This window comes from Streptomyces luteosporeus (assembly GCF_039532865.1).
In the GTDB taxonomy this organism is placed as follows: domain Bacteria; phylum Actinomycetota; class Actinomycetes; order Streptomycetales; family Streptomycetaceae; genus Streptomyces; species Streptomyces luteosporeus.
On the sequence record NZ_BAAASL010000027.1, the window covers coordinates 56,237 to 99,917 of the forward strand.

The 43,681-nt window shown below is 72.8% G+C and carries 35 protein-coding genes (1 of these 35 only partly in view); 9 read left to right on the plus strand and 26 right to left on the minus strand.

Annotation, left to right across the window (positions count from 1 at the left end; genetic code table 11):
• Positions 1-763, plus strand: the 3' portion of a protein-coding gene (locus ABD361_RS27590) for an oxidoreductase (RefSeq protein ID WP_344439209.1). It extends 839 nt beyond the left edge of the window; the window shows 763 of its 1,602 coding nt (coding positions 840-1,602); its start codon lies off the left edge, out of view; it ends in the stop codon at positions 761-763.
• A gap of 70 nt (positions 764-833) precedes the next feature.
• Positions 834-1,571, plus strand: a complete 738-nt coding sequence (locus tag ABD361_RS27595) for an LON peptidase substrate-binding domain-containing protein (protein ID WP_344439210.1) — start codon at positions 834-836, stop codon at positions 1,569-1,571.
• Between the two features lie 212 nt (positions 1,572-1,783).
• Here ABD361_RS27595 and ABD361_RS27600 read toward each other — a convergent pair whose 3' ends face one another.
• The 6 genes from ABD361_RS27600 to ABD361_RS27625 all read right to left on the minus strand — a co-directional run bounded on the left by ABD361_RS27600 (position 1,784) and on the right by ABD361_RS27625 (position 8,197).
• Positions 1,784-3,475, minus strand: coding sequence for an alkaline phosphatase D family protein (locus ABD361_RS27600; RefSeq protein WP_344439212.1), 1,692 nt, complete (start codon positions 3,473-3,475; stop codon positions 1,784-1,786).
• A 119-nt stretch (positions 3,476-3,594) separates the two neighbouring features.
• Positions 3,595-4,452, minus strand: a complete 858-nt coding sequence (locus ABD361_RS27605) for a thioredoxin domain-containing protein (protein ID WP_344439213.1) — start codon at positions 4,450-4,452, stop codon at positions 3,595-3,597.
• Positions 4,453-4,510: 58 nt separating this feature from the next.
• Positions 4,511-5,164 (minus strand): hypothetical protein, encoded by a 654-nt coding sequence (locus ABD361_RS27610; protein WP_344439215.1) that lies wholly within the window; start codon positions 5,162-5,164, stop codon positions 4,511-4,513.
• Positions 5,165-5,262: 98 nt separating this feature from the next.
• The gene (locus ABD361_RS27615) at positions 5,263-6,108 is read right to left on the minus strand and encodes a thioredoxin domain-containing protein (protein ID WP_344439217.1); all 846 of its coding nucleotides are present in this window, start codon (positions 6,106-6,108) and stop codon (positions 5,263-5,265) included.
• Between the two features lie 63 nt (positions 6,109-6,171).
• The gene (locus ABD361_RS27620) at positions 6,172-6,813 is read right to left on the minus strand and encodes a hypothetical protein (protein WP_344439218.1); all 642 of its coding nucleotides are present in this window, start codon (positions 6,811-6,813) and stop codon (positions 6,172-6,174) included.
• A 46-nt stretch (positions 6,814-6,859) separates the two neighbouring features.
• On the minus strand, positions 6,860-8,197 hold the full coding sequence (locus ABD361_RS27625; RefSeq protein WP_344439220.1) for a DUF2252 domain-containing protein: 1,338 nt from the start codon (positions 8,195-8,197) through the stop codon (positions 6,860-6,862).
• 178 nt (positions 8,198-8,375) lie between these two features.
• On the opposite strand from ABD361_RS27625, the gene dnaE reads away from it, so the two are divergent.
• Positions 8,376-11,921: a DNA polymerase III subunit alpha gene (gene dnaE, locus ABD361_RS27630; RefSeq protein ID WP_344439221.1), complete on the plus strand. Its 3,546-nt coding sequence runs from the start codon at positions 8,376-8,378 to the stop codon at positions 11,919-11,921.
• A 72-nt stretch (positions 11,922-11,993) separates the two neighbouring features.
• Here dnaE and ABD361_RS27635 read toward each other — a convergent pair whose 3' ends face one another.
• Positions 11,994-12,167, minus strand: coding sequence for a hypothetical protein (locus ABD361_RS27635; RefSeq protein WP_344439223.1), 174 nt, complete (start codon positions 12,165-12,167; stop codon positions 11,994-11,996).
• 265 nt (positions 12,168-12,432) lie between these two features.
• On the opposite strand from ABD361_RS27635, the gene ABD361_RS27640 reads away from it, so the two are divergent.
• From ABD361_RS27640 to ABD361_RS27655, 4 genes are all read left to right on the plus strand, one after another.
• Entirely contained in the window at positions 12,433-13,689 is a 1,257-nt protein-coding gene (locus tag ABD361_RS27640) for an NYN domain-containing protein (RefSeq protein ID WP_344439224.1), read from the plus strand.
• Between the two features lie 162 nt (positions 13,690-13,851).
• Positions 13,852-14,838: an ABC transporter ATP-binding protein gene (locus ABD361_RS27645; protein ID WP_425583340.1), complete on the plus strand. Its 987-nt coding sequence runs from the start codon at positions 13,852-13,854 to the stop codon at positions 14,836-14,838.
• Between the two features lie 16 nt (positions 14,839-14,854).
• Positions 14,855-15,691, plus strand: a complete 837-nt coding sequence (locus ABD361_RS27650) for an ABC transporter permease (RefSeq protein WP_344439226.1) — start codon at positions 14,855-14,857, stop codon at positions 15,689-15,691.
• A gap of 59 nt (positions 15,692-15,750) precedes the next feature.
• Positions 15,751-16,392, plus strand: a complete 642-nt coding sequence (locus ABD361_RS27655) for a hypothetical protein (RefSeq protein WP_344439227.1) — start codon at positions 15,751-15,753, stop codon at positions 16,390-16,392.
• A 252-nt stretch (positions 16,393-16,644) separates the two neighbouring features.
• Here ABD361_RS27655 and ABD361_RS27660 read toward each other — a convergent pair whose 3' ends face one another.
• Positions 16,645-17,247, minus strand: coding sequence for a dienelactone hydrolase family protein (locus tag ABD361_RS27660; RefSeq protein WP_344439229.1), 603 nt, complete (start codon positions 17,245-17,247; stop codon positions 16,645-16,647).
• A gap of 101 nt (positions 17,248-17,348) precedes the next feature.
• On the opposite strand from ABD361_RS27660, the gene ABD361_RS27665 reads away from it, so the two are divergent.
• The gene (locus ABD361_RS27665; protein WP_344439230.1) at positions 17,349-18,452 is read left to right on the plus strand and encodes a mechanosensitive ion channel family protein; all 1,104 of its coding nucleotides are present in this window, start codon (positions 17,349-17,351) and stop codon (positions 18,450-18,452) included.
• Positions 18,453-18,495: 43 nt separating this feature from the next.
• Here the strand turns inward: ABD361_RS27665 and ABD361_RS27670 are convergent, their stop codons facing one another.
• The 4 genes from ABD361_RS27670 to ABD361_RS27685 all read right to left on the minus strand — a co-directional run bounded on the left by ABD361_RS27670 (position 18,496) and on the right by ABD361_RS27685 (position 23,255).
• Entirely contained in the window at positions 18,496-20,088 is a 1,593-nt protein-coding gene (locus ABD361_RS27670) for a Na+/H+ antiporter (protein WP_344439231.1), read from the minus strand.
• Between the two features lie 88 nt (positions 20,089-20,176).
• Positions 20,177-21,118, minus strand: a complete 942-nt coding sequence (locus ABD361_RS27675) for an RluA family pseudouridine synthase (RefSeq protein ID WP_344439233.1) — start codon at positions 21,116-21,118, stop codon at positions 20,177-20,179.
• A 42-nt stretch (positions 21,119-21,160) separates the two neighbouring features.
• Positions 21,161-21,712 carry a signal peptidase II gene (lspA, locus tag ABD361_RS27680; protein WP_344439235.1) on the minus strand — a complete coding sequence of 184 codons (552 nt, stop codon included), beginning with the start codon at positions 21,710-21,712 and terminating at the stop codon, positions 21,161-21,163.
• Positions 21,713-21,776: 64 nt separating this feature from the next.
• Entirely contained in the window at positions 21,777-23,255 is a 1,479-nt protein-coding gene (locus tag ABD361_RS27685) for a TraR/DksA family transcriptional regulator (RefSeq protein ID WP_344439236.1), read from the minus strand.
• Positions 23,256-23,695: 440 nt separating this feature from the next.
• Between ABD361_RS27685 and ileS the strand changes: the two genes are divergently transcribed.
• Positions 23,696-26,830, plus strand: a complete 3,135-nt coding sequence (gene ileS, locus ABD361_RS27690; protein WP_344439238.1) for an isoleucine--tRNA ligase — start codon at positions 23,696-23,698, stop codon at positions 26,828-26,830.
• 130 nt (positions 26,831-26,960) lie between these two features.
• On the opposite strand, the gene ABD361_RS27695 is transcribed toward ileS, so the two are convergent.
• From ABD361_RS27695 to ABD361_RS27760, 14 genes are all read right to left on the minus strand, one after another.
• Complete coding sequence (locus tag ABD361_RS27695) at positions 26,961-28,112, minus strand: DivIVA domain-containing protein (RefSeq protein ID WP_344439239.1); 1,152 nt, start codon at positions 28,110-28,112, stop codon at positions 26,961-26,963.
• Between the two features lie 61 nt (positions 28,113-28,173).
• On the minus strand, positions 28,174-28,458 hold the full coding sequence (locus ABD361_RS27700) for a YggT family protein (RefSeq protein ID WP_086567466.1): 285 nt from the start codon (positions 28,456-28,458) through the stop codon (positions 28,174-28,176).
• 72 nt (positions 28,459-28,530) lie between these two features.
• Positions 28,531-29,139, minus strand: coding sequence for a cell division protein SepF (locus ABD361_RS27705; RefSeq protein WP_344439244.1), 609 nt, complete (start codon positions 29,137-29,139; stop codon positions 28,531-28,533).
• 121 nt (positions 29,140-29,260) lie between these two features.
• Positions 29,261-29,980, minus strand: coding sequence for a YggS family pyridoxal phosphate-dependent enzyme (locus ABD361_RS27710; protein ID WP_344439246.1), 720 nt, complete (start codon positions 29,978-29,980; stop codon positions 29,261-29,263).
• On the minus strand, positions 29,977-30,741 hold the full coding sequence (pgeF, locus tag ABD361_RS27715; protein ID WP_425583341.1) for a peptidoglycan editing factor PgeF: 765 nt from the start codon (positions 30,739-30,741) through the stop codon (positions 29,977-29,979). Before pgeF ends, ABD361_RS27710 begins: the two co-directional genes overlap by 4 nt.
• Positions 30,742-30,800: 59 nt before the next feature.
• Positions 30,801-32,042, minus strand: coding sequence for a cell division protein FtsZ (gene ftsZ / locus ABD361_RS27720; protein ID WP_344439249.1), 1,242 nt, complete (start codon positions 32,040-32,042; stop codon positions 30,801-30,803).
• A 240-nt stretch (positions 32,043-32,282) separates the two neighbouring features.
• Positions 32,283-33,209, minus strand: coding sequence for a cell division protein FtsQ/DivIB (locus ABD361_RS27725; RefSeq protein ID WP_425583342.1), 927 nt, complete (start codon positions 33,207-33,209; stop codon positions 32,283-32,285).
• 28 nt (positions 33,210-33,237) lie between these two features.
• Positions 33,238-34,335 (minus strand): undecaprenyldiphospho-muramoylpentapeptide beta-N-acetylglucosaminyltransferase, encoded by a 1,098-nt coding sequence (murG, locus tag ABD361_RS27730; protein ID WP_344439251.1) that lies wholly within the window; start codon positions 34,333-34,335, stop codon positions 33,238-33,240.
• Positions 34,336-34,341: 6 nt separating this feature from the next.
• Positions 34,342-35,703 carry a putative lipid II flippase FtsW gene (ftsW, locus tag ABD361_RS27735; RefSeq protein ID WP_344439275.1) on the minus strand — a complete coding sequence of 454 codons (1,362 nt, stop codon included), beginning with the start codon at positions 35,701-35,703 and terminating at the stop codon, positions 34,342-34,344.
• A 136-nt stretch (positions 35,704-35,839) separates the two neighbouring features.
• Complete coding sequence (gene murD / locus ABD361_RS27740; RefSeq protein WP_344439253.1) at positions 35,840-37,279, minus strand: UDP-N-acetylmuramoyl-L-alanine--D-glutamate ligase; 1,440 nt, start codon at positions 37,277-37,279, stop codon at positions 35,840-35,842.
• Positions 37,276-38,340: a phospho-N-acetylmuramoyl-pentapeptide-transferase gene (gene mraY, locus ABD361_RS27745; protein WP_344439255.1), complete on the minus strand. Its 1,065-nt coding sequence runs from the start codon at positions 38,338-38,340 to the stop codon at positions 37,276-37,278. The genes murD and mraY overlap by 4 nt, the downstream gene beginning before the upstream one ends.
• Positions 38,337-39,761, minus strand: coding sequence for a UDP-N-acetylmuramoyl-tripeptide--D-alanyl-D-alanine ligase (locus ABD361_RS27750; RefSeq protein ID WP_344439257.1), 1,425 nt, complete (start codon positions 39,759-39,761; stop codon positions 38,337-38,339). Before ABD361_RS27750 ends, mraY begins: the two co-directional genes overlap by 4 nt.
• A 65-nt stretch (positions 39,762-39,826) precedes the next feature.
• Complete coding sequence (locus tag ABD361_RS27755; protein ID WP_344439258.1) at positions 39,827-41,530, minus strand: UDP-N-acetylmuramoyl-L-alanyl-D-glutamate--2,6-diaminopimelate ligase; 1,704 nt, start codon at positions 41,528-41,530, stop codon at positions 39,827-39,829.
• 13 nt (positions 41,531-41,543) lie between these two features.
• Entirely contained in the window at positions 41,544-43,451 is a 1,908-nt protein-coding gene (locus ABD361_RS27760; protein ID WP_344439259.1) for a peptidoglycan D,D-transpeptidase FtsI family protein, read from the minus strand.
• Positions 43,452-43,681: the final 230 nt, after the last annotated feature.

Below are 43,681 nucleotides of genomic sequence, written 5' to 3' on the forward strand. Positions count from 1 at the left end.
CGGGGCCCGGCTGGACGACGGGCGCTTCGGGGACGCGGTGGACCTGAGCGAGGCCCGCTTCGTGATGGAGGCCGACCAGGAGCTGTCGCTGCGCCGGGTGCAGACGCCCGAGCTGCGCTTCCTGGGCGAGCGGCAGCAGCGCGGGCGGGTGGTGCTCTCCGGGGCGCGCGTGGTCAACCTGGTCGACCGCTACGACAGCTGGCCGGGCCCGGGCGGGCTGGCGATGGCCGGCTTCTCCTACGAGAACCTGATCCCGCTCGGCCCCTTCCCGCTCGCCCGCCGCCTGGACTGGGTGGCGGCGGCCACGCCCGAGTACGCGCCCGAGCCGTACGAGCGCCTGGCGAGTGCCCTGCGCGCCAGCGGCGAGGACGCCGAGGCCCGCCAGGTGCTGCTGGCCAAGCAGCGCAGACGCCGCGAGACGCTGCCGCCGGCCGGCAAGGCGTGGGGGTACCTGCAGGACTGGACGGTGGCCTACGGCTACCGGCCGGGCCGGGCGGCGGTGTGGATGGCGGTGCTGTGGGCGCTGGGCGCCGTGTACTTCTCCATGCACCCGCTGCCGCCGATCAAGGAGGGCGAGGGCCCGGTGTGGAACCCCGAGCTGTACACCCTGGACCTGCTGCTGCCGGTGATCGACCTGGGGCAGGGCGGCGCCTGGCGGCCGGGCGGGGCGACCCAGTGGGTGGTGGCGGTGCTCACCCTGCTGGGCTGGATCCTGGCCACCACCGTCGCGGCGGGCGCCTCGCGGCTGCTGCGGCGCCAGTGACGTGCGGCGGCCGGGCGGAGGCTGCGATACCGGGGCACCACCGTGGCGGGGGCGATTAGGCTTACCGGCCGTGACCACCGCGCGCCTTCCCCTCTTCCCGCTGAACTCGGTGCTGTTCCCGGGCCTCGTGCTCCCGCTGAACGTCTTCGAGCAGCGGTACCGCGCGCTGATGCGCGATCTCGCCGCCCTGCCGGACGACGGCCCGCGCCGCTTCGGGGTGGTGGCCATCCGCGACGGGCACGAGGTGGCGCCCAGCGCCCCCGGCCTGCCCGAGGGCATGAGCCCGGAGCCGGGGCCGGCCTCCGGCTTCGGCCCCGACCCGATGCGCGCCTTCTACGCGGTGGGCTGCGTGGCCGACCTCACCTCCGTGCGGGCGCGCCCGGACGGCACGTACGAGGTGCTGGCCACCGGCACCACCCGCTTCCGGCTGCGCTCGGTGGACGCCTCGGGCGCGTACCTGACGGGCGAGTGCGAGCACATCGAGGAGGAGCAGGGCGAGGGCGCGGGCGTGCTCGCCTCCGGCGTCGTGCGGGCCTTCCGCGCGTACCAGAAGCGGCTGGCGGGGGCGAACGAGTCGTCGCTGGCCCGGCAGTCGGAGCTGCCGGGCGAGCCGAGGGTGCTGTCCTACCTGGTCGCCGCGGCGGCCGTGCTGGACACCCCGGCCAAGCAGCGGCTGCTGCAGGCGCCCGACACCGCCTCCCGGCTGGCGGACGAGCTGCGGCTGCTGCGCGCGGAGACCGCGGTGATCAGCAAGCTGCCCTCGCTGCCGGCCGTCGCGCTGACGCAGCGCCCCACCAGCCCCAACTGAGGGCGCCCGGGGGCACGGGCGTGCGCGAGCGCTGGACAGCGGCCCGGGCCTCGACTAGGACCGGTTGCGGCGGGCCGCCGCCCGGGCGGCCCACCTGCCGGGGAGGGACGATGTCCAAGCGCACCCGCAAGCGCCGCTGGCGGCTGAGGAAGTCCCGCGCCAACCACGGCCGCCGCCCGGCGTAGGCGACGGCCGCTGCGGTACGAGGGCGCTCAGCGCACCGGCGCGTCGACCCGCTCCACGCGCTGGGTGCCCGAGGCGGTGCGGTAGGAGCGCGCCCAGGAGGCGCCGGCCTTCGCGTCGCGCTTGTCGGAGAGCACGTAGTAGTCCATCTGCGCCCGCTCGGCGGTCACGTCCAGCACGCCGTACCCGTGCGAGTCCATGTCCAGCCACTTCACGTGCCGGTTGGAGGCCTTGATGGCGGCCGCCGCGGGGAGCGAGACGGTGTGCGCGGGCACGTGCAGGAGGTCGTCGAGGTTGTCGGAGGTGACCGAGGTGACGACGAACTCGGTGGCGGCCGAGGCCGACAGCGGGTAGGTGGCGGCCTTGACGGGCACGTCGTTGGCCCAGGCCATGTGGATGTCGCCGGTCAGGAAGACGGTGTTGCGGATGGCCCGGTCGGTGAGGTGGGCCAGCAGTTCGCGGCGGTCGTCGGTGTAGCCGTCCCACTGGTCGGTGTTGGCGGCCAGTCCCTCCTTGGGCAGCCCGAGCAGCTGGGCGAGCGGCTCCAGCAGGTAGGAGGGCAGGGAGCCGAAGGCGACGGGCGAGATCATCACCGGGTTGCCCACCAGCCGCCAGGTGGTGTCGGAGGCCGCCAGGCCCTCCTTGAGCCAGTCGAGCTGGGCGCGGCCGGTGATGGTGCGCTCGGGGTCGTCGACCTTGCCGCTGCCGGGCTTGACCTGCTGGGAGCGGAAGGATCTGAGGTCCAGCAGGTGCAGGTCGGCCAGGCGGCCGAAGCGCAGTCTGCGGTAGGTGGTGCCCTCGATGGAGGGGCGCACCGGCATCCACTCGAAGTAGGCCTGCTTGGCGGCGGCCACGCGGGCGGCCCAGTCGCCCTCGGTGCCGGGGGTGTGGTTCTCGGCGCCCCCGCTCCAGGCGTCGTTGGCGAACTCGTGGTCGTCCCAGATGGCGACGATCGGGTGGGCGTGGTGCACGGCCTGCAGGTCGGGGTCGGTGCGGTAGTGGCCGTGGCGGGTGCGGTAGTCGGCGAGGGTGAGGATCTCGTGCGCCGGCTCGTGCTTGCGTACGACGTACTTGGGCGTGGGGTACTGCCCGGTGCCGTACTCGTAGATGTAGTCGCCCAGGTGCAGCACGGCGTCCAGGTCGGCCCGGGCGGCCAGGTGCCGGTAGGCGGCGAAGTAGCCGGACTCCCAGTTGGCGCAGGAGACCACGCCCAGGCGCAGGCCGTCGACGGCGGCGTCGTGGGCGGGGGCGGTACGGGTGCGGGCGGTGGGCGAGGTGACGGTGGCCCCGTCCGCGGCAGCGGTGAAGCGGAACCAGTAGGCGGTGGCCGGGCGCAGGCCGCGCACGTCCGCCTTGACCGTGTGGTCGCTCGCGGCGCTCGCGGTGACGGTGCCGCGCGCGACGACGCGGGTGAAGCCGGCGTCCTCGGCGACCTGCCAGGCGACCTCGACGGCCGGGCCCAGGCCCGAGCCGGGGACGGCCTCGGGACCGGGGGTGACCCGGGTCCACAGCAGGATCCCGTCGGGCAGCGGGTCGCCGGAGGCGACGCCGTGCAGGAAGGCGGGGGCGGTGCGGGTGTCCGCGGCAAAGGCGGCGGACGCGGCGGCCCGGTGGCCGGCGGTGCCGGTGGCGGCCTGTGCGGCGCCCGGCAGCAGGGCGGCCGTCGCGCCTGCGGCGACGGCCGTGACGGCAGTGCGGCGGGATATGTCGTGGGAGGTCACGGGCCGTCACTTTACTGCCGAGTAGGACCGGCGGTAAGGCTCGGGACGGGCCGGTCACCGACTGTTCGCCCGCCCTTCGCCGTTTCTCCCCTTACCGCGGGTTCCCCCCGGCAGTGCGGCTACTTCGCGAGGTTCTCGTCGACCAGGGCGGTGAACGCCGGTGCGGCCTGCGGGGTTTGGCCCTGGGGGCCTGCGAGCACCTTGCCGTTGAGCTTCAGGCCCGGGGTGCCCTTGAGGGGCTTGTCGGCGCCGACGTACTTGTCGAAGTCGGCGGACATGGCCAGCGCCCACTGGTCGTAGGTGCCGTCCTTGACGGCCTTCTCGAAGGCCGCGTTGCCCTTGAGCGCGGGCACCTGCTCGGCGATCTCCAGCAGGCGCTCGTCGTCGGAGAAGGCGTCGTCCTGCTCGTCGGGGTGGTTCTTGGCGGCGTACAGGGCCTCCTTGTACGCCAGGAAGGCGTCGGAGCTCACGTCGAGGGCGGCGCCGAGCGCGCTGAGGGCGTTCTTCGACCCCGAGCCCTTGATCATCGGGTTGCGGTCGAGGAAGGTGCCCACCCTGAACTGCGCCTTGTACTTGCCGTCCTTGATGTCCTTCTGCAGGGTCTGCCCGACGTTCTGCTCGAAGCCGGCGCACATGGGGCAGCGCATGTCCTCGAAGACTTCGAGGGTGTTCTTGGCGTCGGGCTTGCCGATGACGACGGTGGTGCCCTTCTCGCCGGTGGTGTTGGCGGGCTGCTTGAAGGCGTGGTTCTTCGCCTCCGACTCCCACTCGGCGCTGGAGACCTTGGTGTTCTTGCCGCCGTTGGTGAGGTTCGCGACGGCGATGCCGATGCCGGCCGCGGCGCCGAGGACGCCGAGCACGACGCCGCCGACGATCAGTTTGCGGCGGGTGGCGTCCCGCTTGGCCTGCTTCTCGCGCTCGGCGCGCAGCCGCTCGCGCGCGGCCGACTTGTTCGGGGAGGAGTTGCGGGTGCTCATGGTTGTCTGCTCCGTCGGTGCGAAGGTACGGGTGGAGGACCTGGGGTGCCGGGTGCGCTCAGGCGAACGCCGGGCGCACCGGGGGTCCCCGCCTCACGACGGAGTGGACGAGCAGGGGCAGGGCCCGGGCCGGCAGGGTGTCCCGCACGGGGCGGGGGTGCGCGGCGCCGGGGTCGCGGCGGGCCGCGAGGGCGGCGGCCGGCAGCAGCAGGCGCAGGACGGGGGCGGCGAGGGCGCGCAGCAGGCCGGCCAGGGCGGCCTCGCCGCGGCGCAGCCAGGCGGCGGCGAGCAGGCCGGCGGCGAGGTGCGCGGCGAGCAGCAGCCAGGGTGCGGCCGTGCCGGGGAGGGCGGCGCCGGCGGGGGCGGGGGTGCCCAGGTCGCCGCCGCGGCAGACGAGGTCGACGCCCATGGAGTGCAGGGGGCCGGTGACCGGTCCGCCGGCGGGGCCGTAACAGGTGTGCTGGCCGCTGGTGAGGACGGTGTCGGCGGCCAGTTCCAGGGGGACGAGCAGGGCGGCGATGGCCCCGTAGCCGCGTTCGCGGCCGGCCAGGGCCCAGGCAACGACGAAGTACGCGGCCGCGACCACGCTGACGGTGGTCAGCGGCAGCGGCAGCCGGGAGAGCAGGACGTGCGAGGTGACGGAGAGGGTCAGGCACAGCGCGGTGAACACCCCCGCGCGCACCCCCCGCAACACCCCGCCCGTCCCCTCCATGCGGGCGAGTGTGCCACGGCGGCCACGGGCTGTCCCCGGCCGCCGTGTCACGTTCCGGCATCGATGGCCGCGGGGCTGCGCGCGGCCGGGCCGGGGGGCTACTTCTTGATCTGTTCGGCGACCAGGGAGCTGAACTGGGCGGGGTTGTTGGGGGCGCCCTCGCCGTACGGGGTCTTCACCGTCAGCTTCTTGCCGTCGAGCTTGAGCGTGGGGGTGCCGGTGACGTCCTTGTGCTTGTCGAACTCGTCGGAGACGGTCAGCGCCCACTTGTCGTAGGTGCCGTCCTTGACGTCCTTCTCGAAGGCGGCGTTGCCCTTGAGGGCGGGGACCTGCCGGGCGACCTTCAGCAGGACGTCGTCCTTGGAGAAGTCGTCCTTGGTCTCCTCGGGGTGGTTGGCCTTGGCGTACAGGGCCTTGTTGTAGGCGCTGAAGGCCTCGGGGCTCACGTTGAGGGCGGCACCGAGGGCGCTGAGGGCGTTCTTCGAACCGGTGCCGCTGATCTGCGGGTTGCGGTCGAGGAAGGTGCCGATGTGGTACGAGACCTTGTAGGTGCCGCTCTTGACGTCCTTGTCGATGGTGTCGCCGACGTTCTGCTCGAAGGTGGAGCAGATCGGGCAGCGCATGTCCTGGTAGATCTCCAGGGTGTGGGCGGCGTCCTTCTTGCCGATGACGATCTCGGTGCCGTTGTCGCTGGCGGTGTTGGCGGGCTTGACCAGGGTCTTCTTGGCGGCCGCGGCCCATTCGCCGCTGCTGCTGCCGCCGCCGGAGGAGGAGGACTTCGCGACGAAGACGCCGATGCCGGCGGCTATGGCGAGGACGCCGACGACGGCACCGCCGACGAGGAGCTGGCGGCGGGTCCTGTCCTTCTTCGCCTGGCGCTCGCGCTCGGCGCGCAGCCGCTCGCGGGCGGTCTGCTTGTTCTCCCAGCTGTTGCGGTTGCTCATGATGCTGCTTCTCCGTGGTGCGGGTGCGTGGGGTGGTCCGTGCGGTATGGCCCGGGGCGTGGGTCAGCCGAGGGCGAGCAGGGCCGGCGGACCGCGCCGGGGAGCACCGTGCAGGAGGGGCAGGAGCCGGGGCCGCCGCGGGTCGGGGCGGCGGGCGCCGCGTACGGCCGGCCGGGCGCGCAGCCAGGCGGCCGCGGCGTCGGTGACCGCGACGGCCAGCAGCAGCGGGCGGAAGGCCGCGGCCGCCGCGGCGCGCAGCAGCCGGGCGACGGCCGCCTCGCCGCGCCGCAGCCACAGGGCGGCGAGCAGGCCGACGGCGACGTGCCCGGCCAGCACCAGCCAGGGGCCGGTGCCGGGGGCGGCGAGGCCGGCCAGCGGGCCGCCCATGCTGCCGCTGCACAGCCAGGTCAGCGCGCCGGGCCCGGTGTGCCCGGGGCGGCCGTAGCAGGTGTCCTGGCCGGCGGTGAACAGCGCCGCGGAGGCCAGTTGCAGCGGCAGGAGCAGGGCCGCGATGCGCCAGTAGCCGCGCTCGGCGCCCGCCAGGGCGTAGGCGAGCGCGAAGACGCAGGCGAAGGCGCCGGCGAGGGTGGCCGGCGGCAGGGCACGGCCGGACAGCAGCACGTGGGAGGCGGCGGACAGCATGACGCACAGCGCTGTGAACAGCGCCGCACGCAGTGCCCGCGGCCGTGCCGCCGATATGTCCATGGTGCGAGAGTCTGTCATGCCCCGCGGCCGGCCCCAAAGCCCCCGGTTACAGGCCCGGGATCCGGCCGTTGCGGAAGAGGTCCACGAAGATCTGGTGGTCCTCGCGGGCCCGGGCGCCGTAGGTGTGGGCGAAGTCGGTGAGCAGCTCCGCGAAGCCGGCCTCGTCGGCGGCGATGACGGCGTCGATGGCGCGCTCGGTGGAGAAGGGCACCAGCGAGTGGCCGCTGGTGTCGTCGGCGGCGGCGTGCATGGTGGCGGTGGCGCGGCCGAGGTCGGCGACCACGGCGGCCATCTGTACGGGGTCGTCGATGTCGGACCAGTCGAGGTCGACGGCGTAGGGCGAGACCTCGGCGACGAGCTGACCGGTCCGGCGCCCTCCCTCTTCGATCTCTGTCCATCCCAGCCACGGGTCCGCGTGGGCCTGCAGGGCGCGCTGGGAGATCACGGTGCGGTGGCCCTCGTGCTCGAAGTAGGCGCGCACGGCGGGGTCGGTGATGTGCCGGGAGACCGCGGGGGTCTGCGCCTGCTTCATGTAGATGACGACGTCGTTCTCCAGGGCGTCGCTGTTGCCCTCCAGGAGGATGTTGTACGAGGGCAGGCCGGCGCTGCCGATGCCGATGCCGCGGCGGCCGACCACGTCCTTGACGCGGTAGGAGTCGGGGCGGGCCAGGCTGGTGCCGGGGAGGGTCTCCAGGTAGCCGTCGAAGGCGGCGAGGATCTTGTAGCGGGTGGCGGCGTCGAGCGCTATGGAGCCGTCGCCGTCGAGGAAGCGGCGGTCGTGCTCGCGGATCTCGGTCATGGTCGCCAGCAGCCCGGAGCGGGTGCGGGCGCGGGCCTCGCGCAGGGCGGCCAGCAGCGGGCCCTCGGCCGTGTCCAGGGTGAACGGGGGGATCTCGTCGTCCTTGGCGCCGGTGGCCAGGGCGTGGATGCGCTCGCGGTAGGCGGCGGCGTAGATCCGTACGAGCTCGGTGATGGTGTCGTCACTGAGCGCCTTGGCGTGGCCGAGCAGGGCCACCGAGGCGGCGAAGCGCTTGAGGTCCCAGGTGAAGGGGCCGACGTACGCCTCGTCGAAGTCGTTGACGTTGAAGACGAGGCGGCCGCCCGCGTCCATGTAGGTGCCGAAGTTCTCGGCGTGGAGGTCGCCGTGGATCCACACCCGGGAGGTGCGGTCGTCCAGGTAGGGGCCGGCGTCGAGCTCGGGGGCGAGGTCGTTGTAGAAGAGGCAGGCCGTGCCCCGGTAGAAGGCGAAGGCGGAGGCGGCCATCTTCCGGAACTTGACGCGGAAGGCGGCCGGGTCGGCCGCCAGCAGTTCTCCGAACGCGGTGTCGAAGACGGCGAGGATCTCCTCGCCCCGCCGGGCGGCCCGGTCGTGCTCGAGCGCCATCGCTGGTCCTCCTGGTGCGGGTACCCCGGCGGGGGCCGGGGAGGGTCACGGGGCGGACGCATGTGCGCCCGCCGTTCAACGCGTGAGGCTACCGCCGCGTGCCCGCGGCTGTCGGTGGGGGCCGGTAACCTTCGAAGCTGTCCCGCCCGCTGCCTGCTCCCGCCGGAGGTCTTCCACCGTGGCCGACAAGCCGCCCTTCACGCACCTGCACGTCCACACCCAGTACTCCCTGCTGGACGGTGCCGCGCGGCTCAAGGACATGTTCAATGCCTGCAATGAGATGGGCATGACACACATTGCCATGTCCGACCACGGCAACCTCCACGGCGCCTACGACTTCTTCCACTCCGCCCAGAAGGCCGGGATCACCCCGATCATCGGCATCGAGGCCTATGTCGCCCCCGAGTCCCGGCGCAACAAGCGCCGCATCCAGTGGGGCCAGCCGCACCAGAAGCGCGACGACGTCTCCGGTTCGGGCGGTTACACCCACAAGACGATCTGGGCGGCCAACGCCACCGGCCTGCACAACCTCTTCCGGCTGTCCTCGGACGCCTACAAGGAGGGCTGGCTGACGAAGTGGCCCCGCATGGACAAGGAGACCATCAGCCAGTGGTCCGAGGGGCTGATCGCCTCCACCGGCTGCCCCTCCGGCGAGCTCCAGACACGGCTGCGCCTCGGCCAGTTCGACGAGGCCCTGAAGTCCGCCTCCGAGTACCAGGACATCTTCGGCAAGGACCGGTACTTCCTGGAGCTGATGGACCACGGCATCGAGATCGAGCGCCGCGTCCGCGACGACCTGCTGGAGATCGGCAAGAAGCTCGGCATCCCGCCCCTGGTCACCAACGACTCGCACTACACCTACGCGCACGAGGCCGAGGCCCACGACGCCCTGCTGTGCATCCAGACCGGCAAGAACCTCTCCGACCCGGACCGCTTCCGCTTCGACGGCTCGGGCTACTACCTGAAGTCCACGGAGGAGATGTACGCCATCGACTCCTCGGACGCCTGGCAGCAGGGCTGCGCCAACACCCGGCTGATCGCCGACCAGGTCGACACCGAGGGCATGTTCCAGTTCCGGAACCTGATGCCCAAGTTCGACATCCCCGAGGGCTACACCGAGGTCACCTGGTTCCGCGAGGAGACCATGCGGGGCATGCACCGCCGCTTCCCCGGCGGCATCCCCGAGGACCGCATGAAGCAGGTCGAGTACGAGATGGACACGATCATCTCGATGGGCTTCCCGGGCTACTTCCTCGTGGTCGCCGACTTCATCATGTGGGCCAAGAACCAGGGCATCGCCGTCGGCCCCGGCCGTGGCTCCGCGGCCGGCTCGATCGTCGCGTACGCCCTCGGCATCACCGACCTCGACCCCATTCCGCACGGTCTGATCTTCGAGCGGTTCCTCAACCCCGAGCGCATCTCGATGCCCGATGTCGACATCGACTTCGACGAGCGCCGGCGCGCCGAGGTGATCAGGTACGTCACCGAGAAGTACGGCCAGGACAAGGTCGCCATGATCGGCACGTATGGCACGATCAAGGCCAAGAACGCCATCAAGGACTCGGCCCGCGTCCTCGGCTACCCCTACGCCATGGGCGACCGCATCACCAAGGCGATGCCCGCCGACGTCCTCGGCAAGGGCATCCCGCTCTCCGGCATCCTCGACCCCCAGCACCCGCGCTACAGCGAGGCCGCCGAGGTCCGCGCGATGTACGAGAACGAGCCGGACGTCAAGAAGGTCATCGACACCGCGCGCGGCGTGGAGGGCCTGGTGCGGCAGATGGGCGTGCACGCGGCCGGCGTGATCATGTCCAGCGAGACGATCACCGACCACGTCCCCGTCTGGGTGCGGCACACCGACGGCGTGACCATCACGCAGTGGGACTACCCCAGCTGTGAGGCGCTCGGCCTGCTGAAGATGGACTTCCTGGGCCTGCGCAACCTCACGATCATGGACGACGCCGTCAAGATGGTGAAGGCCAACAAGGGGGTCGACATCGACCTGCTGGCCCTGCCGCTCGACGACCCCACGACCTTCGAGCTGCTCCAGCGCGGCGACACCCTCGGCGTCTTCCAGTTCGACGGCGGCCCCATGCGCTCGCTGCTGCGGCTGATGAAGCCCGACAACTTCGAAGACATCTCCGCCGTGTCCGCGCTGTACCGCCCGGGCCCGATGGGCATGAACTCGCACACCAACTACGCCCTGCGCAAGAACGGCCAGCAGGAGATCACCCCGATCCACCCGGAGCTGGAGGAGCCGCTCAAGGAGGTCCTGGACGTCACCTACGGCCTGATCGTCTACCAGGAGCAGGTGCAGAAGGCCGCCCAGATCATCGCCGGGTACTCGCTCGGCGAGGCCGACATCCTCCGCCGCGTCATGGGCAAGAAGAAGCCCGAGGAACTGGCGAAGAACTTCACCATCTTCCAGGCCGGCGCCCAGAAGAACGGCTATTCCGACGAGGCCATCCAGGCGCTGTGGGACGTGCTGGTGCCCTTCGCCGGCTACGCCTTCAACAAGGCCCACTCCGCCGCGTACGGCCTGGTCTCCTACTGGACGGCCTACCTCAAGGCGAACTATCCCGCCGAGTACATGTCGGCCCTGCTCACCTCGGTGCGCGACGACAAGGACAAGTCGGCGGTCTACCTCAACGAGTGCCGGCGCATGGGCATCAAGGTGCTGCCGCCCAACGTCAACGAGTCCGAGGCCAACTTCGCGGCCCAGGGCGACGACGTGATCCTCTTCGGCCTGACCGCCGTGCGCAACGTCGGCACCAACGTCGTCGACTCGATCATCCGCTGCCGCAAGTCCAAGGGGAAGTACGTCTCCTTCCCCGACTTCCTCGACAAGGTCGAGGCCGTCGTCTGCAACAAGCGCACCGTCGAATCGCTGATCAAGGCCGGCGCCTTCGACACCATGGGCCACACCCGCAAGGGCCTGACCGCGCACTACGAACAGATGATCGACAACGTGGTGCAGGTCAAGCGCAAGGAGGCCGAGGGACAGTTCGACCTCTTCGGCGGCATGGGCGACGAGGGCGCCGAGGAGGGCGTGGGCTTCGGGCTGGACGTGGAGTTCTCCGACGTCGAGTGGGAGAAGGCCTACCTGCTCGCCCAGGAGCGGGAAATGCTCGGCCTCTACGTCTCCGACCACCCCCTCTTCGGCATCGAGCACGTCCTCAACGACAAGGCCGACGCCGCCATCGCCCAGCTCACCGGCGGCGAGCACGCCGACGGCGCGATCGTGACCATCGGCGGCATCATCTCCGGCCTGCAGCGCAAGATGACCAAGCAGGGCAACGCCTGGGCCATCGCCACCGTCGAGGACTTGGCGGGCTCCATCGACTGCATGTTCTTCCCCGCCACCTACCAGCTGGTCTCCACCCAGCTCGTCGAGGACGCCGTCGTCTTCGTCAAGGGCCGGCTCGACAAGCGCGAGGACATCCCCCGCCTGGTCGCCATGGAGCTGATGGTCCCCGACCTGTCCAACGCCGGCAGCAACGCGCCGGTGATCATCACCATCCCCACGGTCAAGGTCACCCCGCCGCTGGTGGAGCGGCTCGGCCAGGTGCTCACCCACCACAAGGGCTCCACCGAGGTGCGCATCAAGCTCCAGGGCGCCCGCAAGACCACCCTGCTGCGCCTGGACCGGCACCGGGTCACCCCCGACCCGGCGCTCTTCGGCGACCTCAAGCAGTTGCTCGGCCCGTCCTGCCTGGCCGGCTGAGCCGCACCCGGACACCACGAGGGGCGCGCCCGTACGACACGGGCGCGCCCCTCGGGCGCATCCAAGCGCCCGTCAGTTGTGACCGAACCGCTTCTGCTTGCCCTTCCGGGCCAGGTCCGCGGGGGTGACCTGGGTCGCCCGGTGCTCGGACTGCGACTCGATCGAGGAGCTCCTGGCCTGCTGCGAGCCGCGTTCGGCCGCGCTCGATCGCTGCTGGCTCCGGTCCTGCTTCCTGTTCTTGGCCATGCCGCTCTGCCTCCGGATCACGGGTGACGCCCCCTCGCGCCCACCCTCGCACGCACCGCCGAACGGCGCATTTCGGGCAATAACCGTGAGTGACCGGCGCGTCCGTCACCCCATGCGCGTATCCGCCACGCCGAAGATCCAGTTCGGGCTGATAACCCCCGCGCGGTCGGGCAGACTCCTGGGAAAGCCAGGAGGCCGGGGCACGACGGTGCCGGGGGGCGACCGCACTTCTGAACTCGAATGCCGCAAGGAAAGAGGGTGGAACGTGGACCGCTGCGTCGTCCTGGTGGACGCCGGGTATCTGCTGGGCGCCGCCGCGAGCCTGCTGGCCGGCGAGCCCGCGCGCTCCCGCATCACCGTCGACCACACGACCCTCATCCAGGGCCTGCGCGAGCGCGCCGAGGCCGACACCCAGCGGCCTCTGCTGCGCATCTACTGGTTCGACGGCGCCCCCGACCGCGTCCCCCAACCCGAACACCGCCGGCTGCGGGTGATGTCCCGGGTCACCGTGCGCCTGGGCGCCCTGACCCGCAGCGACGGCCGCTGGGCGCAGAAGGGCGTCGACGCGGCCATGCACGCCGAGCTCACCGAGCTCGCCCGCAACCGCGCCTGCTCCGACATCGTCCTGGTCACCGGCGACGGCGACCTGCTGCCGGGGCTGATGGCCGCCAAGGAACACGGCGTCGCCGTCCACCTGTGGGCCGTCCAGGCCGCCGACGGCGACTACAACCAGTCCGAGGACCTGGTCGCCGAGGCCGACGAGCGGCGGGTGCTCGACCGCACCTGGATCACCCGGGCCGTCCGCCCCAAGGAGCTGACCGGGCCCTGCGCGCCGCCGCCCGCGCCGCGCCCGGAGATCGCGGCGATCCTCGCCGCGCCGCTGCCCGAGACCACCTCCTCCTCGTCCCGGCCGGACGACGCCGCCGAGAACGAGCGCCCGGCCGCCGAGCGCAACGGCTCGCGCCCGGCCACCGCGCCGGCCGCCGCGCGCGGGGTGCCCACGCCGAAGGACCTCGCGGGCCTCGGCCGCGGCCCGGCGAACGGCAACGGCAACGGCAACGGCGGTACGAACGGCAGCACTCCGGTGGTGACCCCCACCGCCACCCTGCGCTGGTCCTCCGACAAGGGGCTCGTCGACCGCGGCGGCAACGGCCCGGCCGAGTCCCCCGAGACCGCCGCCCTGCCGACCCTGGCCCTGCTCACCAGCGCCGAACAACGGTGGGCGGACCGCGAGGAGGACATCACCACCGTCGGCGGCGACCCCTTCGAAGTCGGCCAGGTCTTCGCCCGCCGGTGGGCGGAGCGGCTGACGGACCCGGTGCACCTGCAGCACCTGTCCACCGAGTACCCGCGCATCCCGCACCGCATCGACGGCGAGCTGCTGCGGTACGCGGCGCGGTTCGGGCTGCTGGCGCACAAGGACGACCAGATCGACGAGCGCGACCGCTACGCGATCCGCGCCGGCTTCTGGCGCGAGATCGACACCCGCACCGCCGCGGAGCACGTACCGGCGGGCGACTGAGGGCCGCGCGGACGCGGTACGGGGGCGCCCCGTAGGGGCGCGGGGAACTGCGCGATCGGCCACGGACGGCCCGCAGCCGAGACGCAAACCCCGGCCGCCGGGCGCGGCGCTAACCGCCCCTGCGGCGAGTCGGCGCGGGCGGGGCGCGTACCCTCATTGGTCGTGAGAACGGAGCGAGCCGCAGGCGACCTGGCGTGCACCGTACGCGGCCTCGTCAAGACGTACCCCACCGCGCGCGGCGGCAGCCGCGTACGCGCCACCGACGGCGTCGACCTCGACGTCCGCCGCGGTGAGATCTTCGGGCTGCTGGGCCCCAACGGCGCCGGCAAGACCACGCTCGTCCGCCAGCTGACCGGCCTGCTGCGCCCCGACGAGGGGACGATCGGCCTCCTGGGGCACGACCTGGTGCGCCACCCCGAGCGGGCGGCGCGCCTGATCGGGTACCTGGGGCAGTCCTCCACCGCCCTGGACGAGCTGACCGTCGCGCTGGCCGCCGAGACCACCGGCCGGCTGCGCGGGCTGTCGCTGCGCGCCGCCCGCGCCGAGCGCGACGAGGTCCTCGACGAGCTGGGGCTGGGCGCGATCGCCGCCCGGCCGCTGAAGAAGCTCTCCGGCGGGCAGCGGCGCCTGGCCACTTTCGCCGCGGCCCTGGTGGGCGAGCGCCCGCTGCTCGTCCTGGACGAACCCACCACCGGCATGGACCCGGTCGCCCGCCGCGCGGTGTGGTCGGCCGTGGACCGGCGGCGCGCCGAGCGCGGCACCACGGTGCTGCTGGTGACCCACAACGTGATCGAGGCGGAGACGGTCCTCGACCGGGTCGCCGTGCTGGACGAGGGACGCATCATCGCCTGCGACACCCCGGCCGGGCTCAAGCAGCTGGTCGGTGACGAGGTCCGGGTGGACCTGGTCTGGCGGGCCGAGCCCCCGCTGGAGGTGCCGGAGGTGGCCGCGCTGCGCGAGGCGGCGCAGGAGACCGGCCGCCGCTGGTCGCTGCGGCTGGCCCCGGCGGACGCCCGTGCGGCCGTGGCCGCGGTTACCGGTGGCCCGGCCTTCGCGGCGCTGGACGACTTCACGCTCGCCACGCCGAGCCTGGAGGACGTCTACCTGGCGCTGGGCGGCGACCGTTCGCAGGGGCTGGTGAAGGGATGAAGAGGAGCTGTCGCCGTTGAGTGCCGTGTCCGCCGAGGCGGTGTCCGGTCGGGTCCGGGTCCAAGGCGGGGGCCGGCCGCGGCCCGGCCGGGAGGCGGCGTTCCCGCTGGCGCCCGCCGCGCGCCTGCTGCCGGCGCTGGCCGCGGTCTACCGCGCCCAGCTCTCGCGGGCCCGGGTCGCCCGGATCCCGCTGCTGTTCGTGGCGACCTTCCAGTCGGTCGGCATCATGGTCCTGATGCGCGGGGTCGTCGACGGCGGCGACGCGGCGCGGGCGGTGGTGGCCGGCTCCAGCGTGCTCGTCGTGGCGTTCGTGGCGCTGAACCTGCTCGCCCAGTACTTCGGCCAGCTGCGCGCGAGCGGCGGCCTCGACCACTACGCCACGCTGCCGGTGCCGCCCGCCGCGGTGGTGCTGGGCGCGGCGGGTGCGTACGCGTCGTTCACCGTGCCCGGCACCGTGGTGACGGCGGTGGTGGGCAGCGTGCTGTTCGGGCTGCCGCTGGGGCACCTGTGGGTGCTGGCGGCGGTGATCCCGCTGTCGGGCGCGGCCCTGTCCGGACTGGGCGCGGCCCTGGGCCTGCTGGCGCCGCGCCAGGAGCTGGCGACGCTGTGCGGCCAGCTGGGCATGTCGGCGGCGCTGCTGCTGGGCGTGCTGCCGGCCGCCCACCTGCCGGCCCCGATCGCGTACGCCCGTGACCTGCTGCCGTCGACGTACGGCGTGGAGGCGCTGGCGCACAGCTTCGACGCGCGCCCCGACTGGCTGCTGATCGCGGTCGACCTGGGGGTGTGCGCGGGTGTCGGCGTGCTGTCGCTGGCCGTGGCCACCTGGGCCTACCGGCGGGCGGCGGTGCGGTGACGCGCCGCGAGGACCCTCCTGCCGGTGGAGCCGGCGCCGCGGCCTGGCACGATGGCGGTGTGAGCGCACCACTGACCCCTCCGGGCGACCCCTCCGCCGGTCACGACCGGGCACCGGAGCCCGCCCCCGCCTCCCCGCCGGCCGCGCCGGCCCCGCACGACGACGCCGCCCGCGAGGCCGCCCGGGCCGAGGCCCGGGCCGAGCTGCGGACGGCGGCGGTCGTGCTGGCGGCGGTGACGGTCTGCGGTGTGCTGCTGGGCCTGCTGTGGGTGTGGCTGGCGCCGCGCGTGCCGCTGATCTCCGACGGCAAGGCCGTGTACCTGAAGAACACCGAGGGCGAGCAGGCGATCGGCGCGGACGGCTGGTTCGGGCTGCTCGGCGTGGGCTTCGGCGCGCTCAGCGCCGCGGCGGTGGTGTGGGTGCGGCGGGTGGGCGGCATCGCGGTCGTGGTCGCGCTCGCGGCCGGCTCGCTGCTGGCGTCGCTGATCGGCTGGCGGCTGGGCGTGTGGCTGGGCCCCGCGCAGGACGTGGTCGCCCACGCGAGGGCCGTGGGCAAGGGCGTGGTCTTCGACGCCCCGCTGAAGCTGGCGGCCAAGGGCATGCTGCTGGCCTGGCCGCTGGCGGCGATGGCCGTGCACCTGGGGCTGACGGCGCTGTTCGCACCGAAGGACCCGGAGCCGCTGGAACTGCCGCCCAGCTGATCTTCGTCACGGCGCCCCGCCAGGGGCGCGGGGCGGTGCCGATCTGCGGCTGCCGCCGCGTGGGCGCAACACGCACCCCGTCTGCGGGTGCGTCGTGGCCGATCGCGCAGTTCCCCGCGCCCCTGACGGGGCACTGCACCAGCCCACGGCGCCCCGTAGGGGCGCGGGGAACTGCGCGATCGGCCACGGACGGCCCGCACCCGAGACGCAACCCCGGCCGCCGGGCGGCACCGCCCCGCGCCCCTTACGCGCTCAGCCCTTCAGTTCCGCCAGGAAGCCCAACGCCACCCGCCACGCGTCCTCGGCCGCCTCGGCGTCGAAGTCGGGCAGGTCGGGGTCGGTGAACAGGTGGCCCGCGCCCGGGTAGCGGTGGACCTCCACGTCGGCGCCGGCCCGCTGCATGCGCAGGTACCAGGCGTTGAGCCAGTCGTGCGGCTCGAACGGGTCGGGGTCGGCCACGTGCAGCTGGACGGGCAGGTCGTCCACCGAGGCGTCCTCCGGCAGGTCGGAGGTGCCGTGCAGGAGCAGCAGGCCGCGGGCCCGCTCGTCGCCGAGGGCCAGGTTCTGCGCGATCGAGCCGCCGAGCGAGAAGCCGGCGTAGACCAGGCCGCGGGCCGAGAGCGGGGCGGCCGCCCTGACGGCGCGGCGCAGCAGCTCCTCCCGGCCGATCTCGTCCTTGATCTCCATGCCGTCCTCGACGGTGTCGGCGGTGCGGCCCTCGTAGAGGTCCGGTACGTGCACCTCGTACCCGGCCGCGCGCAGCCGGTCCGCCGCGGCGTGCACGGCCGGGCGCAGACCGTAGGCCGAATGGAAGAGCAGGATCGTGGTAGGGGAGTCCTGGTCCGAGGTTGTCAACGTGGTCACTTCCTTAACTGCTGGATCGCGTGTCCCCATCGTGCCAGTTACGGTCGGGGCAGGGACGCGCGCCGGCAGGTCGCCGGAAGGAGCTGAGGCCCATGGAGGACGTGCTGCGTCCCCTCGCGGTCGTCGGCGGCGCGCTGTTCGTCACGCTCGTCGTCGGCTGGATCGCCGACCAGGTCGTCCGCCGGATCGCCGGGCGGCACCCCGAGGATCCGCTGTGGCCGTTGCTGCGCCGCTGCCGCATGCCGCTGCGGCTGGTGCTGTGCGCGGCGCTGCTGCGCGGCGGCTACACCTCGCTGCGCATGCCCGCCTACCGGGAGACCGTGGTGGGCCAGGTGCTGACGCTGGTGCTGATCGGCGCCTGCGCGTGGCTGGCGGCGCGGCTGGCCACGGCGGTGGTCGAGGCGGGGTACGCGCGGTACGCGGCCGGGGCGCGGGACGCGGCCCGGATGCGCCGGGTGCGCACCCAGGTCACCTTGATCCGCCGCGTGGTCACGGCCGTGGTGGGCGTGGTGGCGGTCGCGGCGATGCTGCTGACCTTCCCCGGCATGCGGGCGGTGGGCACCTCGATGCTGGCCTCGGCCGGCCTGATCGGCATCGTGGCCGGTGTGGCCGCGCAGTCCACGCTCGGCAACCTCTTCGCGGGGCTGCAGATCGCCTTCGGCGACATGGTGCGCATAGGCGACACGGTCGTGGTGGGCGGCGAGTGGGGCACCGTCGAGGAGATCACGCTGACCTATCTCGTCGTCAAGACCTGGGACGAGCGCCGGATCACCATGCCGGTGTCGTACTTCACCGGCCGGCCCTTCGAGAACTGGTCGCGCGGCAATCCGCGGATGACCGGCACGGTCTTCCTGCACCTGGACCACACGGCCCCCATCGACCTGATGCGCGAGCACCTGCACCGGCTGCTCAAGGGCGTGCCGGAGTGGGACGGGCGGGCCTGGAGCCTGGTGATCACCGATACGACGCCGTCGACCATCCAGGTGCGGGCCCTGGTGACGGCCAAGGACCCCGACGACGTGTGGACGCTGCGCTGCGTGGTGCGCGAGGAACTGGTGGCCTGGCTGCGCCGGGAGCACCCGTACGCGCTGCCGCGCATCAACACCGCGCCCGCGCCGGGCCTCGACGACGCGCCCGACCGCCGGCAGGCCTCGCCCACCTCGGACGACATCGGGCCGGGCCCCGGCACCACGTGAGGCATCCCCGAGACGGTCCGGGGCGGTGCTAGGCGGCCGCCTGTCAGATGCCGCGCAGGGTCCGCTCGTCCAGGTGCCGCAGCACCCGGTCGACGACCTCCGGGTCCATGCCCGCCTCGCTGCGGGCCGCGATGACCTCGCGCCGGGCCGCCGACAGCAGCTCGGCCTGCACCCGGTGCAGCGTGCGCAGCCGGGCGACGCGCTGCGCCTGCGCCTCGCGGCGCTCCTCGTCGACCATGTCGGGGCTGATGCGCGCGCCGATGTCGTAGGCCCGCCGGCCGAGCGCCTCCATCATGTCCTCCGAGAGGTCCTCGGCCTCGACGATCTCCATCAGCCGGTGCCGGGCCGCCTTCGCCGCCCGGGCGGCCAGCTGCCGCTCCAGCTCCCGGCCGGCGTCGGTGTCCTCGCTGACGCCGAGCACCTTCACCAGCCGCGGCAGGGTCAGGCCCTGGACGACGAGGGTGACGATGATGACCGCGAACGCGATGAAGAGGATCTCCGAGCGGGCGGGGAAGGCGGACTTGTCCTGCTTGGTCAGCGGGATGGCCAGGGCGAGGGCGACGGTCGCCACCCCGCGCATGCCGGACCACCAGGCCACCACCGTCTCGCGCCAGCTGACCAGGATCTCCTCGTCGACGTCCCGCCGCTTGTGCAGCTTCTTCGTCAGCCAGGCGGCGGGCAGCAGCCACAGCAGCCGTACGCCCACGACCACCGCGACCACGCTGCCGCCGATGGCCAGCATCTCGCCCCAGCGGCCGGAGGCCGTGCTGACGGCGTTGTGCAGCTCCAGGCCGACGAGGCCGAAGGCGACGCCGGTGACGAGGGTGTCGACGACCTCCCAGAAGGTGTGCCCGGCCAGCCGGCCCAGCACGTCGTCGGGGTCGTGCGTGTACTCGGCCAGGTACAGCGCGGTGGTCAGCACGGCCAGCACGCCCGAGCCCTTGAGCTCCTCGGCCAGGACGTAGGAGACGAACGGCACCAGCAGGGTCAGGCCGATCTGCAGGGTGGCGTCGCCCAGGACGGTCATCAGCCGCCGCGCGGCCCAGCCCAGGCCCAGCCCGACCGCGACGGCCACCACCGCCGAGAGCACCAGCGCGCCGATGGCCTGCGGCACCGAGAAGGTGCCGCTGACGGCCGCGGCGATGGCCACGTGGTAGAGCACGATGGCCGTGACGTCGTTGAAGAGGCCCTCGCCCTCCAGGATGGACACCAGGCGGCGCGGCAGGCCCAGCTCGCCGGCGACGGAGGTGACGGCGACCGGGTCGGGAGGCGCCACCAGCGCGCCCAGGGCCACGGCGGCGGCCACGGAGATGCCGGGCACGATCACGTTGGCCACGGCGGCGACGGCCGCGGTCGTGACGAAGACCAGCGCGACCGCCAGCAGGAAGATCGGCCGTTTGTTGACCGCGAACTGCCGCCACGAGGTGCGCTGGGCGGTGGCGTACAGCAGGGGCGGGAGCACCAGCGGGAGGATGTACTCCGGCGGGATGTCCACGTTCGGCACGAACGGCAGCAGGGCCAGGACGATCCCGCCGATCGTCATCAGGACCGGGGACGGCACTCCCAGCCGGTCCCCCAGCGGCACTGTGACCAGCGCGCCGAGCAGGAGGACGAACAGCAGGGCGAGCTGGTCCACGGATCCCCTCCGGACGGGTCGGTGCGATCGGACAGACCTCCTCCAGCCTGCCTCAACCGCGCCCCGCCCGCCCCACGGGCCCCTGGCGTCATGCGCTCTCGGCGCGCACCCTGTCCAAGGCGTACTGCAGGTCGTCCGGGTAGGCGCTCTCGTACTCCACCCAGCGGCCGTCCGAGGGGTGCTCGAAGCCCAGCCGCACCGCGTGCAGCCACTGACGGGTCAGCTTCAGGCGCTTGGCCATCGTCGGGTCGGCGCCGTACGTCAGGTCGCCGACGCACGGGTGGCGGTGCGCGGACATGTGCACGCGGATCTGGTGGGTGCGGCCCGTCTCCAGCTTGATGTCCAGCAGGCTGGCCGCCCGGAACGCCTCGATCAGGTCGTAGTGGGTGACCGACGGCTTGCCGTCGGCGATGACCGCCCACTTGTAGTCGTGGTGCGGGTGACGGCCGATCGGCGCGTCGATCGTGCCGCTCATCGGGTCCGGGTGGCCCTGCACGAGGGCGTGGTAGCGCTTGTCGACCGTGCGCTCGCGGAACTGCTGCTTCAGCAGGGTGTACGCCCGCTCGGACTTGGCCACCACCATCAGGCCGGAGGTGCCCACGTCCAGGCGGTGCACGATGCCCTGGCGCTCCGCGGCACCCGAGGTGGAGATGCGGTAGCCCGCCGCGGCCAGGCCCCCGATGACGGTCGGGCCCGTCCAGCCCGGGCTGGGGTGCGCGGCCACGCCCACCGGCTTGACGATCACGACGATGTCGTCGTCGTCGTGGACGATCTCCATGCCCTCCACGGGCTCGGCGACCACCTGCACCGGCGCCGGCGGCGCCGGCATCTCGACCTCCAGCCAGGCCCCCCCGGTCACCCGGTCGGACTTCCCCGCCACCGCCCCGTCCACCTGGACCTTGCCCGCGGCGGCCAGCTCGGCGGCCTTGGTGCGGGAAAAGCCGAACATTCGGGCGATCGCGGCGTCGACGCGCTCGCCCTCCAGGCCATCGGGTACGGGGAGGGCGCGGGTCTCGGGAATCGTGCTCACCAGTCGAGTATGACGGACGGGCGCACGGCGCCCGTCCCGGGCTCAGTCGTTGTGGACGGTGCCGTCCGGGTCCAGGCCCCGGAACGACAGGATCACGATGAGGATCCCGCCGCAGACGATCGCCGAATCCGCCAGGTTGAAGACCGCGAAGTGCGCGGGCGCAATGAAGTCCACCACGCCGCCCTCGAAACCACCCGGCGAACGGAACAGGCGGTCGGTGAGGTTGCCCAGTGCCCCGCCGAGCAGCAGGCCCAGCGCGACCGCCCACGGCAGGCTGTACAGCTTGCGGGCGATCCGGGCGATCGCCACGATCACCGCCGTGGCGATGACCGTGAAGACGATGGTCATCGCCTCGCCGATGCCGAACGCCGCACCCCGGTTGCGGATCACCTCCAGCTGCAGCCACGTGCCGATCACCCGGATCGGATCGTGGTGCTCCAGATGGGCCACCACCAGCAGCTTGCTGCCCAGGTCCAGGAGATAGGCCAGGGCGGCCACCACCAGCAGCACCGCGATCCGCCGCCGGCCCCTGGGCCCGGCCTCCCCGCCGGCCGCCGCCTCGGTGGGCCGTCCCGTCTGTTCCGCCTCAGTCACGTGAGTCCCTGGAGTGTCGTCCTGCTGACTGAGGACGAGGGTACGGCACGCGCAGGGGGGCCGGTCAGCGGCGTTCCTGCCGCTGCTTGCACTCCACGCACAACGTGGCCCGCGGGAACGCCTGCATCCGCGCCTTGCCGATCGGATTGCCGCAGTTCTCGCACCGGCCGTACGTACCGGCCTCCAGCCGCTCCAGCGCCCGCTCCGTCTGCACCAGCATCTCGCGGGCGTTCGCCGCCAGGGCCAGTTCGTGCTCCCGGGTGATGTTCTTCGTCCCCGTGTCCGCCTGGTCGTCACCGGCCCCGTCGCCGGAATCCCGCATCAGACCGCTGATCGCCGCCTCCGACGCCTCGATCTCCGACCGCAACCGCACCATCTCGTCCATCAGGAGCGTACGGGCCTCCGCCACCTCCGCCGGCGACCAGGGCTCCTCCCCCGGCCGCACCACGAGCTCCCCCGGAACCACCGTCCGGGCCCCCGGAACCTTCGCACCCATGGTCTTCTTCGCAGCCACCGTCCTGGCTCCCGTCTCTTCAGCGGGCACCGCCGTCGCCGCCGGTGCGGACTCCTCGGCCGCAGCGGCCGGGGCGGCCGGGGCCTTCTTCGCCACGGAACCCCCACGGGCCCGCGCGGTGCCCTCGGCGGCCTGCGCCTCGGTCACCGTGGCAGTCTTCCCCGCAACGGCCGACTTCCCCGCCCCCGCCCCCTTTTTGGCCGATGCGACGTACTCGGCGGACCCAGCCGCCCCTGCCGTCCCGGCGCCCGCCGCCTTCTTGCCGGGTGCGGCCTTCTTGGCGGGGGCCGCCGTCCGGCCGACCGCTGCCTTGCCGTCCGGCGCCTCGGCCCGCGCTGCGGCAGAGCCGACCGCCTTCTTGGCGGGTGCGGCCTTCTTGGCGGGGGCCGCCTTCTTGGCGGGGGCGGTCTTGGCGCCGCCCTCCGCCGGGGCTGCGTGTTCAGGGTGCACGGCCGTCTTCTTGGCCGTCGCCTTCGTGCGGGCCCGCGCCGCGACCGGGCCGGCCGCCTTCTTCCCGGGCGCAGCCTTGGCAGCCGCCTTCGCCGCTGCCGCGCCCTCGGACGGCGCGACCGCCGCCTTCTTGGCTGCCGCCTTCTTCGCGGGGGCCGCTTTCTTGGCCGCCGTCTTCTTCCCGGCTGCCGCCGATTCGGCCGCTTTCCTCGCGGGGGCGGCCTTGGCCGCCGTCCTCTTCGCGGGGGCCGCCTTCTTTCCGCCACCCTGCGCCGCCGGCGCGGCCGCCGCCTTCTTCGCGGCACCCGCCCGGGACGGGGCCGGCGCTGCGGCCGAGGCGGCCGCCTTCTTGCCGGGCACGGCCTTCTTCGCTGCCGCCTTCTTCGCGGCGCTCTTCGCGGGCGGGGCCGCCGATGCCCCGGCTCGCGCTGCGGCCGAGGCGGCCGTCTTCTTCCCGGCCCCCGCCCCGGAGGGGGTCGCCGCCGAGCCCGCCGTCTTCTTCGTGGGGGCCGCCTTCTTGGCCGCCGCCTTGCCGGGCACGGCCTTCGCCGACTTGCGCGTCGTCGACTTTTCCGCCATGCCGCTACCCCTTCACATTTTATGATCTTGCGCGCAAATCGTGCGGGAACGATAAATCGGCGCACGGCATGCGGCAACGGGGCACGCCGGTCCGGGGGCGTGCGCCCCGCCTCCGGCCCTCAAATCGGTCGGCCGCCCAGGCGTGCGCCCCGTACACTGGGGCGCAGCGAAAGGCGTCGATGGGACCAGTAGCGCCGCACGCAGCCAGCAGCGAGCCGGGGACGGTGGGAGCCCGGAGGTGTGCGCGGTCGTGAAGATCAGCCCGGAGCCGCCGGAGGAACGCCCCGTCCGGGGTCAGTAGAACCGGCATCGCGGCCCAATGAGGGGGCCGGGGACGGCATGCACGCGTCCGCGGCCAAGGAGGGTGGTACCGCGGGAGCGCGACGGCGCGTCTCGTCCCTCCGACGGACAGCGCACCAATCGTCCCGCCGGAGGAGCCGATGACGCAGTACCGCCAGGTACCCGCACAGGTCGACCTGCCCGCGCTCGAGCACGCCGTGCTCGAGTTCTGGCGTGAGAACAAGACCTTCGCCCGTACCCTCGAGCAGTCCGAGGGCCGTCCCGAGTGGGTCTTCTACGAGGGCCCGCCGACCGCGAACGGCATGCCCGGCGCCCACCACATCGAGGCGCGCGTCTTCAAGGACGTCTTCCCCCGGTTCCGGACGATGCAGGGCTACCACGTGGGCCGCAAGGCCGGCTGGGACTGCCACGGTCTGCCGGTGGAGCTCGCCGTCGAGAAGGAGCTGGGCTTCTCCGGCAAGCAGGACATCGAGGCGTACGGCATCGCCGAGTTCAACGCCAAGTGCCGTGAGTCGGTGACCCGCCACACGGACGCGTTCGCCGAGCTGACCACGCGCATGGGCTACTGGGTCGACCTCGACGACGCCTACCGGACGATGGACCCGGACTACGTCCAGTCCGTCTGGTGGTCGCTGAAGGAGATCTTCAACAAGGGCCTGCTCGTGCAGGACCACCGCGTGGCCCCCTGGTGCCCCCGCTGCGGCACGGGCCTGTCGGACCACGAGCTGGCGCAGGGCTACGAGACGGTCGTGGACCCGTCGGTCTTCGTGCGCTTCCCGCTGACGTCCGGCCCGCTGGCCGGCGAGGCGTCGCTGCTGGTGTGGACGACCACCCCGTGGACGCTGGTGTCGAACACGGCGGCCGCGGCGCACCCCGACGTCACCTATGTCGTGGCGACGGACGGCACCGAGAAGCTGGTCGTGGCCGAGCCGCTGCTGGAGAAGGCCCTCGGCGAGGGCTGGACGGCCACCGGGCAGTCCTTCACCGGCCGCGAGATGGAGCGCTGGGCCTACCGCCGCCCGTTCGACCTGGTCGAGCTGGAGGGCGCGAACTTCGTCGTCAACGCCGAGTACGTCACGACGGAGGACGGCACCGGTCTGGTGCACCAGGCGCCCGCGTTCGGTGAGGACGACCTGAGGACCTGCCGCGCCTACGACCTGCCGGTCGTGAACCCGGTCCGCCCGGACGGCACCTTCGAGGAGGGCCTCGGCCTGGTCGGCGGCCTGTTCTTCAAGAAGGCCGACGAGAAGCTCGTCGCGGACCTGTCCGAGCGCGGCCTGCTGTTCAAGCACATCGCCTACGAGCACAGCTACCCGCACTGCTGGCGCTGCCACACCGCGCTGCTGTACTACGCGCAGCCGTCCTGGTACATCCGGACGACCGCGATCAAGGACCGGCTGCTGCAGGAGAACGAGAAGACCAACTGGTTCCCCGAGTCGGTCAAGCACGGCCGCTTCGGCGACTGGCTGAACAACAACATCGACTGGGCGCTGTCCCGCAACCGCTACTGGGGCACCCCGCTGCCCATCTGGCGCTGCGAGGAGGGGCACCTGACCTGCGTCGGTTCGCTGGCGGAGCTGTCGGAGCTGACCGGCACCGACCGCAGCGGCCTCGACCCGCACCGCCCGTTCATCGACGAGGTGACGTTCACCTGCACGGCCGAGGGCTGCGCGCACACCGCCGTCCGCGTGCCGGAGGTCATCGACGCCTGGTACGACTCGGGCTCGATGCCGTTCGCCCAGTGGGGCTACCCGTACAAGAACAAGGAGCTGTTCGAGAAGCGCTACCCGGCGCAGTTCATCTCCGAGGCCATCGACCAGACCCGCGGCTGGTTCTACACCCTGATGGCGGTGGGCACGCTCGTCTTCGACAAGTCGTCGTACGAGAACGTGGTCTGCCTCGGGCACATCCTGGCCGAGGACGGCCGCAAGATGTCCAAGCACCTGGGCAACATCCTCCAGCCGATCCCGCTGATGGACCAGCACGGCGCGGACGCCGTCCGCTGGTTCATGGCGGCCGGCGGCTCCCCGTGGTCGGCGCGCCGCGTCGGTCACGGCACGATCCAGGAGGTGGTGCGCAAGACGCTGCTCACCTACTGGAACACCGTCGCCTTCCAGGCCCTGTACGCCCGGACGTCCGGCTGGGCGCCGAGCGGGGCCGACCCGGCGCCGGCCGACCGCCCGCTGATCGACCGCTGGCTGCTCGGCGAGCTGAACACGCTCACCGACCAGGTCACGCAGGCCCTGGAGGCCTACGACACCCAGCGCGCGGGCAAGCTGCTGTCGTCGTTCGTCGACGACCTGTCCAACTGGTACGTCCGCCGCTCGCGCCGCCGCTTCTGGCAGGGCGAGCCGGCCGCGCTGCGCACGCTGCACGAGGTCGTCCGCACGGTCACGCAGCTGATGGCGCCGCTGGTGCCGTTCATCACCGAGCGCGTGTGGCAGGACCTGGTCGTGCCGGTGGAGCCGCAGGCCCCGGACTCCGTCCACCTGTCGTCGTGGCCGCAGGCCGACAGTGCGCTGATCGACCCGGAGCTGTCGAAGCAGATGGTGCTGGTGCGGCGCCTGGTCGAGCTGGGCCGCGCCACGCGCGCCGAGTCCGGCGTCAAGACGCGCCAGCCGCTGTCGCGCGCGCTGGTCGCGGCGGCCGGCTTCGAGTCGCTGGGCGAGGAGCTGCGGGCACAGATCGCCGAGGAGCTGAACGTCTCCTCGCTCGCCTCCCTGTCCGAGGTCGGCGGTTCGCTCGTCGACACGACGGCGAAGGCGAACTTCCGTGCCCTGGGCAAGCGCTTCGGCAAGGGCGTGCAGGCGGTGGCCAAGGCGATCGCCGCTGCCGACGCGGCGGCCCTGTCGCTGGCGCTGCGCGAGGGCACGGCGGCCGTCGAGGTCGACGGCGAGCGGGTCGAGCTGGCCCCCGACGAGGTGATCATCACCGAGACGCCGCGCGAGGGCTGGTCGGTGGCCTCCGACTCGGGTGCCACGGTGGCCCTCGATCTGGAGATCACCCCTCAGCTGCGGCGCGCGGGCCTGGCCCGCGACGCGATCCGCCTGATCCAGGAGGCGCGCAAGAACAGCGGCCTGGACGTGGCCGACCGCATCGCTCTGCGGTGGCAGTCGTCCGACGAGGAGACGGTGACCGCGCTCGGTGAGCACGCGGGCCTCATCGCGGACGAGGTCCTGGCGACGGACTTCTCCTCCGGTGACGCGGACGACTCGTACGGCGAGCCGTTCACCGACGAGGGCCTCGGACTGACGTTCCGCCTCCGTAAGGCCTAAGCAATCGGGTGAACGAAGGCCCCCGGCGCGCAGCGCCGGGGGCCTTCGTCGTTGCCATGAGGTGACGAAATGGGCCGGGCCCCTGGGAATCCCAGGGGCCCGGCCCATGTGTGCCGACGGGCTGGGCCCGTCAGTTGTCGTCCTCATCGATGAGGAACCCGCGCATCGGCGACGGCGCCTGCATCGGCTGCGGGCCCTGCGGCCGCACCGGTGCCATCGGCTGCGTCATGGCCGGCGACATCTGCTGCTGACCGCCGTACGACGGGGTGCCCGACGACGGGCCGCCGTGGCCGCCCATGGTCTGGTTGCCGCCCATGGAGTTGCCACCCATGGAGTGGCCGCCCATGCCGGCACCGGCCGGAGCCATCGACCCGCTCATGGAGGGGGCCGGCGGCAGCGACGCGGCGGCCGGGGTGCGCGGCGGGGCCAGCGAGTCGTCCGCCTGGTTCTCCAGCTGGCGCAGCTGGCTCTCCAGGTAGGACTTCAGTCGCGTGCGGTACTCGCGCTCGAAGCCGCGCAGGTCCTCGACCTTGCGCTCCAGCGTGGCGCGGGCGGACTCCAGGGAGCCCATGGCCACGCGGTGCTTCTCCTGCGCGTCCCGCTCGAGGGCGTCCGCCTTGGCGCGGGCGTCGCGCTCCAGGCCCTCGGCACGGCTGCGGGCCTCGCCGACGATCTTGTTGGCCTCGGAACGGGCCTCCGCGATCGCCTGATCGGCCGTCTGCTGAGCGAGGGAGAGGACACGGGCTGCGCTGTCGCCACCCGGGCCCTGGCCCGGCTGCGGCAGCTGGGGACCGCCCATGGGACCGTTCTGGCCCATGGGGTTCTGCCCCATCGGTCCGTTCTGTCCCATGGGTCCGCCCATCGGGCCACCCATCGGACCGTTCTGTCCCATCGGGCCGGGACCGTGCGGGCCCTGGGGACCGTGGCCGTGGCCGCCGGGGCCGGCCGGCAGCTGCGGGGCACCGCCCGGAAGCTGCGGCGGGCCGCCCATCTGCTGCTGGTTCGGCGGCACCGGCTGCGGTCCCGATATGGCGGCGGGCACCGGAGCACCAGGACGCTGGTCCTGCGGCTCGGGCTTGCGCATGGCCTGCTGCTGGTTCTGCGCGGCGGCACGCGTTGCGGCGGCCAGCTTGGCGCGCAGGTCCTCGTTCTCGCGGAGCAGGCGGGTCAGTTCTGCCTCGACCTCGTCGAGGAAGGCATCGACCTCGTCCTCGTCATAGCCTTCTCGGAGGCGGACGGTCGTGAACTGCTTGTTCCGCACGTCCTCGGGGCTCAGCGGCATCTCTTCTTCACCTCAACGTTGTCGTCGGCAATCGGCAAGACCGTATCGTTCACAGCCGCGTTCACAGCCGGCTCACGACGGTGATCAGGATGTAGACGATGATCATCAGTACGAAGAAGGACAGGTCGAGCGCTACGCCCCCGAGACGCAGCGGCGGGATGACCCGCCGCAGAAGCTTGAGTGGCGGATCGGTGACAGTGTAGGTGGCCTCGAGGAGCACCACCATCGCCTTACCGGGTTGCCATGAGCGGGCGAACTGGAAGACGTAGTCCATCACCAGTCGGAAGATCAGCACGATGAGGAAGCAGTACAGCGCGATGTAGATCACCTGCTGTGCGATGCCCATCTCGCGCTTCCCTCTCCCCTTGCTCGTACCGTGGCCTGACTGGCCGTTGTCCGGATTGCCCGGACTTGCGTCTCAGCTCTGGTTGAAGAACCCACCCTCTGCGATGCGGGCTTTGTCCTCCGCCGTGACATCGACGTTAGCAGGAGACAGCAGAAACACCTTCTGCGTCACCCGCTCGATGCTCCCGTGAAGTCCGAACACCAGACCGGCCGCAAAGTCGACCAGACGCTTCGCGTCGGTGTCGTCCATCTCGGTGAGATTCATGATCACCGGAGTGCCCTCGCGGAAGTGTTCCCCGATGGTACGGGCCTCGTTGTAGGTCCGAGGGTGCAACGTCGTGATGCGGTAGGGCTCCCGCTCGGACACAACCTTGGGCATGATCACCGGTGCGTTCTTCTCCAGAGAGTGGCGTTCGGGTGTGATGGACGACACGGGGGCGATTCGGGCGGGTCGTCCCGTTTCCGCTGTCAGCGGAGCGGGTTCGCGCTGCGCGGGCGGCTGGGCGACTCGAACCGGTTCGTCCGATTGCGTCTGTTGTGCTTGATGTGCCTGGTGCTGCCGGCGCCGGTCCGGCTCCGGCTCGGGCTCGAACTCGTCGTCGGGGTCGAACCCCGGGCCGTCGTACCCATCGTCCTCCACGAGGCCGAGGTAGACCGCCATCTTGCGCATCGCGCCGGCCATTCTCTGCGTCCTCCGCTCTGTGGTGGATCGGCTCCGTCAACGGCGCCCGGATCCACGTGGTCCGCCCGCCTTTTGGCGGGAATGACCATATTTTCTGCTGTGGTCCGACTTCCTGGCGACGTTACCCGAGCCGGGGTCGGACTCCGAGTACCGCCGAGCCGACACGTACATGTGTCGCACCGGCCCCAATGGCGTCCTCGAGATCCGCGCTCATCCCTGCGGAGACCATGTTCCCAGCCGGATGGGTCGCGCGCAGGTCCGTTGCGATTTCCATCAGCCTGTCGAACGCGGCCCGGGGTCTGCCCGCGAACTCGCCCGCGAGCGGAGCGACCGTCATCAGCCCTGCCACTCGCAACCCTTCCGCCTCGGCGATCGCATCGGCCAGGGCGAGGACGCCGCCGGGTGCGACGCCCCCTCTCTCCCCGCGCTCCTGCGTTCCGGCGTCGAGCGCCACCTGGATGAGGCAGCCGAGCTCCCGGCCGGCCCGGACGGCCGCGGCCGACAGGGCCGTGACCAGTCTGTTCCGGTCAATGGAGTGCACCATGTCGGCGTAATTCACCACCGACCGGACCTTGTTCGTCTGCAGCTGACCGACGAAGTGCCAGGTAAGGGGCAGATCCGAGCACTGTGCGGCCTTGGGTGCGGCGTCCTGGTCGCGGTTCTCCGCGACGTGACGCACCCCCAGCTCGGCGAGCAGGCGCACGTCGCTCGCCGGGTAGGTCTTGGTGACCACGATGAGCGTGACCTCCTCGCGCGAGCGGCCGGCCGCGGCGCAGGCGGTGGAGATACGTTCCTCCACCCGGGCGAGGTTCTCGGCCAGCTGGTCCTTGCGGTCCGTCATGCCGCCTCCCCCAGCCAGACGTAGCTCGCCAGCCGGCCCGTGGTGCGCTCGCGCCGGTAGGAGAAGTGGTCCGCGGACTCCAGCGTGCACACGCCGGACCGCCCCGCGACCTCGACACCCGTTCGGCCCAGCTGGGCCTCGACCCCGGCGGCGACGTCCACGGCCGGCGTCCCCTGCCGGGTGGTGGCCCGGGCCTCGGGCACCACCGCGGCGACCTCGGCACGCATCGCCTCGGGCACCTCGTAGCACCGGCCGCACACGGACGGGCCGATGTGGGCGACGATCCGGCCCGGCTCCGCGCCCAGCTCGATCATCCGCGCCACGGTGTTCGGCACCACCCCGGCGACCAGGCCGGGCCGGCCCGCGTGCGCCGCGCCGGTGACGCCGGCCACCGGGTCGGCCAGCAGCACGGGGGTGCAGTCGGCGGTGAGCACCGCGAGCGCCAGGCCCCGACGGGTGGTCACGACCGCGTCGACCGCCGGGATTTCCCTGCTTCGCCACGGTCCGTCCACCACGGCCACGTCCGCGCCGTGTACCTGGTTCATCCAGACGACCTGCGCCGCGTCCAGGCCGAGGGCCTCGGCCGCGCGCGCACGGTTGGTCCGTACGGCGGCGGGGTCGTCGCCGACCGCGCCGCCGAGGTTGAGCTCCGCATACGGAGCGGCGCTCACTCCGCCCCACCGGGAGGTGAAGGCGAAGTGCGCGCCGCTTGCGTGTGCCACGTGGTGTACGGGGGGCACGATGTGCTGTTGCCCTATCACTCGGTGCCGGTCAGCCGTTCCTTGAGGAGCCGTCGGGCCTGGTGCCGTCGGGCGCGGGGTCACTTCAGGAAGTCGGGGACGTCCAGTTCCTCGGCGGTGGAGTCCTGGTAGGGCCGGGCCGGGGGCACCTGCGGGGAGGCGACCGGCGGCGGGGGGACCTCGGCGACCGGCGCCGGGTCGGCCGGAGCGGGCTCCTCGGTGCGCGGGGTGACGTTGCCCAGCCCGCCGAAGGACGGACGGGCCGGCTCCGGCGCGGCGACCGGGCGGGAGACGGGCGCGGCCGGGGCGCTGTCCTCGCGGGCCGAGCCGTAGGTGGAGCCGAGCACCTTGTCGCGGCTGCCCTTGGCCGGCGGCTGGCCGCCGTCGAAGCCGGCGGCGATGACCGTCACGCGCACCTCGTCGCCGAGGGCGTCGTCGATGACGGCACCGAAGATGATGTTGGCCTCGGGGTGGGCGGCCTCGCTGACCAGCTGGGCGGCCTCGTTGATCTCGAAGAGGCCGAGGTCGGAGCCGCCGGAGATGGACAGCAGCACGCCGCGGGCGCCGTCGATGGACGCCTCCAGCAGCGGCGAGGAGATGGCCATCTCGGCCGCCGCCACCGCGCGGTCGTCGCCGCGGGCGGAGCCGATGCCCATCAGGGCCGAGCCGGCCTCGGACATCACGGACTTCACGTCCGCGAAGTCGAGGTTGATCAGACCCGGGGTGGTGATCAGGTCGGTGATGCCCTGCACACCGGACAGCAGCACCTGGTCCGCGGACTTGAACGCGTCGAGCACGCTGACCTGGCGGTCCGAGATGGACAGCAGCCGGTCGTTGGGGATGACGATGAGGGTGTCGACCTCGTCGCGCAGGCTCGCGATGCCGTCCTCGGCCTGGTTGGCGCGCCGGCGGCCCTCGAAGGTGAACGGGCGGGTGACCACACCGATCGTCAGGGCGCCCAGGGAACGGGCGATGTTGGCGACCACGGGCGCGCCACCGGTGCCGGTGCCGCCGCCCTCGCCGGCGGTGACGAAGACCATGTCGGCCCCCTTGAGGACCTCCTCGATCTCCTCGCGGTGGTCCTCGGCCGCCTTGCGGCCGACATCGGGGTTCGCGCCGGCGCCGAGGCCGCGCGTGAGTTCGCGGCCGACGTCGAGCTTCACGTCGGCGTCGCTCATCAGCAGGGCCTGTGCATCGGTGTTGATCGCGATGAACTCGACGCCCTTGAGACCGACCTCGATCATCCGGTTGATGGCGTTGACGCCACCGCCGCCGATGCCGACGACCTTGATGACTGCGAGGTAGTTCTGCGGTGCTGCCACGTCGAAGGCCTCTCGCCTCGAGTTACGTATGCCTGGGGGCGGTTCTCAATGCCGACCCGAACCCTAACGTTGAAGTTTAGGGTTACCGGTGCCACTGTTCCCTGGGTTCTCTGAACCAGGACACTAAGTCGACAAGCGGCGCGTCTTCAACGAACACGCCGAACCTCCCGTTTTTCTTTTCACCCTATGTGATCACCCATAGCCGTAGCCAACCAGGGTGCTGGCCGGTCGCTCCCGGCGTCAACTCCCGGACACCGCAGGGGCGGCCGGAGCGCTGACGTCGAAGCGCTTCGCGCCCTGCGCGGCCTTCATCAGGGCAACGAGGGTACGGGCCTTGGCGTCGCCGCGCTCCCCGCTGCCCCAGACCACCGTCCGATCCCCCGTCAGTTCCACGGTGATGGCGTCGTACGAGCGTACGCGGATGACCTGGGTGTCCTTGCGCACGGCGGGGGGCAGGCCGGCGGCCACCCGGACCGCCTCGCGCTCCAGCCGCTCGGTGCCGAAACGGCGATTGCTGGGCGAATCGTCCTGTTCGACCACCAGGCGCGGCACGCCCGGGCGGGCCCGGTCGACTGTGGCGAACCGCACGCCCGCGCTGTCGATTTCGATGTACTTACCGCCCTTTTCGAGCAGGGCCTTGGGCTGTCGTTCGGTCACTTTCAGACCGATCGTGTGCGGCCAGGACCGCTCGACATCGACCGAGGCGATGCGCCGCAGCCGGGCGAGCAGCCGCGCCTCGACGGCGTCGCCGTCCACGGCGACCAGGGGCTGACCGAGCGGCACCTCGGCGGCCTCGCGCACCTGGTCGGGCGTCAGCGTGGTGGTGCCACTGACCTCCACACGAGTGACCCGCAGCCAGCTGGAGCCGTACAGCACCCACACGACCGCCCCGAGCACCGCCAGCCCGGCGCCGGCCCGCAGGAGCAGGCCGCGGCGCCCGAGCGGGGCCGTACGGCTCCTGCCGCCCCGCCGGGTGCGGCGGGGCGGCAGGAGTGCAGGGAGCAGGCGGAGGCGGCCGCGGGCCGGCCGGGCGGGGCGGGCGGGGCGGGTGGGCCGGGCCGACGCCTTGGCGCCTGCGCCCGGCCCGGACTTCTTCGCGGCGCCGGCGCCCTTCGCGGCCTTCGCCTTCTTCTCACCGCCGCGCCGGGCGGTCGTCGGTCCGGCCACGCTCCCAGCCTCCTGCTCCTACGGGTCGTCAGCCCGCCCTGCGCGCTGCGGCGACCGCCTCGTACACCATGCCGACGAGCAGCTCGTCGGCGTCGCGCCGGCCGAACTCGGCGGCGGACCGGGACATCTCGTACAGCCGGTGCGGGTCGGTGAGCACCGGGAGCACGTGGGACGTCACCCACTCGGGGGTGAGCTCGGCGTCGTCGACCAGCAGGCCACCGCCCGCCTTGACCACCGGCTGGGCGTTGAGCCGCTGCTCGCCGTTGCCGATGGGCAGCGGGACGTAGGCCGCCGGCAGGCCGACGGCGGACAGCTCCGCGACGGTCATCGCGCCCGCGCGGCAGAGCATCATGTCGGCCGCGGCGTACGCGAGGTCCATCCGGTCAACATACGATACCGGGACATAGGGGGGCATTCCGGGCATGTTGTCCACGCGCGGCAGTTCGTTCTTCGGGCCGACCGCGTGCAGCACCTGCACCCCGGCGCGCTGCAGGAACGGCACGACGTTCTGGACGACCTCGTTCAGCCGCCGTGCGCCCTGGGAGCCGCCGGAGACCAGCAGCGTGGGCAGGTTGGGGTCCAGCCCGAAGGCGGCCCGGGCCTGCGGGCGCATGGCGACCCGGTCCAGGGTCGCGATCGTGCGGCGCAGCGGGATGCCCACGTAGCGCGCATTGCGCAGCTTGCTGTCCGGGGTGGACACCGCGACGGCCGAGGCGTAGCGCGAGCCGATCTTGTTGGCCAGGCCCGGCCGGGCGTTGGCCTCGTGGACGATGATCGGCACGCCCAGCCGCTTGGCCGCCAGGTAGCCGGGCAGGGCCACGTAGCCGCCGAAGCCGACCACGCAGTCGGCCCGCGTGCGCTCCAGGATCTGCTCGGCGGCCTTGATCGTGCCGCGCAGCCGCCCGGGGACGGTGATCAGCTCCGGGGTGGGCTTGCGGGGCAGCGGCACCGCCGGGATGAGCCCGAGTTCGTAGCCCCGCTCGGGCACCAGGCGGGTCTCCAGGCCCCGCTCCGTGCCGAGCGCCGTGATCCCCACGGTCGGGTCCTGCCTGCGCAGGGCGTCCGCGAGGGCGAGCGCGGGCTCGATGTGGCCGGCGGTCCCCCCGCCGGCGAGTACGACATGCACCGAAATTCACCGCTCTCCGGACGGTCGCTTCTTGACGCGCCGTCTCATCGTCTTCCATCTCACCCCAGGCTGCCGCATGGCCAGTGCCGCCCGCGCACCGGGTTCGTCGCGTGCGAAGGCGATGAGCAGCCCGATGGCGAACATGGTCGGCAGCAGGGCGGACCCTCCGTAGGAGAACAGCGGGAGGGGGACGCCGGCGATCGGCAGCAGGCCGAGCACCGCACCGATGTTCACCACGGCCTGTGCCGTGATCCAGGTGGTCACGCCTCCCGCGGCGTACCTCACGAAGGGGTCCTCCGTGCGTCCGGCCACGCGGATACCCGCATAGCCTAGAGCCGCGAACAGGGCGAGCACCGACAGCGTCCCTGCAAGCCCCAGCTCCTCGCCGGTGATGGCGAAGATGAAGTCGGTGTGGGGCTCGGGCAGTTCACCCCATTTCTCCACACTCGCCCCGAGACCGGCACCGAACCAGCCGCCGTTGGCCAGCGCGTAGATGCCGTGCACGGCCTGCCAGCACTGGTCGTTGACCCCGGGGTCGGTGGCGCCGATGCACTCCAGGCGGGACATGCGGTTGGCGCTGGTCTTGATGAAGAGCATGGCCAGGGCGGCGGTGACGCCGAAGACGCCGGCGAACAGCCGGGTGGGGGCCCCGGCGATCCACAGCAGGCCCAGCAGCACGGCGGTGAGCACCACGGTGGTGCCCATGTCGCCGCCCAGCATGATCAGGCCCAGCAGCAGGAAGGTGACCGGCACCAGCGGCACCAGCAGGTGCTTCCACTGGCCGAGCAGCTTCTTGGAGTGCTTGCGGGCCAGCAGGTCGGCGCCCCACAGGACGAGGGCGAGCTTGCCGAACTCGCTGGGCTGCAGCTGGAAGGGCCCGCCGAGGGAGATCCAGTTGGTGTTGCCGTTGATGGTCTCGCCGATGCCCGGCACCTGCACCAGGCACAGCAGGAAGACGGAGACGGCCAGCAGCGGGTACGCCAGCGCCCGCAGCAGCCGTACGGGCGTACGGGCCGCCGCGAGCAGCAGCACGGTGCCGATGGCGGCGGCCAGCAGCTGTTTGCGGAAGAAGTAGCTGGGTGCCAGGCCGTTCTGCAGGGCCTTGATCTGGGAGGCCGAGTAGACCATCACCAGGCCCAGCACGATGATCAGCAGCGAGCCCCCGAGCACGAGGTAGTAGGCGGTCAGCGGCCGGTCCCAGGCCCGCCGGGCCCGGGCGTGCAGAGCGCGCAGGCCGCCGGCGCCGCCGCGCCCGGGGCGCCGGGGCGAGGGGGCGCCGAAGCCGCGGCCGGCCGGCCGCGGGGCCCGTGGGGGCCGGGAACGGGCCGCCTGGCCGCGCAGGGCCGTGCGGGCACCGAGCGGCGTCATGGCGTTCTCGGCGTGCTGCGCGTGCATTCCGGGTCGCCCCTTCGCTGGTCAGGGCCGCCCGGATCCGCTGCCGGGCCCGGGCCGCCGCGCTCGTCATGGTGGCAAGCGCGGCGCCCGCACCGCCGGCGGGCGGCCGCTACTGTTCGCCGTCGCGGCCGGCGGCCAGCTCCCGTACCGCCTCGGCGAAGGCCTCGCCGCGCTTGCTGTAGTTGGTGAACATGTCCATCGACGCACAGGCCGGGGCCATCAGGACGGTGTCCCCCGGCCCCGCCAGCCGCGTCGCCTCGCGGACCGCCGCGGCCATCGCCCCAGTGTCGGTCCGGTCGAGGTCGACCACCGGCACATCCGGCGCGTGTCGCGCCAGCGCCTGCTTGATCAGCGCCCGGTCGGCCCCGATGAGGACGGCGCCGCGCAGCCGCTTCGCGGAGGCGGCCACCAGCTCCTCGAAGGTCGCGCCCTTGGCCAGGCCGCCGGCGATCCACACCACCGACTCGTACGCGGCCAGGGAGGCCTGGGCGGCGTGCGGGTTGGTGGCCTTGGAGTCGTCCACGTAGGCCACGCCGTCGACGTCGGCGACGTGGGCGATGCGGTGGGCGTCCGGTCGGAAGGAGCGCAGGCCGTCCCGTACGGCCGCGGGCTCCACGCCGAAGGCGCGGGCCAGGGCGGCGGCGGCCAGCGCGTTGGCGATGTTGTGCGGGGCGGCCGGGCCGGCGGCGGGCGCGATGTCGCAGATCTGTGCGAGCTCCTGCGCCTGGTGGTGACGGTCGGCGACGAAGGCCCGGTCGACCAGGAGGTCGTCGACCACGCCCAGCATGGACGGGCCGGGGGCGCCGAGGGTGAAGCCGATGGCCCGGCAGCCCTCCTCGACGTCGGCCGCCATCACCAGGCGCTCGGTGGCCGGGTCCTCGACGTTGTAGACGCAGGCGATCGTGTTGCCCTCGTAGATGCGTCCCTTGTCGGCGGCGTAGGCGTCCAGGGAGCCGTGCCAGTCGAGGTGGTCGGGGGCGACGTTGAGGACGGCCGCGGAGTGGGCGCGCAGCGAGGGCGCCCAGTGCAGCTGGTAGCTGGAGAGCTCGACCGCGAGCACGTCGTACTGCTGCTCGCCGAGCACCACGTCGATGATGGGCGTGCCGATGTTGCCGACGGCGGCCGTGCGCAGCCCGGCGGCCTGCAGGATGGAGGCCAGCATCTGGACGGTGGTGGTCTTGCCGTTGGTGCCGGTGACGGCGAGCCAGGGGGCGGCGCCCTCGCCGCGCAGCTGCCAGGCGACCTCCACGTCCCCGACGACCTCGACGCCGGCCGCGGCGGCCGCCGCGAACAGCGGGCTGTCGGGCCGCCAGCCGGGCGAGGTGACGACGAGGTCGGTGCCCTCGGGCAGGGTGTCGGCGTCCGCGAGGCGGACGGTGATGCCCTGGGAGTCGAGGAAGGCGGCCCGCTCGCGCAGGACCTCGCCGTCGCCGCCGTCGACGACGGTGACGCGCGCGCCGAGGCCGGCCAGGGCGCGGGCGGCGCTGACGCCGCTCACGCCGAGACCGGCGACGGTGATGTGCTTGCCGCTGTACTGTGCGGTGCTCACTTGATGGCCAACCATCCGGCGTAGAAGATTCCGAGGCCGACGGCCACGCACAGGCCCTGGATGATCCAGAAGCGGACCACGACCAGGACCTCGCTCCACCCCTTGAGTTCGAAGTGGTGCTGGAGCGGGGCCATCCGGAAGACCCGCTTCCCGGTCAGGCGGAACGAGCCGACCTGGATGATCACGGACATGGTGATCAGGACGAACAGGCCGCCGAGGAGCGCGAGCAGCAGCTCGGTGCGGGAGCAGATCGCCAGGCCCGCGAGCGCGCCGCCGAGGGCGAGCGAGCCGGTGTCACCCATGAAGATCTTGGCCGGCGAGGTGTTCCACCACAGGAAGCCGAAGCAGGAGCCCATGAGGGCGGAGGCGACGACCGCGAGGTCGAGCGGATCGCGGACCTCGTAGCAGGACGCGCCGGCGGTCAGGGCGTTGGCGCAGGACTGGCCGTGCTGCCAGGTGCCGATGAAGACGTAGGCGCCGAAGACCATCACCGAGGCACCGGTGGCCAGGCCGTCGAGGCCGTCGGTGAGGTTCACGCCGTTCGACATCGCGAGGATCATGAACAGCGCCCAGACCACGAAGATCACCGGGCCGACCGACCAGCCGAAGTCCTGGGTGAAGGACAGCCGGGTCGAGGCCGGGGTCTGGCCCCGGGTGTCGGCGAACTGCAGGGCCAGCACCGCGAAGGCGATGCCGACGATCAGCTGGCCGGCCATCTTCGCCTTGGCGCGCAGGCCCAGGCTGCGCTGCTTGACGATCTTGATGTAGTCGTCGAGGAAGCCCACCAGGCCCATGCCGGCGGTCAGGAAGAGCACCAGCAGGCCCGAGGTGGTCGGCGACTGGCTGGTGATCACCTTGGTGACGGCGTACGCGATGAGGGTGGCGAGGATGAAGGCGATGCCGCCCATGGTGGGCGTGCCCTTCTTGCTGCCGTGGGTGCGCGGACCGTCGTCCCGGATGAACTGGCCGTAGCCCTTGCGGGCGAGGAACTTGATCAGCAGCGGGGTGCCGATGAGGGTCAGGAACAGACCGATGACACCCGCGAAGAGGATCTGGTTCATCGACCGGCGACCTCACCGTCGACCGCGAGCAGCGCGTCGGCCACCCGCTCCAGACCCACCGACCTGGACGCCTTCACCAGTACGACGTCTCCCGGGCGCAGCTCACTGCGCAACAGGTCGACCGCCGCCTGCGCGTCGGACACGTGCACCGACTCCTCACCCCACGAACCCTCGTTGTAGGCGCCCATCTGCAGCCAGGCCGCTTCCTGACCCCCGACTGCCACGAGCTTGCTGACGTTGAGCCGGACGGCGAGCCGTCCGACCGCGTCGTGCTCGGCGAGTGACTCCCCGCCCAGCTCGGCCATCCGACCGAGTACTGCCCACGTACGCCCGCCCCTAGCCCGGGCGGCCTCGCCCATGGCGGCCAGCGCGCGCAGCGCCGCCCGCATGGACTCGGGGTTGGCGTTGTAGGCGTCGTTGACGATCGTCACGCCGTCCGCGCGCTCGGTGACCTCCATCCGCCAGCGGGAGAGCTGGCCCGCACCGCCGAGCACGGAAGCGATCTCCTCGGCGGGCATGCCCAGCTCATGGGCGACGGCGGCCGCGGCGAGCGCGTTCGACACGTGGTGCTCACCGTACAGCTGCATGGTCACCTCGCCGCACCCGGTGGGGGTGTGCAGCGTGAAGGCGGGCCGTCCGCGCTCGTCGAGGCGGACGTCCTCGGCGCGCACGGCGGCGTCCGGCGCCTCGCCGAACAGCACGACGCGGGCCTTGGTGCGGCTGCTCATGGCGCGCACCAGCGGGTCGTCGGCGTTGAGCACGGCGACGCCGCCGGCCTCGGCGTCGGGCAGCGCCTCGACCAGCTCCCCCTTGGCCTGCGCGATCTGCTCGCGGCCGCCGAACTCGCCGACGTGGGCGGTGCCGACGTTCAGCACGACGCCGATGCGCGGCGGGGTGAGCTCGGCCAGGTAGCGGATGTGGCCGATGCCGCGGGCGCCCATCTCCAGCACCAGGTGCCGGGTCTCCTCGTCGGCGCTCAGCGCGGTCAGCGGCAGCCCGATCTCGTTGTTGAGCGAGCCGGGGGTCCACACGGTGGGTCCGGCGTGCTGCAGCAGCTGGGCGACGAGGTCCTTGGTGCTGGTCTTGCCGGCGGAGCCGGTCAGGCCCACCACGGTGGTGCCCAGTCGCTCCACGACGGCCCGGGCGAGCCGGCCGAGGGCCGCGACGACGTCGTCGACGACGACGGCGGGCACGCCGACGGGCCGGGCGGCGAGCACGGCCACGGCGCCGTCGGCGACCGCCCGGGCTGCGAAGTCATGGCCGTCGACGCGCTCCCCGGCGAACGCCGCGAACAGCGCGCCGGGCCGCACCTGGCGGGAGTCGATGACGACCGGGCCGGTCACGACCGACTGCGGGTCCGGTATGTCGTGCGGCCGCCCGCCCGTGATGGCGGCGATCTCCGCGAGGGAGAGTGCGATCACCGGTCGTCACCTCCTGTCGTGCGGGAGAGCTGCCGGGGGGAGGGTTGTGCGCGCATGGCGGTTGGTCATCCCTGGTCGTTCCGGTGCTTGGTCGCAGGCGCGGTCGCCCGGCTGTGCTCGATGGCCTCGCGCAGCACCCGGCGGTCGTCGAAGGGGCGTACCACTCCGGCGACGTCCTGGCCCTGTTCGTGGCCCTTGCCCAGGACCACGACGGTGTCGCCGGGTTCGGCGCGGGCGACGGCGGCGGCGATGGCTGCGGCGCGGTCCTCCAGGACGAGGACGGTGCCGCGTTCGGCGGCGGGCACCTCGGCGGCGCCCGAAAGCATGGTGGCGAGGATCGCGAGGGGATCCTCGGAGCGGGGGTTGTCGGAGGTCAGTACGGCGGTGTCGGCGAGCCTGGCCAGGGCCGCGCCCATGGGGGCCCGCTTGGTGGTGTCGCGGTCCCCGCCGCAGCCCAGGACGGCGTGCACGCGGCCGGTGCCGACCTTGCGCAGCGCGCGGAGAACCGATTCGACGGCGTCCGTCTTGTGGGCGTAGTCGACCACCGCCAGGTAGGGCTGGCCGGCGTCGACGCGCTCCAGGCGGCCGGGGACGCCGGGCACGGCGGCGACGCCGTCGGCGGCGGCCTGCGGATCGGCGCCGGCGGCGACCAGCGCCACGATCGCGGCGAGCGCGTTGGCCACGTTGAAGGGGCCGGCGAGCGGCGAGCGGGCCCGTACGGTCACGCCCTGGGGGCCGTGCACGGTGAAGGTGGAGTCGAAGGGACCGATCTCGACGTCGGTGGCGCGCCAGTCGGCGTCCTCGCGGCCCTCGGCCGAGAAGGTGATCACCGGGACCTCCGCCTCGCCGTGGGCGAGCCGGCGGCCGTACGCGTCGTCGAGGTTGACCACGCCCAGGCGGCTGCGCTGCTTGGTGAACAGCTCCGCCTTGGCGGCGAAGTAGTCCTCCATGCCGGAGTGGAACTCCATGTGCTCCGGGCTGAGGTTGTTGAAGACGGCGACGTCGAAGACGCAGCCGTCGACACGGCCGAGCCGCAGGGCGTGGCTGGAGACCTCCATGGCCACCGAGCGCACGCCGCGCTCGCGCATCACGGCGAACAGCGCCTGCAGGTCGGTGGCCTCCGGCGTGGTGCGCTCGGACTTGATCCGCTCGCCCGCGATCCGGGACTCGACCGTGCCGATCAGGCCGGTGGGGCCGGCCAGGGCGTGCAGCCCGCCCTCGATGAGGTACGCGGTGGTGGTCTTGCCGGAGGTTCCGGTGATGCCGATCTGCAGCAGGTCCTCGCCGGGCGTGCCGTAGATCGTGGCGGCCAGCGCGCCCATGCGGTCGCGCGGGGCGTCGACGGCGAGGACGGGCAGTCCGGTGGCGGCGGCGCGCTCGGCGCCGTCCGGGTCGGTCAGCACGGCTGCGGCGCCCAGGCCGGCGGCCTGGGCCGCGAAGTCGGCGCCGTGGAAGCGGGCGCCGGGCAGGGCGGCGTAGACGTCGCCCGGGCGCACCGCCCGCGAGTCGTGGGTGATGCCGGTGACCGCCACGGCGTGGGCGCCCTCGGGCACGGCGATGCCCAGCTGACCGGCCAGCTCCGCGAGGGGCACGGGAGCGACCCCGGCGGGCCGGGGCGCTCCCGGGGTGGCGGGAGGGGCGGCCTGGGGAGTGGTGTGGGACTGATCAGCGTGTGGCACGGCGGTGAGCGTACCGGGCGCACCCGCCTCGTCGCGAAGCGAGGGGCGCTCCGGGCCGCGGTTCCCGTGATCGGGAGTGATCGTCGTCACGGCCGCTCCGGCTTCACTGGCCGTCGTAGCTCACCGGCAGCCGGGGCGGCTGCGAGCCGGACGGGGGGATCTGGAGGGTCTTCAGGGCGAACTCCATGACCTGCTTGAAGACCGGGCCGCAGACCTGCCCGCCGAAATAGCTGCCGCGGGTGGGGTTCTGCAGGGCGCAGTAGACCGTGACCCGGGGCGCGTCGGCGGGGGCGAAGCCGGCGAAGGAGGCGGTGTAGCCGTGGTATCGGCCGGTGGTGGGGTCCACCCGGTTGGACGTGCCGGTCTTGCCGGCGACGCGGTAGCCGGGGATCTTCGCCTTGGTGCCGGTGCCCTCCTGGTCGTCGACGACCGACTCCAGCATCCCGGTGAGCTCGCGGGCGGTCTTCTCGCTGACCACCCGGGTGCGCGGCGGCGCGGGGGCGGGGGTGAAGCGGCCGTCGGGGCCCTTGCTGCCGCGGACCAGGGACGGCTGGACGCGCTCGCCGCCGGCGGCGATGGTGGAGTACACCGAGGCGGCCTGGACGGCGTTGAGGGACAGGCCCTGGCCGAAGGGGATGGTGTAGGCCCGGGAGGACTTCCAGTCGGCCGGCTTGGCGAGCAGGCCGGGGGTCTCGCCGGGGAACTCCAGGCCCGTGGGGCGGCCGATGCCGAATTTGCGCAGGTAGGTGTAGAGGACCTCGTTGGCCTCCTCGCGCGTCTTGCCGAGCTGCTCGCTGGCGAGGATGGTGCCGATGTTGCTGGATTTGGCCAGGACGCCGTTGAGGGTCAGGTGCCAGGTGGGGTGGTCGATGTCGTCGGCGAAGGCGCGGTCGGCCCGGGGTAGCCGGTTGGGCACCTCCACGTGGGTCATCGGGGTGGCCACGCCCTCCTCCAGCACGGCGGCCATGGTCATGATCTTGCTGACGCTGCCGGGCTCGTACGCGTCCTGCAGGGCCGGGTTGCCGAGCGCGGCGCGGTCGGCGTGGGCGAGGTCGTTGGGGTCGTAGCCGGGCGCGCTCGCCATGGCGAGGATCTCGCCGGTGCGGGTGTCCTGGACGACGACGTACCCGCGGTCGGCGCCGGATTCGCGCACCTGCCGGGAGACGGCGTTCTGGGCGGCCCACTGGATGTCCCGGTCGATGGTCAGCTCCACGTCGGAGCCGGGGACGGCGGCCTGCTCCTTGACGTCGCCGGTGGGCACCTGACGGCCGCCGGACTGGGCGTAGACACGCTTGCCGTTCCGCCCGGCCAGCACCTCGTCGAGCTGGGCCTCCAGGCCCCCGCCGCCGCGGCCGTCGCCGTTGACGAAGCCCAGCAGGCCGGCGGCGAGCTCGCCGTTGGGGTAGACGCGCTTGCTGTGGGCCTCGCGGTTGACGCCGGCCAGGACGTTGGCGGCCTTGCCGTGGCGGGCCTTCTCCGCCTGGGCCTGCTTGAGCTGGGCGATCTTGCGCCAGGTCTGCGGGGTCTGGCGGCGGGCGAGGACCACGTACTTGGACTTCGGGTTCGCCGTCAGCTTCTGTTCGAGGACGTCCACCTCCTCCGCCAGGACCGGCGCCAGCAGCTCCGCGGCCTGCCGGGCGGCGCCCTCGACCTTGATCCGCTCGGGGGTGAGCAGGTCGGGGGCGGCGGTGACGTCGTAGGCGTCGACGGTGGTGGCCAGATCCACGCCCGTGCGGTCGGTGATGGCCCCCCGCTCGGCCGCCAGCGTCACGGGGATGTAGCGGTTGAGGTTGGCCCGGGCGGCGTACGCGTCGGCGTCGACGGCCTGCACCTGCAGCAGGCGCACGGTGAAGACCAGCATCACCAGCGTGAGCCCGACGCCGATGGCGCGCAGGCGGGGCCGGGGGCTGCCCAGCCGCAGCGCCTGCGCGCCGGGGCGGGGGCGGGCGGGCCGCGCGGCCGGGCGTGCGGGCCCGGGGACGGGGCGGCGGGGCTGCCTGGGCGCCGTCACGACCTCACCTACCTGAATCCGTTGCGGGGGCTGCCTGTCTGCTGTGGTCCGTCTGCTCTGCTGCTCGTCTGCTGCTCGCCACGGGGGGCCGTCCGGGCGCCGGGGCGGCGCTAGCCGGTGCGGTGCCCGGCCTGCGGGCCCGCCCCGCCCGGCGGCGGGGGCAGGGCCGGCGCGGGCGGGAGCGCCGGGGCGAGGCCCCCGACCGGCCCGCGGCCGACGCCCCCGCCCCG

Coding starts and splice junctions, on each gene's coding strand:
- ABD361_RS27605 (WP_344439213.1), bottom strand. CDS start 4,452: ATGAGCACCCGCAACTCCTCCCCGAACAAGTCGGCCGCGCGCGAGCGG.
- ABD361_RS27610 (WP_344439215.1), bottom strand. CDS start 5,164: ATGGAGGGGACGGGCGGGGTGTTGCGGGGGGTGCGCGCGGGGGTGTTC.
- ABD361_RS27615 (WP_344439217.1), bottom strand. CDS start 6,108: ATGAGCAACCGCAACAGCTGGGAGAACAAGCAGACCGCCCGCGAGCGG.
- ABD361_RS27620 (WP_344439218.1), bottom strand. CDS start 6,813: ATGGACATATCGGCGGCACGGCCGCGGGCACTGCGTGCGGCGCTGTTC.
- ABD361_RS27625 (WP_344439220.1), bottom strand. CDS start 8,197: ATGGCGCTCGAGCACGACCGGGCCGCCCGGCGGGGCGAGGAGATCCTC.
- ABD361_RS27635 (WP_344439223.1), bottom strand. CDS start 12,167: ATGGCCAAGAACAGGAAGCAGGACCGGAGCCAGCAGCGATCGAGCGCG.
- ABD361_RS27665 (WP_344439230.1), top strand. CDS start 17,349: ATGGAGGACGTGCTGCGTCCCCTCGCGGTCGTCGGCGGCGCGCTGTTC.
- ABD361_RS27685 (WP_344439236.1), bottom strand. CDS start 23,255: ATGGCGGAAAAGTCGACGACGCGCAAGTCGGCGAAGGCCGTGCCCGGC.
- ileS (WP_344439238.1), top strand. CDS start 23,696: ATGACGCAGTACCGCCAGGTACCCGCACAGGTCGACCTGCCCGCGCTC.
- ABD361_RS27695 (WP_344439239.1), bottom strand. CDS start 28,112: ATGCCGCTGAGCCCCGAGGACGTGCGGAACAAGCAGTTCACGACCGTC.
- ABD361_RS27700 (WP_086567466.1), bottom strand. CDS start 28,458: ATGGGCATCGCACAGCAGGTGATCTACATCGCGCTGTACTGCTTCCTC.
- ABD361_RS27705 (WP_344439244.1), bottom strand. CDS start 29,139: ATGGCCGGCGCGATGCGCAAGATGGCGGTCTACCTCGGCCTCGTGGAG.
- ABD361_RS27710 (WP_344439246.1), bottom strand. CDS start 29,980: ATGACGGACCGCAAGGACCAGCTGGCCGAGAACCTCGCCCGGGTGGAG.
- ftsW (WP_344439275.1), bottom strand. CDS start 35,703: ATGACGCCGCTCGGTGCCCGCACGGCCCTGCGCGGCCAGGCGGCCCGT.
- mraY (WP_344439255.1), bottom strand. CDS start 38,340: ATGAACCAGATCCTCTTCGCGGGTGTCATCGGTCTGTTCCTGACCCTC.